The sequence below is a fragment of the Litorivita sp. NS0012-18 genome (assembly GCF_040371945.1).
GTDB lineage: Bacteria > Pseudomonadota > Alphaproteobacteria > Rhodobacterales > Rhodobacteraceae > Litorivita.
This window is the reverse complement of record NZ_BAABWS010000001.1, coordinates 1,240,463-1,294,236: the sequence shown is the minus strand read 5'-3', so window position 1 is coordinate 1,294,236 and position 53,774 is coordinate 1,240,463. Positions and strand designations below refer to the sequence as shown.

Below are 53,774 nucleotides of genomic sequence, written 5' to 3'. Positions count from 1 at the left end.
GGAGATGCTCACCGTCAAGTCGGATGACGTGGCGGGCCGGACCAAGGTCTATGAAAGCATCGTCAAAGGCGAAGACAACTTTGAAGCGGGCGTGCCCGAGAGCTTTAACGTGCTCGTCAAAGAAGTCCGCGGCCTTGGCCTGAACATGGAACTCCTGGATGCGGAGGAGGACGAATAAGGGCCTCGGCCTTTATTCCCTTCCCCCCTTCCGCAACCAATTTGAGGACATCAAAATGAACCAGGAACTGACAAACAACCCGTTCAACCCCGTCGCGCCGATCAAGACGTTTGACGAGATCAAAGTCTCGCTGGCCTCGCCGGAGCGGATTCTCTCGTGGTCTTATGGCGAGATCAAAAAGCCCGAGACCATCAACTACCGCACGTTCAAACCCGAGCGTGACGGCCTGTTCTGTGCGCGTATCTTTGGCCCGATCAAGGATTACGAATGCCTGTGCGGCAAATATAAGCGCATGAAATATCGCGGCGTTGTCTGCGAGAAATGCGGCGTCGAAGTGACGCTGCAAAAGGTGCGCCGCGAGCGTATGGGCCATATCGAACTGGCCTCGCCCGTTGCCCATATCTGGTTCCTCAAATCGCTGCCCAGCCGGATCGGCCTCATGCTCGACATGACGCTGCGCGATCTGGAACGCGTGCTCTATTTCGAAAACTACGTTGTGATCGAACCGGGTCTGACCGACCTGCAATACGGTCAGATGATGACCGAAGAAGAGTATATGGACGCCCAAGATGCCTATGGCATGGATGCGTTTACCGCCAATATCGGCGCCGAAGCGATCCGCGAAATGCTGGCGGCGATCGATCTGGAGCAAGAGGCCGAAACCCTGCGCGCCGATCTCAAAGAGGCGACAGGCGAGCTGAAGCCCAAGAAGATCATCAAGCGTTTGAAGGTTGTCGAAAGCTTCCTCGAATCGGGCAACCGCCCCGAGTGGATGGTTCTGACCGTGATCCCCGTGATCCCGCCGGAATTGCGCCCTCTGGTGCCGCTTGATGGTGGCCGTTTCGCGACGTCGGATCTCAACGATCTCTATCGCCGCGTGATCAACCGGAACAACCGTTTGAAGCGTCTGATCGAATTGCGCGCGCCCGATATCATCGTGCGCAACGAAAAGCGGATGTTGCAAGAATCCGTCGATGCCTTGTTCGACAACGGCCGCCGTGGCCGCGTGATCACCGGTGCCAACAAGCGCCCGCTGAAATCGCTGTCGGATATGCTCAAGGGCAAACAGGGCCGTTTCCGCCAGAACCTTTTGGGCAAACGCGTCGACTTCTCGGGTCGTTCGGTGATTGTGACGGGCCCCGAGCTCAAGCTGCACCAATGCGGTTTGCCCAAGAAGATGGCGCTCGAACTGTTCAAACCGTTCATCTATTCGCGGCTGGAGGCCAAGGGCCTGTCGAGCACCGTGAAGCAAGCCAAGAAGCTGGTCGAAAAAGAGCGTCCCGAAGTGTGGGATATCTTGGATGAGGTGATCCGCGAACATCCCGTCATGCTCAACCGTGCGCCGACGCTTCACCGCCTTGGCATTCAGGCCTTCGAACCCGTCTTGATCGAAGGTAAGGCGATCCAGCTTCACCCGCTGGTCTGCTCGGCCTTTAACGCCGACTTTGACGGTGACCAGATGGCCGTTCACGTGCCGCTCTCGCTCGAAGCACAGCTTGAAGCGCGCGTCTTGATGATGTCGACGAACAACGTTCTGTCGCCTGCAAACGGCGCGCCGATCATCGTTCCGTCGCAGGATATGATCTTGGGCCTTTATTACACCACGATCATGCGGACCGGCATGAAGGGCGAAGGCATGGTCTTCTCCTCGATCGACGAGGTGCAATATGCGCTTGATACCGGTGCGGTTCACCTGCACTCGAAGATCACCGCGCGTATTCCGCAGATCGACGAAGAGGGCAACGAGGTGATGGTGCGGTTCGAAACCACACCGGGCCGTGTGCGTTTGGGCGCGCTTTTGCCGCTCAACGCCAAGGCGCCGTTCGAATTGGTCAACCGTCTGCTGCGTAAGAAAGAAGTGCAGCAGATCATTGATACGGTCTATCGCTATTGCGGACAAAAAGAGTCCGTCATCTTCTGTGACCAGATCATGACCATGGGCTTCCGCGAAGCCTTCAAGGCCGGTATTTCCTTTGGTAAGGACGACATGGTCGTGCCCGATACCAAATGGCCGATCGTTGACGAGACCCGCGATCAGGTGAAGGATTTCGAGCAACAATATATGGACGGTCTGATCACTCAGGGCGAGAAATATAACAAAGTTGTCGATGCTTGGTCGAAGTGTAACGACAAGGTCACCGAAGCGATGATGACCACCATCTCGTCGGTCAAACAGGACGAGAATGGCGCCGAAATGGAGCCGAACTCGGTTTACATGATGGCCCACTCCGGTGCGCGTGGCTCGGTCACCCAGATGAAACAGCTCGGCGGGATGCGCGGCCTGATGGCCAAGCCGAACGGCGACATCATCGAAACGCCGATCATCTCGAACTTTAAAGAGGGCCTGACGGTTCTGGAATACTTCAACTCGACCCACGGTGCCCGTAAGGGTCTGTCGGATACGGCGTTGAAGACTGCGAACTCCGGTTACCTGACCCGCCGTTTGGTCGACGTGGCGCAGGACTGCATCGTGCGCGAGCGTGATTGCGGAACCGAGCGCTGTGTGACCGCAGAGCCTGCCGTCAATGACGGTGAGGTGGTCGCCTCCATCGGCGAGCGTATCTTGGGCCGCGTTGCGGCAGAGGATATCTGCAAGCCCGGGACCGACGAAGTGCTGTGCACCCGCGGCACATTGATCGACGAACGTATGGCCGACACGATCGAAGAAGCCGCCGTTCTGACCTGCAAAATCCGCAGCCCGCTGACGTGCGAGGCCGAAGACGGCGTTTGCGCCACTTGCTACGGGCGTGACCTTGCGCGCGGCACGATGGTGAACACCGGCGAAGCCGTGGGCATTATCGCGGCGCAATCGATTGGTGAGCCGGGCACACAGCTGACGATGCGGACCTTCCACATCGGCGGCGTTGCCCAAGGTGGCCAGCAGTCGTTCCAAGAAGCCGGTCAGGAAGGCAAGATCGAGTTTGAAAACCCGCAGGTTCTGGAAAATGCCAATGGCGAGATCCTCGTCATGGGCCGGAACATGAAACTGCGGATTTTGGGCGATGCGGGCGAAGAGCGCGCCAGCCACAAGCTCGGTTACGGGACCAAACTCATGGTCAAAGAGGGCGACAAGGTTGCCCGCGGCGACAAGCTTTATGAGTGGGATCCCTACACTTTGCCGATCATCGCAGAGAAAGCCGGTACGGCGAAATTCGTCGATCTGACCGTGGGTATCGCCCTGCGGGACGAGACCGATGACGCGACAGGTATGAGCCAGAAGATCGTGATGGATTGGCGCGCGGCCCCCAAGGGCAACGAGCTCAAGCCCGAGATCATTATCATGGATGCGGACGGCGAGCCGGTGCGCAATGACGCGGGCAACCCCGTCACCTACCCGATGTCGGTCGATGCCATTCTTTCGGTCGAAGACGGCCAAGAGATCAAAATGGGCGACGTCGTTGCGCGTATTCCGCGCGAGGGCGCCAAGACCAAGGACATCACTGGTGGTCTGCCGCGTGTGGCCGAACTCTTTGAGGCGCGCCGTCCCAAGGACCACGCGATCATCGCCGAAATCGATGGTTACGTGCGCTTTGGCCGCGACTACAAGAACAAGCGCCGCATTTCGATCGAGCCGGCGGATGACAGCCTCGAAGCCGTGGAATACATGGTGCCGAAGGGCAAGCACATCCCCGTGCAGGAAGGCGATTTCGTCCAGAAGGGTGATTACATCATGGATGGCAACCCTGCCCCCCATGACATCCTCTCGATCATGGGCGTCGAGGCCTTGGCCGAGTATATGATCGACGAGGTGCAGGATGTTTACCGTCTGCAAGGTGTGAAGATCAACGATAAGCATATCGAAGTGATCGTGCGCCAGATGCTGCAAAAATGGGAAATCCAAGACAGCGGCGAGACGACTTTGCTCAAGGGCGAAAACGTCGATAAGGCGGAGTTCGACGAGGCCAATGCCAAAGCCGTGTCCAAAGGCGGGCGTCCGGCGACCGGCGAGCCGATCCTTTTGGGGATCACCAAGGCGTCGCTGCAAACCCGTTCGTTCATCTCGGCGGCTTCGTTCCAAGAGACCACGCGGGTTCTGACCGAGGCTTCGGTGCAGGGCAAGCGCGACAAGCTGGTCGGTCTCAAAGAGAACGTCATCGTGGGTCGTTTGATCCCTGCGGGCACGGGCGGTGCGACACAGCGCGTGCGCCATATCGCGCAAACCCGCGATAACGTCGTGCTCGAAGCGCGCCGTGAGGAGGCCGAAGCGGCCGCCGCACTCGCCGCGCCGATGGCCGATGATATCGTTGGCGGAGATGATTTCGACACGCTCGTCGAAACCCCCGAAAGCCGCGATTGATCGCAGGCCTTGATGGTTTGAATAGGAAAGGCCCCGCTTTGGCGGGGCCTTTTGCTTTGGGGCGGGGCCTTTGCCGCTGCCCTTTGCTTTTGGTCATCGGTCCTTCGCTTCGCGCGCGCGGGGGAGCCTTTGCCGTGCAAAGTCGCGCGGGCTCTTTCCACGGCGGGGATTTCGGATATAGCGTGGGCAAGATATCAAACATTCAAGATGAGGCCGGTCGATGAGCGACAACCTGCGCGGCGCGCTGTTTATGATGCTGGCCATGGTCGGCTTTACCGTGTCGGACAGTTTGATGAAGCAACTGACCGTGGATTTGCCGCTCTCGCAGGTGATTTTGCTGCGCGGGACGGTGACCACGGCGCTGACGCTGGCCTTGGCATGGCGGATGGGGGCGCTGCGCATGGCCTTGCCGCGCAGCGAATGGGGCCTCGTCTTCTGGCGCGTGGTGGGCGAGATCGGCGCGGCCTATTTCTTCCTCACGGCGCTCAAACATATGCCCTTGGCGAATGTGACGGCGGTGTTGCAAAGCCTGCCGTTGACGGTGACCTTGGCGGCGGCGCTGCTGTTTCGCGAACCGGTGGGTTGGCGGCGGATGGGCGCGATTTTGGCGGGCTTCATCGGTGTGGTGCTGATCTTGCAACCGGGGCCGGAGGGGTTCTCGGTCTATTCGGCCTATTCGCTCATTGCGGTGGCGTTCGTCACCCTGCGCGATCTGTGCACGCGGCGTTTGTCGCGCGAGACCCCGTCGCTTTTGGTCACGGCGATCACGGCGGTGTCGGTGACAGCGGCGTTTGGATTGGTGTCCATCGGGGTGGAATGGCGCGCGGTGAGCGCGGTGCAAGGCGCGCAGCTGGCCGCATCGGGCAGTTTCATTTTCGTCGGATATCTGTGCGCGATCTCGGCCATGCGCAGCGGCGACGTCGCCTTTGTCGCGCCGTTTCGCTATACCTCGCTGGTCTGGGCCTTGGTGCTGGGCTGGGCGGTGTTTGGCGATTGGCCAAGCGCGGTGACCTTGCTGGGCGCGGCGATTGTCGCGGGCAGCGGGCTTTATACGCTTTATCGCGAGCGGCAGGTGCGGCTTCGCGGCGCGCGCGCGCGCAGCGGCGCGGCGGGGCGGGGCCTATAGGGCGCTGTCCTCGACGGGCGGCACATCGCGAAACAAGCGGCGGATCTCATCGGCGTCGATGGCGAAGGTCTGTTTGAAATGTGCCTCTTGCTCGGCGCTCAGCGGGGCCATTTCCATCGGGCGTTTGCCCATGCGGCTGTCGTTGAAGGTGTTGTGGCTGCGCACATACATGTCCGATCCGCCCATGATCACGCAGGGCATGAAGCGTTGCAGGCGGCTGTGGGAGAAATTCATCACCGTCAGCGGCACCTCGGGTTTGATCATCAATGCCAGCGCGGCGGTCATGAAACGGGCGCGCGAGGGGGCGGCCTCGATCCCGTTCATCGAAGGGCGCGCAAGGAAGCCTTGGTTGAAATCGATGGCGATATGGCGCTCGTCGCGCAGCAGTTTGTGATGCTCGCGGGCGGCATAGCGCAGGGCCTCGATATAAGAGAGGGACACGGCGTCGTCATCGTCGAGGCGAAATTGCAAGCTTGGCTCGGCGCTGGGGATGCGGACCGAGTTGATCGCCTGTTGCATGACGTCGCGGTGACGGCCCGGGGCGTGGGATTGGATCACCACCTGCGCGATGTCGCGGGTCAGCGCGTCGAGGCGGGCGCGGTAGGGCGCGGGCAGATCGTCGCCGATGACGATCAAAAAGGTAAAGTCGGGATCGGTTTGCGCGCGCAGGGCGGGCAGGGTGAAGCCTTCGAAGAGGGCAAAGCGTTCTTCCATACGCGCAGGGGCATAGAGAAAGGCGCGGCGCTGCTCGATGCTGTCGTGTTCGATCTGGAACCCGCCAAGGGCAGGGTAGGAAAAGCGGCACAGGCCGATCACTTGCATAGCGGTCCTCGCGGGGCTGGTTTGGCGGGACTATGGCATTTTGGCGCAGGGATCGGCAAGCCGCGGGTGGCGCGGATTTGGCGGGGTCGGGAGCCTCCGGCGGGGATATTTGCAGAACCTGCAAAGCGGGGGGAATATCGGGCAAATCCGCTCTTGGGGCACAGGGCGTGATGCCGCGTTGAGGATGTGTTGACACGGGGTGCGACTCCCCCTATACGCCCCCTCATCCGGCACTGGGGTAACTCCGAGCCGATATCAAAACTTAAGTGGTCAAGATCCAAGCAACTATCGCTTCGATCCTCTGTTAACCCACCGCGTCGTTCACCTCGGAATGGGAACGATAGCGGTTTTTGCGCTATGTGGCGACATGTTGCGTGATTGAGATTCATCCGCCTTTGGCTCCGGCCATCGGCAGCAAAGTGTAGGAAACGGGGAAAACGCCCAATGCCAACGATCCAACAGCTGATCCGCAAACCGCGCCAGCCTAAAGTGAAACGTTCGAAGTCGATGCACCTTGAGCAATGCCCGCAAAAGCGCGGCGTTTGCACACGTGTGTATACCACCACACCGAAAAAGCCGAACTCGGCGATGCGTAAAGTTGCCAAAGTGCGCTTGACCAACGGGTTCGAGGTTATCTCGTATATCCCTGGTGAGAGCCACAACCTTCAGGAGCACTCTGTGGTTCTGATCCGCGGCGGCCGTGTCAAAGACCTTCCGGGTGTCCGTTACCACATTCTGCGTGGTGTTTTGGATACCCAAGGCGTCAAAGACCGTAAACAACGTCGTTCGAAATACGGCGCCAAGCGTCCGAAGTAAGGAGAGACTGGTATGTCCCGTCGTCACGCCGCTGAGAAGCGCGAAGTATTGCCCGACGCCAAATATGGCGATCGCATCCTGACCAAATTCATGAACAACCTCATGATCGATGGTAAAAAATCTGCCGCTGAGCGGATCGTTTACAACGCATTGGGTCGGGTCGAAGACAAGATCAAACGCGCACCGATCGAAGTGTTCCACGAAGCGCTTGAGAACATCAAACCTTCCGTCGAAGTGCGTTCGCGCCGCGTCGGTGGTGCGACCTATCAGGTGCCGGTCGAGGTTCGCCCCGAGCGCCGCGAAGCGCTTGCGATCCGTTGGCTCATCAAAGCCAGCCGCGCCCGCAACGAAAACACCATGGAAGAGCGTCTTGCTGGCGAGCTTCTGGACGCGGTGAACAGCCGTGGCAGCGCCGTTAAAAAGCGCGAAGACACCCACAAGATGGCCGACGCCAACAAAGCGTTCAGCCACTACCGCTGGTAATTCAAATCTCTTAGAGGCTGCACACCCATGGCACGCGACTATCCCCTCGACCGTTACCGGAACTTCGGTATTATTGCGCATATCGATGCCGGTAAGACCACCTGTTCCGAGCGTATCCTGTATTACACAGGCAAATCCCACAACATCGGCGAAGTCCACGACGGCGCCGCGACGATGGACTGGATGGAGCAAGAGCAGGAACGGGGTATCACCATTACCTCGGCTGCGACGACGACATTCTGGGAACGCACAGAGAACGGCACAGAAGCCGATTCTCCCAAGCACCGCATGAACATCATCGATACCCCCGGCCACGTTGACTTCACCATCGAAGTCGAGCGTTCCTTGGCGGTTCTCGATGGTGCGGTTACCGTTCTTGACGGTAACGCCGGTGTTGAGCCCCAGACCGAAACCGTTTGGCGTCAGGCCGACCGCTACAAAGTTCCGCGGATCGTCTTCGTCAACAAAATGGACAAGATCGGCGCAGACTTCTTCAACTGCGTGCGCATGATCGAAGACCGCACCGGCGCGACCGCGATTCCGGTTGGTATTCCGATCGGTGCCGAGACCGAGCTTGAAGGTCTGATCGATCTGGTGACCATGGAAGAATGGCTGTGGCAGGGTGAAGACCTTGGTGCATCCTGGATCAAGGCTCCGATCCGCGACAGCTTGAAGGCGCAAGCCGACGAATGGCGTGGCAAAATGGTCGAAGCCGCCGTCGAAATGGACGACGACGCGATGGAAGCCTACCTCATGGAAGGCACCGAGCCTGACGTGAAAGAATTGCGCGCCTTGCTGCGCAAGGGTTGCTTGGCGTTGAAATTCGTGCCGGTTCTGGGCGGCTCTGCGTTCAAAAACAAAGGCGTCCAGCCGCTGTTGAATGCTGTGATCGATTATCTTCCGTCGCCTTTGGATGTTGTCGATTACATGGGCTTTGCCCCCGGTGACGAGACCGAGACCCGTAACATCCCGCGCCGCGCGGATGATGATATGCCCTTCTCGGCTCTGGCGTTCAAAATCATGAACGACCCCTTCGTCGGCTCGCTGACCTTTACCCGCATCTATTCGGGTAAACTGGCCAAGGGTGACAGCCTTCTGAACTCGACCAAAGGGCGCAAAGAGCGCGTTGGCCGGATGATGATGATGCACTCGAACGACCGTGAAGAAATCACCGAAGCCTTCGCGGGCGACATCATCGCTTTGGCCGGTTTGAAAGACACCACCACGGGCGACACGCTTTGCGCGACCGGCGAGCCGGTGGTTTTGGAAACCATGACCTTCCCCGAGCCCGTCATCGAGATCGCGGTCGAGCCGAAAACCAAGGCCGACCAAGAGAAGATGTCGACCGGTCTGGCCCGTTTGGCGGCTGAAGATCCCTCCTTCCGCGTTGAAACCGATCTTGAGTCGGGTCAAACGATCATGAAGGGCATGGGCGAACTTCACCTCGACATTCTTGTCGACCGTCTGAAGCGCGAATTCAAAGTCGAAGCGAACATCGGTGCGCCGCAAGTGGCCTACCGTGAGACCATCGGCCACGAAGTCGAGCACACCTACACCCACAAGAAACAGTCGGGTGGTTCGGGTCAGTTCGGCGAGGTCAAACTCATCATCACACCGACAGAGCCGGGCGAAGGGTATTCCTTCGAAAGCAAAATCGTTGGTGGCGCGGTTCCCAAGGAATACATCCCTGGCGTCGAAAAAGGCATCAAATCGGTTATGGACAGCGGCCCGCTCGCAGGCTTCCCCGTGATCGACTTCAAGGTGGCCTTGATCGACGGTAAGTTCCACGATGTTGACTCCAGCGTTCTGGCCTTCGAAATCGCGGCACGTATGTGTATGCGTGAAGGCATGCGCAAAGCGGGCGCCAAACTGCTCGAGCCGATCATGAAAGTCGAAGTGATCACGCCGGAAGAATACACCGGTGGTATCATTGGCGATCTGACCTCCCGTCGCGGGCAGGTTCAAGGCCAAGACACCCGCGGCAATGCGATTGCAATCGACGCATTCGTGCCGCTGGCCAATATGTTCGGCTATATCAACACGCTGCGCTCGATGTCCTCGGGCCGTGCGAACTTCTCGATGCAGTTCGGCCACTACGAGGCCGTGCCGCAGAACATCTCTGACGAAATCCAAGCAAAATTTGCGTAATGCAGGCAGGGCGCGCGGCAAGATCGCGCGCCACTGGCCCTTAAAAGACAAAGGAGGCCATCATGGCTAAGGAAAAGTTTGAGCGTAATAAACCGCACGTTAACATCGGCACGATCGGCCACGTTGACCACGGTAAAACCACGCTGACGGCAGCGATCACCAAATATTTTGGTGACTTCAAAGCCTATGATCAGATTGACGGCGCGCCCGAAGAGAAAGCCCGCGGGATCACGATCTCGACGGCGCACGTCGAATACGAGACCGAAAACCGCCACTATGCGCACGTCGATTGCCCCGGCCACGCGGACTATGTGAAGAACATGATCACCGGTGCGGCGCAGATGGACGGCGCGATCTTGGTTGTGAACGCGGCCGATGGCCCGATGCCCCAGACGCGCGAGCACATCTTGCTTGGCCGTCAGGTCGGCATCCCGACCATGGTTGTTTACATGAACAAAGTGGATCAGGTTGACGACGACGAGCTGCTCGAGCTGGTTGAAATGGAAATCCGCGAATTGCTGTCGTCCTACGACTACCCTGGCGACGATATTCCGGTCATCCCCGGTTCGGCTCTGGCCGCTTTGGAAGGCCGCGACAATGCGATCGGCGAAGATTCGATCCGCAAGCTGATGGACGCTGTCGACAGCTGGATCCCGACGCCTGCACGTGCGGTGGACCAGCCCTTCTTGATGCCGATCGAAGACGTGTTCTCGATCTCGGGCCGCGGCACGGTTGTGACCGGCCGTGTCGAGCGCGGTGTGATCAACGTGGGCGACGAGATCGAAATCGTCGGTATCCGCGACACGTCGAAAACCACTTGCACGGGCGTTGAAATGTTCCGCAAGCTGCTCGACCGCGGTGAAGCGGGCGACAACATCGGCGCCTTGCTGCGCGGTGTGGACCGTGAAGGCGTCGAGCGTGGTCAGGTTCTGTGTAAGCCGGGTTCTGTGACCCCGCACACCAAGTTCGAGGCCGAGGCTTATATCCTCACCAAGGACGAGGGTGGCCGTCACACGCCGTTCTTCGCGAACTACCGTCCGCAGTTCTACTTCCGCACGACCGACGTGACCGGCACCGTGACGCTGCCCGAGGGCACCGAGATGGTGATGCCTGGCGATAACCTGAAGTTCGAAGTCGAACTGATCGCCCCGATCGCCATGGAAGACGGCTTGCGCTTCGCCATCCGCGAAGGCGGCCGCACCGTCGGCGCCGGCGTCGTGTCGAAAATCATCGCGTAAGCCAATCTTTTTGGTTGCGAGATCGCAGGCTGCGCTGTAGTGCAGCCTGCAAACTATTTCAGGGTTCGAAGTGGGGCGGGCAATGGTGCGCGTTCGACCTCTCAACTCTTAGCCGCGAAAGGCAATGACTATGCAGTCGCAAAACATTCGCATTCGGCTTAAGGCGTTCGATTATCGTGTGTTGGATGCGTCCACACAAGAAATCGTCAACACCGCAAAGCGCACCGGCGCCACCGTCCGTGGTCCGATTCCGCTGCCGAATAAAATCGAGAAATTCACCGTTCTACGTAGCCCTCACGTGAACAAGAAATCACGCGACCAGTGGGAAATCCGTACCCACAAGCGTCTTCTCGACATCGTTGATCCGACCCCCCAGACCGTGGACGCGCTGATGAAGCTCGACCTCGCCGCTGGTGTGGATGTCGAGATCAAGTTGCAGTCGTAATAGGAGGGTATGAATATGCGCTCTGGTATTATTGCGAAAAAAGTGGGCATGACCCGCTTGTTCATGGAAGACGGCAAGCAGATCCCTGTGACCGTTCTTCAAATGGAAAACCTTCAGGTTGTCGATCAGCGCACCGCTGAGCGCGACGGTTACACGGCTGTTCAGCTGGGTGCCGGTGCGGCCAAAGCAAAGCGCACCTCGAAAGCCATGCGCGGCCATTTCGCCAAAGCAGGTGTCGAGCCGAAACGGAAAGTCGCGGAATTCCGCGTTTCCGCAGAGAACCTCATCGCCATCGGCGAAGAGATCTCGGCCGAGCACTATGTTGTGGGTCAAAAGGTTGACGTTGCCGGCACGTCGATCGGTAAAGGCTTCCAAGGTGCGATGAAGCGTCACAACTTCGGCGGCCTTCGTGCCTCGCACGGTGTGTCGATTTCGCACCGCTCGCACGGCTCCACGGGTCAGTGTCAAGATCCCGGCAAGGTTTTCAAAGGCAAGAAAATGGCCGGTCACATGGGCGCTGTGCGCGTGACCACGCAAAACCTTGAAGTTGTCAAAACCGACGCCGAGCGCGGTTTGGTCATGGTCAAAGGCGCCGTTCCCGGCTCCAAAGGCGGCTGGGTGACGGTCAAGGATGCTGTAAAGAAGAAACTGCCCGAGAACGTCCCGTTCCCGGCGGCTTTGAAATCGGCAGCGGCAGCAGCTCCGGCTGAAGCACCTGCGGAAGGCGGTGAAGCATGAAACTTGATGTGATCAACCTCGACGGCGGCAAAGCCGGTTCTATCGATCTGGACGACGCAATGTTCGATCTTGAGCCGCGTGCCGACATTCTGCACCGTGTGGTCCGTTGGCAGCGTAACAACGCACAAGCCGGCACGCACAAGGTGAAGACCCGTTCGGAAACCTCCTATTCGACCAAGAAGATCTATCGCCAAAAAGGCACCGGCGGCGCACGCCACGGTGACCGTAACGCGCCGATCTTCCGTAAAGGTGGTATCTACAAAGGTCCGACCCCGCGTTCGCACGGTCACGATCTGCCCAAGAAGGTCCGCAAGCTGGGCCTCATGCACGCGTTGTCGGCGAAAGCCAAAGCAGGCGAGCTGGTGGTTATCGAAGCCGCAACCGCATCGGGTAAAACCGGTGCTCTGGCCAAACAGGTGAAGAACCTCGGCTGGAAACGCGCTTTGATCATCGATGGTGCAGAAGTGAACCAAGAGTTCGCCCAAGCGGCCCGTAACATCGAAGGTTTGGACATCCTGCCGACGATGGGCGCAAACGTATATGATATCCTCAAGCGTGACACTCTGGTGATCACCAAAGCGGGTATCGAAGCACTGGAGGCTCGATTGAAATGAGTGCCAAGGCAGAACATTACGATGTGATCCGCAAGCCGATCATCACCGAAAAAGCGACCATGGTTTCCGAAAACGGCGCCATCGTTTTTGAAGTGGCGATCGACAGCAACAAACCCCAGATCAAAGAAGCTGTTGAAGCTTTGTTTGGTGTGAAGGTCAAAGCTGTGAACACCACGATCACCAAAGGTAAAGCCAAGCGGTTCAAAGGCCAGATCGGTCGCCGTAAGGACGTGAAAAAGGCCTATGTGACGCTCGAAGAGGGCAACACAATCGACGTGTCCACCGGACTCTGAGATTTAGGTTTTTAGAATGATTGAAAGCCCCTCGCCGCAAGGCGGGGGGCTTTTGTATTGCTGCGGACTTCGAGCGGACATGGGAAAGGCACTCCAAGGCCTGCCTTGCGCGTTGCGGCTCTGCGTGGCCCGCCACGCGAAGCCAAGGCCGCAGCCCGCCGCGCTATTGGGGGGCTGCCTCTCGGGGTGGCGTTGTGCAGCAGGCGCCGAGCGGGCGGGTGGGGCGACGTGGCAGGCCTGTTTGGTCGCGCACTGTGCCGCGATCACCCAAAGAAATATACCCCTTCCTATAGACAGCCTATCCCCGCCCTGCTACTAGCAGCCATCGCAGCTGGCCTCAGATTCGTTCTGGGGCCGGTTGTTATTTTGTCAGGGACCTTCGGGGCCCTAAAAAATGGCCACCTTCGGGGGGCTACATCGGCGGAACCGGCCCTTTCGGGGCGCTAGGCCGCACAGCAAAACGGAAGACAGAAAGCATGGCACTCAAGTCGTACAAACCGACGACGCCGGGCCAGCGTGGGCTGGTGCTGATCGACCGTTCGGAGCTTTGGAAAGGGCGTCCGGTCAAATCTCTCACAGAGGGTTTGACCAAATCGGGCGGCCGGAACAACACCGGACGGATTACCTCGCGTCGTCGCGGGGGCGGGGCGAAACGCCTCTACCGGATCGTTGATTTCAAACGTAACAAATTCGATGTCGCGGCAACCGTTGAACGGATCGAGTATGACCCGAACCGGACTGCGTTCATCGCACTGATCAAATATGATGACGGCGAGCAAGCCTACATCCTCGCGCCGCAGCGTTTGGCTGTTGGTGACAAGGTGATTGCTTCGGCCAAAGCTGACATCAAGCCGGGCAACGCGATGCCGTTCTCGGGCATGCCGATCGGGACAATCATCCACAACATCGAGATGAAAGCAGGCAAGGGCGGTCAGATCGCTCGTGCGGCTGGCACCTACGCCCAATTCGTTGGTCGTGACGGTGGCTATGCCCAGATCCGCCTGTCTTCGGGCGAACTGCGTCTCGTGCGTCAGGAATGCATGGCCACCGTTGGTGCCGTGTCCAACCCCGACAACTCGAACCAGAACTACGGTAAAGCCGGCCGTATGCGCCACAAAGGCATCCGTCCTTCGGTTCGTGGTGTGGTTATGAACCCCGTCGATCACCCCCATGGTGGTGGTGAAGGTCGTACATCGGGTGGTCGTCACCCTGTGACGCCTTGGGGCAAGCCCACGAAGGGTGCTCGCACTCGCAACAAAAACAAAGCGTCGCAAAAGCTTATCGTTCGCTCGCGCCACGCCAAGAAGAAGGGACGTTAATCGATGTCTCGTTCCGTTTGGAAAGGCCCCTTTGTGGATGCTTACGTGCTTAAGAAAGCCGAAGCAGCTCGCGAGTCGGGTCGTAATGAAGTTATCAAAATCTGGTCGCGCCGCTCGACGATCCTGCCCCAATTCGTGGGTTTGACGTTTGGCGTCTACAACGGCCACAAACACATCCCTGTCAACGTCAGCGAAGACATGATCGGTCAAAAGTTTGGTGAATATTCGCCGACCCGCACCTATTATGGCCATGCCGCCGACAAAAAAGCGAAGCGGAAATAAGCCATGAGCAAGGATAAGAATCCCCGCCGCGTGGCCGATAACGAAGCAATGGCAAAACTGCGCATGCTCCGTACCAGCCCGCAAAAGCTGAACCTTGTTGCTGCGATGATCCGTGGCAAGAAAGTCGGCAAAGCGCTCGACGATCTGACCTTCTCCAAGAAGCGTATCGCGATCGACGTGAAAAAATGCCTGCAATCGGCCATCGCCAATGCCGAGAACAACCACAATCTCGATGTGGATGAACTCGTTGTGGCAGAAGCCTATGTCGGCAAGAACCTCGTGATGAAACGCGGTCGCCCGCGGGCTCGCGGTCGTTTCGGCAAGATTGTCAAACCGTTCTCGGAACTGACGATCAAAGTGCGCCAAGTTGAGGAGCAAGCGAATGGGTAATAAAGTAAATCCGATCGGCATGCGCCTTCAGGTGAACCGCACATGGGACAGCCGTTGGTATGCAGAAAGCAAAGATTTCGGTAATCTTCTTCTCGAAGATATCGCGATCCGCGATTTCATCAACGAAGAGTGCAAGCAAGCCGGCATCAGCCGCGTGATCATCGAACGTCCGCACAAAAAGTGCCGCGTCACGATCCACACCGCCCGTCCGGGTGTCATCATCGGCAAGAAAGGCGCAGACATCGAAACCCTGCGTAAGAAAATCGCCGCGATGACCGACAGCGAGCTGCACCTCAACATCGTTGAAGTGCGCAAGCCCGAGCTTGACGCGCAGCTGGTTGGCGAAAGCATCGCCCAACAGCTCGAACGCCGTGTGTCCTTCCGCCGCGCCATGAAACGCGCCGTGCAGAACGCAATGCGTATGGGTGCCCTTGGTATCCGCGTTAACGTGGCTGGCCGTCTGGGCGGCGCCGAAATCGCGCGTACCGAATGGTATCGCGAGGGCCGTGTGCCGCTGCACACGCTGCGCGCCGACATCGATTACGCTCATGTCGAGGCCACCACGGCTTACGGCATCATCGGCATCAAGACATGGATCTTCAAAGGTGAAATCCTTGAGCATGATCCGTCTGCCCGTGAGCGTAAAGCACAGGAACTCCAAGATGGTCCTACGCCTCGCGGCGCTGGCGGCCGTCGTTAAGGGAGAAGAGAGATGCTTCAACCAAAGCGTACTAAATTCCGCAAGATGCACAAAGGCCGGATCAAAGGTCTGGCAAAAGGCGGCAGCGACCTGAACTTCGGCACATATGGCCTCAAAGCCACCGAGCCGGAGCGCATCACCGCACGTCAAATCGAGGCGGCTCGCCGCGCGATGACACGTCACATGAAGCGTCAGGGCCGTGTCTGGATCCGCATCTTTCCGGATCTGCCTGTCACCTCCAAACCCACCGAAGTCCGGATGGGTAAGGGTAAAGGTTCGGTGGATTTCTGGGCAGCCAAGGTTAAACCTGGCCGTGTGATGTTCGAAATCGACGGTGTGAACGAAGACATCGCCCGCGAGGCCCTGCGCCTTGCTGCGATGAAACTTCCGATCAAAACCCGCGTCGTGGTTCGCGAAGACTGGTAAGTTTGCGCCATAGCAAGAATAGAAAACCCCCGCCGAGACATCGGCGGGGGTTTTTGTTTGAGCGTTGATCGCCGAGCGCTATCGCTTCTTGTTGGATTGCGACAACACTGATCCGGCGAGCGCTTTTGTTTGCTTGCTGTACCGGCCCCCTGAAACGACTTTGGAGGCCTTATCCTCCATTGCCGCGCCGGTCTGTTTGGTGGTGTTGCGTTGAGCCAGCGCGGAACCGGCCAAGCTTTTGGCCGTTGCTGAAGCGTGGGGATTGCGGAGTGTCTTCGAAGCTTTAGACGCAATCGCCCGAGATGTCTTTTTTGTGTTTTTACCCATCGTCCACTCGTTCTTTGTGTTAAATACGCCTGAGTAAATATGCATGAGCAAACGGCGTTCAAGACCGGCAGAGGTAAAATGTAAGGCCGAAGCTCACGATAGTTCGCTCCGTCATGCGACGTCGAACAACAAATGGCGGTCCAGCAGGTTGCCTATCTATAGAGTGTGTGGGTCGTCCGGCCCTATGACCACTTATAATTAAAGCTCACCGAAATCCGGTCGTCTTCGGACATGTTCATCGGCACCTCGTGGCGCAGCCAGCTTTCCCAAAGCAGCACATCACCGACGTCCGGTTTGACGTAGACAAAGTTTTGCATTTCCTTGCGGGCGTCTTTGCGGCGCGGCGGGGCGGCCATCATCATGGCGTGGCGCGGGTCTTCGAGTTTGAGCGCGCTGGCCCCTTCGGGCATGGCCACATAGGTGGTGCCGGAGATCACCGAATGCGGATGGATATGGGCCGAATGGGTGCCGCCTTCGGGCAGGATGTTGATCCACAGGTCTTCAAGCTCGAGCTTGCGCTCATCGAGGTCAAAGCCGAGGTCTTCGGCAAAGGCGGCGACATGTTGGTCCAGAGCTTCGACAATCTGGGCGAAGATCGGAAAGCGCCACGGCAGATCGGTCAGCGAGGCGTAGCTGGTATATCCGGGAAAGTCGTTTTCCTCGCACCAATCTTGGCCTGCCTCATCATCGCCCGCGATCGACAGGCAGGAGTTTTCAAACTCCTGCGCATCCACGGCCGCGCCGAATTCGGACAGGCGGGCGCGGTAGAGGCGGGTGACGAAGAGCGATTCAATCTGTGACATGCATGGGGTTCTAGCGCCAAATGCGCGGCGGGGCGAGGGGGATTTTGGGCGCGGGCGGGAACGCTCTGTTAAGCGCGTCATGGTTAACTGGCCGGAGCCACAAGCCGCAAAAGGCCCGCCCGTGATCGTCAAAACCCTCTCCTTGCTCTTGCCTGCATTGATCCCGTCGTGGCGGTTTTTCAAAACCGTCGAGCCGTCGCCGCGCATCGAGATCAGCACCGCGCAAGAGGGCGGATGGAGCGATTGGGCCGAGCGCCGCCCGCGCCCTGCGCATGTGGGGTTCGGGGCGATGCTGCGGCGGATGGTTTGGAATCCTGCGTGGAACGGCGATCTCTATCTGGTCAGCTGCGCCGAGCGGATGACGGCGGACTATTGCGCCCATAGCGATGCGCAGATCATCGCGGGGGTGCGCGAGGCATTGGCGGGGCAGGGGGCGCGGCTTTTTCGTTACCGTTTGGTTTTTGTGCTGCGCGAAGAGGGGCAGATGGTGATGTTTATCGAGTATGAAAGCCCCGTTTTGCCGATGCGCGAGGGCGCGGCGTGAGTTTCGAGATGGCGCAAAGGCTCACCGAGGTGATGATGGCGCTGGCGATGATCCAGCAAAGCGCCGAGCATATCGCCGCGCGGCGGGCCGATGCGTGGATATTCGTGCCGCGGATAGCGCTGTGTCTTTTGCTGCTGAGCGGTGCGGCGCCCTTGGCCGCCTGTCTTGGGCTATGGGCGGTGATGGTGGTGATGCTCCACCGCTTTGGCGGGCCGTATAACGGCGGCAGCGACAAGATGACGGTGCTGATCCTGACCTGTTTGACCGCCTCACATCTGGCCGTCGGGCAGGTTTGGCGCGAGATGGCCTTGGCCTATCTGGCGGTGCAATTGACCCTGTCGTATTTCGTGTCGGGCTATATCAAGATCATCAATCGCGAATGGCGCTCGGGAAGGGCGTTGTGCGATGTCTTTGCGTTTTCGGCCTATCCGGTGGGCGAGAACCTGCGCGCATGGGCGGATCGGCCGAGGGTGCTTTTTGTGATGTCTTGGGGGGTGATGCTGTTCGAAGTGCTCTTCCCGCTGAGCCTGCTGCATCCTTGGGCCTTGGCGGCGGCGCTTTGCGTTGCGGCGGCGTTTCATTTCAGCAATGCTTGCTTTTTTGGGCTGAACCGGTTTTTCTGGATATGGATCTGCGCCTACCCGTCGATTTTGTGGTTTCAAGCGCGGCTTTTGGGGTAATGCGCGCAAGTTGCGGGGCCAATCGGGGCCGCTGCGGCGCAAACCCGTTGTTATTGGGAAAACATCCAAGGTTTCCCTTGCCCCGCTGATGCGACTCCCCTATAGAACGCCAACTCACGGATTCCCGCCTGCGGGATTCGTGTGTTTTTGTATTCGCCCACCAGGCTCAAGGTCACCCGCAAAGGGGCCTTCTGGTGCTTAGGAAAAAGGACTTCGCTATGAAAGCGCAAGAACTCCGCGATAAGACGCCGGACCAACTCCGCGAGGAATTGGCCAACCTGAAAAAAGAGAGCTTCAATCTCCGTTTTCAGCAAGCAACCGGTCAAATGGAAAACACATCGGGCATGAAAGCGGCACGCCGCAACGCCGCCCGCGTGAAAACCATTTTGAACGAAAAGGCCGCGCAAGCGGCTGCAGAATAAGGGGAGCCTGAGAGATGCCCAAACGTATCCTGACTGGCACCGTGACAAGCGCCGCCAACGAGCAAACCGTAACGGTTTCGGTTGAACGCCGTTTCACGCACCCTGTTCTGAAAAAGACCATCCGTAAGTCCAAAAAGTATCGGGCTCACGATGAGAAGAACGCCTATAAGACAGGTGACACCGTTCGCATCATTGAATGTGCACCGCGTTCGAAAACCAAACGTTGGGAGGTTCTGGAAGCGTAAGCTTTCAGGCCTTTCGGCATTTACGAAACCCTGGGGAACAAGCCCCTGCCAAGCGCAGGAAGCCCCATAGGTCGGGAGAAACCACATGATCCAGATGCAGACCAATCTGGATGTCGCTGACAACTCCGGCGCTCGCCGAGTTCAGTGCATCAAGGTCCTGGGTGGTTCCAAGCGTAAATACGCCTCCGTTGGCGACATCATTGTCGTTTCGGTGAAGGAAGCCATTCCGCGTGGCCGTGTTAAGAAAGGTGACGTCCGTAAGGCCGTCGTCGTTCGCACCGCCAAAGAAGTCCGCCGTGAAGATGGCACCGCGATCCGTTTTGATCGCAACGCCGCCGTGATCCTCAACAACAACAACGAGCCGATCGGCACCCGTATCTTCGGGCCAGTTGTTCGTGAGCTTCGCGCGAAAAACTTCATGAAAATCATCTCGCTTGCTCCGGAGGTGCTGTAATGGCTGCTAAACTCCGCAAAGGTGACAAGGTGATCGTTCTCGCCGGTAAAGACAAAGGTCAAACCGGCACGATTTCCTCCATCGATCCCAAGGCCGGTAAGGCCGTGGTTGATGGTGTGAAAATGGCGATCCGTCACACCCGTCAAAGCCAGACAAGCCAAGGTGGCCGCATCCCGAAAGCGATGCCCATCGATTTGAGCAACCTCGCTTTGGTAGACAAAAACGGCAAAGCAACGCGCGTTGGCTTCCGCATGGAAGGCGACAAGAAAGTGCGCTTTGCAAAAACCACGGGGGATGCAATCGATGCTTGATACCGAAAACTACACCCCGCGCCTCAAGACGCTTTATGCGGACACGATCCGCGCCGCGTTGAAGGAAGAGTTCGGCTACCAGAACGACATGCAGATCCCGCGTCTGGATAAAATCGTTCTGAACATCGGCTGTGGTGCCGAAGCCGTTCGTGACAGCAAGAAAGCCAAATCCGCTCAAGAAGACCTGAGCACGATTGCGGGCCAAAAAGCCGTTACAACGCTTGCGAAGAAATCCATCGCGACGTTCCGCGTGCGTGAAGAAATGCCGCTGGGTGCGAAAGTGACCCTGCGCGGCGAGCGCATGTATGAATTCCTTGATCGTCTGATCACGATTGCATTGCCCCGCGTTCGCGATTTTCGCGGCGTGAACGGCAAAAGCTTTGATGGCCGCGGCAACTATGCCATGGGTCTCAAAGAGCACATCGTTTTCCCCGAGATCGATTTCGACAAAGTCGATGAGAACTGGGGTATGGACATCGTTATTGCCACCACGGCGAAAACCGACGCTGAAGCCAAGGCGCTGTTGAAAGCTTTCAACATGCCCTTCAACAGCTGAAGCAGCGGGAAGGAACATAGACATGGCTAAAAAAGCAATGCTCGAACGTCAGAAAAAGCGCGAAAAGCTGGTGGCAAAATATGCGACCAAACGCGCCGCTCTGAAAGAAATCGTGAACGACGAAAGCAAGCCGATGGAAGAGCGTTTCCGCGCTTCTTTGAAGCTTGCCAAGCTGCCGCGCAACTCTGCGGCTGTGCGCTTGCACAACCGGTGCCAGCTGACCGGTCGTCCCCACGCTTATTACCGTAAGCTCAAAGTCTCGCGGATCATGCTGCGCGAACTGGCCTCCTTTGGTCAGATCCCCGGCATGGTTAAGTCGAGCTGGTAAGGGAGAGATATTATGAACGATCCTATCGGCGATATGCTCACCCGTATCCGTAACGCTCAGATGCGCGGCAAATCCACCGTCATGACGCCTGCTTCCAAGCTGCGCGCATGGGTTTTGGATGTGCTTGCAGATGAAGGTTACATCCGCGGTTATGAGAAAACCACTGGTGCCGACGGCCATCCGGCCATCGAAATCAGCCTGAAATACTACGAAGGCACTCCTGTCATTCGCGAAGTGAAGCGGGTTTCCAAACCTGGCCGTCGCGTTTACATGGGCGTCAATGACATCCCCGTTGTCCGTCAGGGCCTCGGTGTGTCGATTGTCTCCACGCCCAAGGGCGTCATGTCCGATGCAGCTGCACGTTCCGCCAATGTTGGCGGCGAAGTGCTCTGCACCGTGTTCTAAGGAGGTCTGGAATGTCTCGTATTGGTAAGAAACCGGTCGAGCTGCCCGCAGGTGTAACCGCCTCGGTGTCCGGCCAGACCATCGAAGTGAAAGGTCCCAAAGCGACCCAGAACTTCACAGCTACGGATGATGTGACCATCGCTTTGGAAGATAATGCAGTGACGGTGACCCCGCGCGGCAAATCCAAGCGCGCGCGCCAACAGTGGGGCATGAGCCGCACGATTGTCGCCAACATGGTCAAAGGTGTCACCGAGGGCTTCAAAAAAGAGCTCGAGATCAACGGCGTTGGTTATCGTGCGCAGATGCAGGGCAACACCCTGAAGCTGTCGCTCGGTTACAGCCATGATGTGGACTTCGAAGTGCCGGCCGGTGTGACCGTGACCTGCCCGAAGAACACTGAAATCGTGATCGAAGGCGATAGTGCACAACTCGTTGGTCAGGTTGCGGCAAACATCCGCGAATGGCGCAAGCCCGAGCCCTATAAAGGCAAAGGCATCAAATACAAAGACGAGTATATCTTCCGCAAGGAAGGCAAGAAGAAGTAAGGACCCAGGATATGGCAAACAGCAAAAGAACCCTGTTTCTGAAGCGCCGCCTGCGCGTTCGGAACAAACTTCGCAAAGTGAACGCAGGACGTGCGCGTCTTTCGGTTCACCGCAGCAACAAGAACATCAGCGTCCAGCTGATCGACGATGTGAATGGTGTGACCCTCGCTTCGGCTTCTTCTCTCGAGAAGGATCTGGGCATGGTCGGCAAAAACAATGTCGAAGCGGCAACGAAAGTTGGCGCGGCGATTGCCGAGCGGGCCAAAAAGGCCGGCGTCACCGAAGCATATTTCGATCGTGGTGGTTTCCTCTTTCACGGGAAGGTGAAGGCTTTGGCCGACGCTGCTCGTGAAGGTGGGCTGAAGATCTAAGGAGAGACGATATGGCAAGAGAAGGTCAAAACCGGGGTGGGCGTCGCGAGCGCGAAGAAACCCCTGAATTCGCCGATCGTCTGGTCGCGATCAACCGCGTGTCGAAAACTGTGAAGGGTGGTAAGCGTTTCGGCTTTGCCGCGCTTGTGGTTGTCGGCGATCAAAAGGGCCGTGTCGGCTTCGGTAAAGGCAAAGCGAAAGAGGTCCCCGAGGCCATTCGCAAAGCCACCGAGCAAGCCAAGCGCCAGATGATGCGCGTGCAGCTTAAAGAAGGCCGCACATTGCACCACGACATGGAAGGCCGTCATGGCGCTGGCCGTGTTGTGATGCGCACGGCACCGCAAGGTACCGGTATCATCGCCGGTGGCCCAATGCGTGCGGTGTTCGAGATGCTCGGTGTGCAGGACGTTGTTGCGAAGTCGGTTGGCTCGCAGAACCCCTACAACATGATCCGCGCAACGCTGGATGGGCTTCGCAAAGAGTCCAGCCCGCGTTCGGTGGCACAGCGCCGCGGTAAGAAGGTTGCAGACATCTTGAAAAAAGATGATGCGCCTGCTGCCGAAGCTGCTGAAGCGTAAGGAACTGATCCAATGGCAAAAACCATCGTCGTCAAGCAGGTCGGCTCGCCGATCCGCCGCCCCGCGAAACAGCGTGCAACGCTGATCGGTCTGGGCTTGAACAAAATGAACCGCACCCGCGAATTGGAAGATACGCCTTCCGTGCGCGGCATGGTGAACTCGGTTTCGCATATGGTCGAGATCATCGAGGAAAAAGGCTAAGCCTTTCGCCTTCGGTTAAAATTACAAACGCCCCGCAGGAGACTGCGGGGCGTTTTGTTTCCGTCTCGTGGTCAATGGCGGGCGCTTTTCTGGATTGTCGCCTAGGGGTGGCTTGCTGGCGGTCGTCATCCCGCGGCAACCCTACGATCGCGGTTGACTTATGGTTAATCATTGGCAATTTTGCGGCGATTAGGGCGTTGTGCCCTAGTTCGCATTTGGAGTGGATTATGAAAAAGTTTTTTACTGCCACCGCCTTCACATTGGGCGCAGCAGCGGCGCAAGCCGCCCCCGTCAGTTTTTCGGACATGACCTTGAACGGCAGCGCGGCTTTGTCCGGCACAGACCTGCAATTGACCGATGCGGTCGATTGGCAAAACGGATCGGCATGGACCGATGCGGTGGCGATTGCTTCCAACACGACATTCTCGGCGGCGTTTTCCTTTACCATCGCCACGCCCTCGACCGGCGGCGCCGATGGTATCGTTTTTGCCGTGCATAATGACACGGGCGGCACCGCGCAGACCGGCGACGGCGGCGGCGGGATCGGATACCAAGGGATCGGCAATTCGATCGCGGTTGAATTCGACACGTGGGGCAACGGCTCCGGCGATGCTTTCAGCAATAATCACGTCGGGATCAACACCAACGGCAGCACTGCCTCCTTGGTGCTTGCCGATCCGGGCTATACGCTGCAAAGCTCCACGACTTATGCTTGGGTCGAATATGACGGCACATGGCTCGATGTATTTGTGAATAACGCAGGGTTCCAACCGGCGGCACCGCTCTTGTCCTATGCGCTTGATCTGGCCAGCATCGGGAGCACCGGTTTCTTCGGCTTCACCGCTTCGACCGGCGCGGCAAATTCGACCCATACGATCAACAGTTTCGATCTGACCCTTGGCACGGCGGCGCCTATCCCGCTGCCGGCGGGTGGATTGCTTTTGATCGGCGGGATCGGGGCCTTGGCGGGCCTGCGCCGCCGCAAGCGCGGCTAACCGCTTTGTAACGTCGCCCTTTGGCAAAAGGACGCCTCGCAGATCCCTGCGGGGCGTTTTGCGTTGCGCGGGCACGGCGGGTAAACGCGAGACTTGATCCGGCCTGCGAAGGCGTCTATACGCCCCCAGTGGCCTCAGCAGGGGTCATAGAATCATTTGTAAGCCGTGTTTGCCCGCTCCGTCGCTGGAGGGTAGTTCCGGCAAAGGAGAAGCGACATGAAACTGCACGAACTTCGTGACAACCCCGGTGCAACCAAGCCTCGCAAACGCGTCGCACGTGGTCCCGGTTCCGGCACCGGTAAAATGGGTGGCCGTGGTATCAAAGGTCAAAAATCCCGCTCGGGTGTTGCCATTGGCGGCTACGAGGGTGGCCAAATGCCGCTCTACCAACGTTTGCCCAAGCGCGGCTTTAACAAGCCGAACCGCAAATCCTTCGCGGTGGTGAACCTCGGTTTGATCCAGAAATTCATCGACGAGAAAAAATTGGACGCCAAAGCCGCGATCACCGAAGATGCGTTGATCGCATCGGGTCTGGTGCGCCGCAAGCTGGACGGCATCCGCGTTCTGGCCAAAGGCGAGTTCACTGCCAAAGCCAACATCGAAGTGACCGGCGCGTCGAAATCGGCCGTTGAAGCGGTCGAAAAGGCCGGCGGTTCGCTGAAAGTGGCGGCTCCTGCAGCGGCAGAATAAAGATTGAGGTTGTGAGCGGCGCCAACGCCGCTTACATACCCTTGAGTTTTCCCAAAACGCCGCCCGAGCTGGAAAACGCTCTAGGGCGGCGTTTCTATATGAAAGAGACCCGCGAATGGCATCTGCAGCAGAGCAAATGGCGGCCAACACAAGCTGGGCCGCGCTGAGCAAGGCGTCGGACCTGCGCCAGCGTATTTTCTTCACTCTCGGCCTTTTGATCGTTTACCGCCTTGGCACGTTTATTCCGGTTCCCGGAATCGACGGCGCGGCGCTGCGCGATTTTATGGAAGGTGCGGGCCAAGGGATCGGCGGCATTTTGACGATGTTCACCGGCGGTGCGCTTGGCCGGATGGGTATTTTTGCGCTCGGCATCATGCCCTATATCTCGGCCTCGATTATTGTGCAGCTTCTGGCCTCGATGGTGCCTGCGCTTGAGCAGCTCAAGAAAGAGGGCCAGCAGGGTCAGAAAAAGATCAACCAATACACGCGTTACGGCACGGTGGCCTTGGCCACGCTGCAAAGTTTTGGCTTGGCGGCCAGCCTTGAGGCGGGCGATCTGGTTACTGATCCGGGGCTGTATTTCCGCATTTCGTGCATGGTCACGCTTGTGGGCGGCACGATGTTCTTGATGTGGCTGGGCGAGCAGATCACCAACCGCGGCATCGGCAACGGCATCTCGTTGATCATCTTTGTCGGCATCATCGCCGAAGTCCCCGCCGCATTGGCGCAGTTCTTCTCGCAAGGGCGCAGCGGCGCGATCAGCCCCGTGATCATCCTTGGCGTGATTGTCATGGTGGTGGCGACCATCGCCTTTGTGGTGTTCATGGAGCGCGCCCTGCGCAAGGTCCATATCCAATACCCGCGCCGTCAGCAGGGCATGAAAGTCTATGAAGGCGGCTCGTCGCATTTGCCGGTCAAGGTCAACCCCGCTGGCGTGATCCCCGCGATCTTTGCCTCGGCGCTTTTGCTTTTGCCGACCACCATCAGCACCTTCTCGGGCAGCCAAACCGGCCCGATCATGAGCACGATCCTTGCCTATTTCGGACCGGGACAACCGCTTTACCTGCTGTTCTTCGTCGCGATGATTGTCTTTTTTGCCTATTTCTACACGTTCAACGTGGCCTTCAAGCCCGATGACGTGGCCGAAAACCTGAAGAATCAAAACGGCAACGTGCCTGGCATTCGTCCTGGCAAGAAGACGGCGGAGTATCTGGAATACGTTGTGACGCGGATTTTGGTGGTCGGATCGGCCTACCTTGCGGCAGTTTGTCTCCTTCCGGAGATTGTCCGTAGCCAATTCACAATCCCTTTCTATTTTGGCGGCACCTCGGTTCTGATTGTGGTCTCTGTGACGATGGATACGATCCAGCAAGTCCAGAGCCATCTGCTGGCACACCAGTACGAAGGGCTGATTGAAAAATCGCAGCTGCGCGGTAAAGGGAAGAAGCGCAGCAAAAGAAAAGGGACGCAACGCAGATGAACATTATCCTCCTCGGCCCGCCCGGCGCCGGTAAAGGCACGCAGGCTCGCCATCTGGTCGAGACCCGCAACATGATCCAGCTTTCGACCGGCGACATGCTGCGCGAAGCCAAGGACAGCGGCACCGAAATGGGCAAGGTTGTCGCGGACGTGATGGCGCGCGGCGATCTGGTGACCGACGAGATCGTGATCGGCCTGATCCGCGAGAAGCTCGAAGGCGACAAGGCAGGCGGCTTCATCTTTGACGGCTTCCCGCGCACATTGGCGCAGGCGGATGCCTTGGCCAAATTGCTCGACGCCACGGGCGAGACATTGGACGCGGTCGTCGAATTGCGCGTGCGTGACGAGGCTCTGGTCGCGCGTATCGTTGGCCGCTCGACCTGTGGCACTTGCGGCGAGGTCTATCACGACGAGACCAAGCCGATCCCTGCCGATGGAAAATGCACCAACTGCGGCGGCACCGAGTTCAAGCGCCGCGCCGACGATAATGAGGAAAGCCTCAAGAACCGTCTGATGGAATATTACAAAAAGACCTCGCCATTGCTGGGCTATTACTACGCCAAGGGCTTGCTCAAGCGGGTTGATGGTCTGGCGGCGATGGAAGTTGTGCAGGCCGCGATCAAGGCCGAGCTGGACAAGTAATCGGTCCGAACAGATCGAAAAACGGCCTTCCTTGCGGGGGCCGTTTTTACTTTGAGAGGGGCGGGCGGCTCTGAGGGCTTGACGGCCCTCGAAAATCCCAATACGCACCCCTATCTCGAAAGAGTAAACGATTCTCGCGCGGGTCGCCCCCGCTTGGGAATATATCACCTGATCAGCTCTGGCCCGACGGTTTATCGCCTCGGGCCTGCGTTGTGAAAAAAGGTTCTGGAGCTACGGAACCGCAACGAAAGGAAGAGACACGTGGCACGTATTGCCGGCGTTAACATCCCGACCCACAAACGGGTCCCGATCGCCCTCACTTATATCACTGGTATTGGCCCCGCATCGGCCAAAGCAATCTGCGAAGCCGTTGGCATCGACGCGGCCCGCCGCGTGAACGAATTGTCCGACGCCGAGGTCCTCTCGGTGCGCGAACATATCGACGCCAACTACACTGTCGAAGGCGATCTTCGCCGCGAAGTGCAGATGAACATCAAACGCTTGATGGACCTTGGTTGCTACCGCGGTCTTCGTCACCGCCGTAACCTGCCGGTTCGCGGTCAGCGTACCCACACCAACGCTCGCACTCGCAAAGGCCCCGCAAAGGCCATTGCCGGTAAGAAGAAATAAGGGGGGCTGATTAGATGGCACGCGAAAAGACACGCGCTAAGAAAAAAGAGCGCAAGAATATCGCTGCGGGCGTGGCTCACGTCAACAGCTCGTTCAACAACACCAAAATCCTCATCTCGGATGTGCAAGGCAACGCGATCTCGTGGTCGTCGGCTGGCACGATGGGCTTCAAAGGCTCGCGTAAATCGACGCCTTATGCCGCGCAGATGGCTGCAGAGGACGCAGGTAAAAAAGCACAAGATCACGGCGTGAAAACGCTTGAAGTCGAAGTGCAAGGCCCCGGTTCGGGCCGTGAAAGCGCCCTGCGCGCCTTGGCTGCAATCGGTTTCAACATCACTTCGATCCGTGATGTGACCCCGATGGCGCATAACGGTTGCCGTCCGCCGAAGCGCCGCCGCGTCTAAGTATTCGTTTATTGGTTGGGGCTGCGCATTTTAGCGCGGCCCCAATCCGTCATTTTTAACCTCGGGCGTCTGCCGCCTTCGGACATGAGGCACAGACAGGAATGGAGGGACACATGATCCATAAGAATTGGGCTGAACTGATCAAGCCGACACAGCTTGACGTGAAACCAGGCAATGAGCCTGCGCGCCAAGCCACCGTTGTTGCCGAACCGCTGGAACGCGGTTTTGGTCTGACCCTCGGGAACGCGCTGCGCCGCGTTTTGATGTCGAGCCTGCAAGGCGCCGCCATCACATCGGTCCAGATCGATAACGTGCTGCACGAGTTTTCCTCGGTTGCGGGCGTGCGCGAAGATGTCACCGACATCATTTTGAACCTCAAAGGCGTGGCCCTGCGCATGGAAGTCGAAGGCCCCAAGCGCCTGTCGATCAATGCCAAAGGTCCGGGTGTTGTTACCGCGGGTGACATCTCCGAAAGCAACGGCATCGAAGTTCTCAACAAAGAGCATGTGATTTGCCACCTCGACGATGGCGCCGATCTGTTTATCGAGCTGACCGTCAACACCGGCAAAGGCTATGTCGCTGCCGAGAAGAACAAGCCCGAAGATGCGCCCATCGGCCTCATTCCGATCGACGCGATCTATTCGCCGGTCAAGAAAGTGTCCTATGACGTGCAACCGACCCGCGAAGGTCAGGTGCTTGATTATGACAAATTGACCATGAAGGTCGAAACCGACGGCTCGATCACGCCCGATGACGCCGTGGCCTTCGCCGCGCGTATCTTGCAAGACCAGCTGTCGATCTTCGTGAACTTCGAAGAGCCCGAATCCGCCACCCGCGCGGACGAGGACGATGGCCTCGAATTCAACCCGCTGCTGCTCAAGAAAGTGGACGAGTTGGAATTGTCGGTGCGGTCTGCGAACTGCCTCAAGAACGACAACATCGTCTATATCGGGGATCTCATCCAGAAGACCGAAGCAGAAATGCTGCGCACGCCGAACTTTGGCCGCAAGTCGCTCAACGAGATCAAGGAAGTGCTTTCGGGCATGGGCCTGCACCTCGGCATGGATGTCGAAGACTGGCCGCCAGAGAACATCGAAGATCTGGCGAAGAAATTCGAAGACCAGTTCTAAAGATTTCGGGGGCGGCGTAATCCGCCCCCAAATGCCCGCATATGGCGGGGAAAACATGGGCATGTTGCCCCAAGGAGATCGACCCCCACGCAGGGTCGGCCAGACAAAGCAAATAGCCCAAACGGGCAGATACGAAGGAATAGACACATGCGTCACGCAAAAGGTTACCGCCGCCTGAACCGCACCCACGAGCACCGCAAGGCGCTTTGGGCAAACATGGCCGGCTCGCTCATCGAGCATGAGCAAATCAAAACCACCCTGCCGAAAGCCAAAGAGCTTCGCCGCATCATCGAGAAGCTTGTGACACTGGGCAAGCGCGGCGATCTGCACGCCCGCCGTCAGGCCCGCGCACAGCTCAAGCAAGACCAGTATGTTGCGAAACTGTTCGACATCCTCGGCCCGCGCTACAAGGACCGCCAAGGTGGTTATGTGCGCGTTCTCAAAGCCGGGTTCCGTTACGGTGACATGGCGCCGATGGCGATCATCGAATTCGTCGACCGCGATGTGGCCGCGAAAGGCGCAGGCGACAAAGCCCGCGTTGCAGCAGCCGAAGAAGCGCTCGCAGAAGAGTAAACCTCGCGCGCAAGCGTTCGAGTGAATTGGCCCCTGCCGTCTTTGACGGCGGGGGCTTTTTTAGTTGGGGAGGCAGGGCGCTCATGGGCGCAGGCCAAGCCGCCCGCGCCGCAGATGCCGAGCATAGATCAGCCGCGCCACCACATTGGCATAGCCCCAGTTCAAGATCGGAAATACCAGTGGCCATCGACCGATCTTGGCCAATCTGCGATAGCGCGGCATTTGGTTCCAGAGCACCAAGAACGCATCAAAGCCGATGTGCAGCCGCCCGTCGTGGATCACGTGCAAGAGGCGCGCGGCGTCATCCGCGCTTACCCCCCATTGCGAAAGATCGACGGTATTGAGATCGTCAAACGCCAAGGGAAGCGCGTTGTCCCTAGAGTAGGCGGCATAGCTGCACATCTCGGAATTGCAAATCGGGCAATCCGCGTTGTAGAGCGCCCGCGTGCGCGGCATCTGGGTCATTTCGCTCTCCTCTTTATCTCTGTAGCTAAAGAAATAACGGCGTCGGCATTTGGTCAATCATTCAAGGTCGTTGATTTTGCGCCCTCAAGGCGAGGCGGGAGGCGCTTGCGTTATGTAGGCGACTTGCAATCGGGCGCCAGCCTGCTCATATCTTGGGCCAAGCTTACGGAAGGTTCCCTAATGCGCCGTTCATTTTCTGCGCCTGTGCTCATCAAGACCCTTGTTGCCGCAGTTGCGGCATGGACGATCGCAACCGCGCCCGCCGCCGCCGAAACCCGCGTCCCGACCTCGCAGATGGAAATCTCCTTGGGGTTTGTCCCTTTGGTGAAACAGGCCGCGCCTGCGGTCGTGAACATTTACGCCAAACGCGTGGTGCAGGGGCGTGTCAGCCCGTTTCGCTCCGACCCGTTTTTCGGCAATATGTTCCGTGATTTCGGCAGCGCCCGCCCGCGGGTTCAAAACTCGCTCGGCTCGGGCGTGATTTTGTCGGGCGACGGTATCGTTGTGTCGAACTACCATGTCGTCGGCGGTGCCACGGACATTCGAGTGGTGCTCAACGATCGCCGCGAATATGCCGCAACGGTGCTGTTGTCCGATGAGCAAAGCGATCTGGCGATCTTGCAGCTGCAAGGCGGGGCGCAGATGCCGCATCTTGATCTGCGCGACAGCGAAAGCGTCGAGGTCGGGGAATTGGTGCTGGCGATCGGCAACCCCTTCGGCGTCGGGCAGACGGTGAGCAGCGGCATTGTCTCGGGGCTTGCGCGCTCTGGTGCGGCCTCGGGGCAGGGGCGCGGCTATTTCATCCAGACCGATGCGCCGATCAATCCGGGCAATTCCGGCGGTGCGCTGATTGACGTCAACGGGCGGCTGATCGGGATCAACACGTCGATCCTGACCCGTTCGGGCGGATCGAACGGCATCGGTTTTGCCATTCCTTCGGCGCTGGTGGCGCAGTTTGTCGATCAGGCCCGCGCGGGCAATTCCGTGTTCGAGCGGCCATGGGCGGGGATTGTCGGGCAACCGGTCGATGCGGATATGGCGGGCGGGCTTGGCCTGTCGCTGCCCAGCGGGGTCGCGGTGGCCGATCTGCATGTTCTGAGCCCCATTGGCGCCGCTGGCGTCGTGGTTGGTGATGTGATCACCGAAGTGGACGGCGCGCCGGTCAACACCCCCGCCGAGATGCTCTATCGGATGTCGGTGGCCGGTTTGGGCGGCACGGCGGCGATGACGGTGTTTCATGACGGCGTGGAGCGGGCGGTCGACGTGGCACTGACCAAAGCGCCGGACAGTCCCGCGCGCGATCCGCGCCGTTTGGGGCGCGGGATGGTGTTCGAAGGGCTTGAAGTGGTGACGATCAATCCGGCGGTCATCGCCGAATTCAACCTTCCGATGCGGGCCTCCGGCGTATTGGTGACGGGCGCGGGCGCGGGAGGCGGGCGCGCCGGATTGCAGCGCGGCGATGTCTTGCTCGCGGTAAACGGCACCGAGATCGCCACCTCCGCACAGGCCGAAGCGGCGCTGCGCGCAGCAGGGCGCAAGCTGCGCCTTGAGGTGCTGCGCGGCGGGCGGCGGATTTCAATGCGGCTGCGGTTCTGATGGCCGATCTGTTTTCATCGGGTGCGGATGCGGTCGGGGCCAGCGCGCAAGGCAAAGGCCCGCGCCCTTTGGCCGACCGTTTGCGTCCGAAAACCTTGGCCGAGGTGATCGGGCAGTCACAGGTTTTGGGCCCGCAAGCCCCATTGGGCGTGATGCTCGGATCGGGAAGTTTGAGCTCGTTGATCTTTTGGGGGCCGCCGGGGGTGGGGAAAACCACAATCGCGCGGCTCTTGGCCGATGAAACCGACCTGCATTTCGTGCAAATCTCGGCGATTTTCACCGGCATGCCGGAACTGCGCAAGGTGTTCGAGGCGGCCAAAATGCGCCGCACCAACGGGCAGGGGACGCTGCTGTTTGTCGACGAAATCCACCGTTTCAACAAGGCGCAGCAGGACGGGTTTTTGCCGCATATGGAAGACGGCACGATCCTGTTGGTGGGAGCCACCACGGAAAACCCGAGCTTCGAGTTGAACGCCGCTGTGCTCAGCCGTGCGCAGGTGTTGGTGTTGGAGCGTCTATCGAGTGGCGAATTGGAGCAGATGGTCGCGCGGGCCGAGGCGGAGATCGGCCGCGATTTGCCGCTTGATCGCGAGGCGCGCGCGGCGCTGCTCGATATGGCCGATGGTGACGGGCGCGCTTTGCTCAATCTGGTTGAACAGGTGGCGGCGTGGAAGGTGGATGCGCCTTTGGGGCGCGAGGCATTGTCCGAACGGCTGATGCGGCGGGCGGCGAAATACGACAAATCCGGCGAGGAGCATTACAACCTCATCTCGGCGCTGCATAAATCGGTGCGCGGTTCGGACCCCGATGCGGCGCTTTATTGGTATGCGCGAATGCTCGAGGGCGGCGAGGACCCGCGGTTTTTGGCCCGACGTTTGACGCGGATGGCGGTCGAGGACATCGCCTTGGCCGACCCGCAGGCACAGGGCATTTGCCTTCAGGCGTGGGAAGCATACGAGCGGCTCGGCTCGCCCGAGGGCGAATTGGCCTTGGCGCAGGCGGTGATCTACCTCGCGCTCGCGCCGAAAACCAACGCTGGTTACATGGCCTATAATGCGGCGCGCAGATTGGCCAAGCAAAGCGGGTCCGAGCCGCCGCCCAAACATATCCGCAACGCCCCGACCAAGTTGATGAAAGAGCAAGGCTACGGCGAAGGATATGCCTATGACCATGCCGCCGAAGACGGGTTTTCGGGGCAAAACTATTTCCCTGACGGGATGGAGCGACCAGAGCTATATGCGCCCGTCGAGCGCGGTTTCGAACGCGATCTCAAAAAGCGCATGGAGTATTTCGCGCGTTTGCGGGCCGAGCGCAGCAAATAGCCCGAGGCGGCGCGAAGGGGCCGAGCAAAACTTGACATTCTGCGCCTGCACGGCCAGAGGATGGCCCATGTTACCGGTTTTGCTACAGGTCGCCTTGGGTGGCGCGATTGGCGCTTCATTGCGTTATCTGACCAATGTCGGCGCGATGCGCGTGATGGGGGCGGGTTTCCCTTGGGGGACGATGACGGTGAATGTTGTCGGCTCGTTTCTGATGGGCATTATCGTGCTTTACCTCGCGCAAAAGGGGGGCACGCGGTTTGCGCCGTTCTTGATGACCGGTCTGTTGGGCGGCTATACGACGTTTTCGGCGTTCTCCTTGGACGCTTTGACGATTTTCGAGCGCGGACAGGCCGGTCTTGCGGCGCTTTATGTGGGGGCTTCGGTGGCCCTGTCTTTGGCTGCGATTGCGGTCGCCTTTTTCCTGATGCGGGGGATTTTCCAATGAGCGGTGTTCAAACACAGGTGGTCGCTCCCGATGATACGGATCAACGGCTCGACCGGTGGCTGCGGCGCATGTATCCGCATGTCAGCCAAGGCCGCATCGAAAAGATGTGCCGCAAGGGCGAGCTGCGCGTTGATGGCGGGCGGGTCAAGGCCAACACGCGGTTGGAAGCGGGCCAAAAGGTGCGCATTCCGCCGCTGCCTTCGGTGGCCGAGGCCAAATCGGCCAGCGCCGGAAAAATCACCGAAGCCGATGCCAAAATGATCCGCAACTGCGTGATCTACCGCGACGATGATGTGATCGTTCTCAACAAACCGCCTGGGTTGGCGGTGCAGGGCGGGTCGGGCATGACGCGCCATGTGGACGGTTTGGCCGAGGCGCTGCGATTCGGGCTTGAGGACAAGCCGCGGCTTGTCCACCGGATCGACAAGGACACTTCGGGTGTTTTGGTTTTGGCGCGTACGCGTCTGGCCGCCAAGGCCCTGACCGCCGCCTTCCGGCACCGCGAGACGCGCAAGCTTTATTGGGCTGCCGTTGCGGGCGTGCCGACACCGCGCATGGGCACGATCAAATACGGCCTTGTCAAAGCGCCGGGTCACGGGGCCAAGGGCGAGGGCGAGAAGATGCATTGCATCCATCCGCGCGAGGTCGACAAAACCGAAGGCGCCAAACGCGCCCATAGCGATTATGCGGTGATGGATGTGGCGGGCAAACGCACCGCATGGGTGGCGCTTGTGCCGATCACTGGCCGCACCCATCAATTGCGCGCCCATATGGCCGAGATTGGCCATCCGATCATTGGCGATGGCAAATATGGCGGTTCGGGGCAGGAAAACCTTGGCGATGGTTGGGGCGCGCAACTGGGCGGCGAGGTCAGCCGCAAGCTGCATCTGCACGCGCGGTCGTTGAAGATCGAACACCCGACCACCAAGAACATCCTGCATATCACCGCGCCTTTGCCCGAGCATATGAGGCGGACATGGGACGTGTTGCAATGGGATGAGAAAGAGCAACCCGAAGACCCATTTGAGGACTTTGAATGAGCGGCGATTTGCGGCTGATCATCTTTGATGTTGATGGCACCTTGGTGGACAGTCAGGGCGACATTCTGGCGGCGATGGGCTTTGCTTTCGAGCGCGCCCAGATGCCCGCCCCCGCCCGCGAGGCGATATTGTCCATTGTCGGCCTGTCCTTGCCGGAGGCTTTTGCGCGGCTCGCCCCGCAGTTGGATGGCGCGCTACGTGCGCAAATGGTGGAGTGGTATAAGGATGCCTATGTCTCCTTGCGCGCGCAGATCGGCGCGGCGCAAAGCAGCCCGTTTTATCCCCACGCCCATGAGGTTTTGAAAACGCTGGCTGCGGTGCCTGAGAACCTACTGGCGGTGGCGACGGGAAAATCGCGCCGCGGGCTCGACAAATTGCTCGATGGGCATGGGCTGACCGGATTTTTCATAAACGAGCAGGTCAGCGACCATCACCCGTCAAAACCGAATCCGTCGATGTTGCTCGCGGCCCTGTCCGAAACCGGCGTTGCGGCGGCAAATGCGGTGATGATTGGCGATACATCCTATGACATGGAAATGGCCGCTGCGGCGGGGATTGCGGGCATCGGGGTGAGCTGGGGCTACCATCCGCGCGAATCGCTCGGGGCGGCCAGATTGGTCGTGGATGATTTTCGCGCCCTGCCAGAGGCAATCATGACGGTTTTGGAGGCATAAATGAGCGAGTGGAAAGCGAAACGGTTTTGGAGCGAAGTCGCCTGTGAGGCGACGAAAAACGGGTTCGAAATCCGGCTTGATGCGCGGTGCGTAAAGACCCCTGCAAAGACGCCGTTGGTGGTGCCGACGCGCGCCATGGCGGAGGCGATTGCAGCGGAATGGGACGCCGTGGAAACCGTCATTAACCCCGAAGTCATGCCGGTGACCCGCTCGGCGAATGCGGCGATTGACAAGGTCGCGGTGCAGCACGGTGAGGTGGCAGAGATGCTTGCCGCTTACGGGGATGCCGATCTTTTGTGCTACCGCGCGAGTTCGCCACAAGAATTGGTCCGCCTTCAGGCCGAAAGATGGGGTCCGCTACTGGATTGGGCGGAAGCGACATTTGGAGTCCGGCTTGCGACGCGCGCAGGGGTGATTCACGCCCCGCAAGCGCCAAGCGCGTTGGCGCCGCTGACCGCGCGGGTGCATGGATTCTCGCCTTTTGAACTGGCGGCTTTCCATGATCTGGTCAGCCTGTCCGGCTCCCTCATCTTGGGGTTTGCGGCCGCTGAGGGGCCATATGAGGTGGATGCCATATGGGAGTTGTCGCGGCTTGACGAAGCGTGGCAAGAGGCGCAATGGGGCCGCGATGATGAGGCCCATGAGATGGCGCAAATCAAGCGCGCCGCCTTTGTGCACGCAAAGCGGTTTTTCGATATGGCCCGAGACATATCTTGAGCGGATATGTGATTGTTAACGCCAAGGAAACATAGCTTGGATGTGATCATTTTTTGTGTTGCCGCCCTTGACGGGTCGTGATGTTTGCGCCCACACTCTTGATCACTGACGGGGACTACCCTCGTTTCAGACTAATCCCCCGGTCCTGCGAGGGCCGGAAGAACCGCCTCGAAAAAGGGGCGGAAAATCAGGAAGAGGTAAACATGAAAAAATCCGTATTTCTTGGCGCATTGACTGTCGCGGGCCTTGCCGCCGGCGCAGCGGCTGCCGGCACGCTGGACGACGTGAAAGCACGCGGCAAATTGAACTGCGGCGTTACCACCGGTCTGGTCGGCTTTGCTGCGCCCGACGCGAATGGCGAATGGGAAGGCTTCGATGTTGGCCTCTGCCGCGCCGTTGCTGCCGCTGTTTTGGGTGATCCCAAAGCGGTTGAATTCGTCCCCACGACCGGCAAAACGCGCTTTACCGCGCTGGCCTCGGGCGAAGTCGACATGCTTGCGCGTAACACCACTTGGACCTTCTCGCGCGATGTCGATCTCAAGTTCGATTTCGTCGGCGTGAACTACTATGACGGCCAAGGCTTTATGGTTCCGAAATCTCTGGGCGTAAGCTCGGCCAAGGAACTCGACGGCGCAACCGTTTGTATCCAGACCGGCACCACAACCGAGCTGAACCTTGCCGACTTCTTCCGCAAGAACAACATCAGCTACGAGCCGGTTCCGATCGAAACCAATGCCGAAGGCCAGACCCAATATCTCGCCGGTGCGTGTGATACCTACACCACCGATGCATCGGGTCTTGCGGCGACACGCGCCAGCTTTGAAAACCCTGCCGATCACGTTGTTTTGCCCGAAATCGTATCGAAAGAGCCGCTCGGCCCGCTCGTGCGTCACGGCGACAGCGAATGGGGCGATGTGGTCCGTTGGACCCTCAATGCTCTGGTCGCAGCGGAAGAAATGGGTATCACCTCGGCCAATATTGGCGAGCTGTCGGCTGCTGCGGGTAACAACCCCGAAGTGAACCGTATCCTCGGCACCGAAGGCAATCTGGGTGAAATGCTCGGTCTGTCTGCTGATTGGGCCAAGAACGCCATCATGGCGGGTGGCAACTTTGGTGAGTTGTTCGAAAAGAACATCGGCGAGAACACTCCGATCGGTCTGTCGCGTGGTTTGAACGCACAGTGGACCGATGGCGGCCTGATGTATTCGCCGCCCTTCCGCTAAACGCATCTTGAAGGGCGCGGCCGCAACGCCGCGCCCTTCTATCTATGCCATGTAGGGGCCTGATCCTACGCAATTGACGAACCACAATCGGCCAGCGGGCGCTCTTGCGTCTGTAAAAAAATCAACAGGCCGAGGTACGGGGAACATTTCAGATGACAACATCCGTCGACCCTCACGAGGGGACGTTCAAGCTATCCATGCTGATCTATGATACGCGTTATCGGTCGATCACCATTCAGATCGTGGCGCTGATCGCATTTTTGAGCTTCTTCGGCTGGCTGCTCAGCAACACGATGACAAACCTTGCGACGTTGGGCAAAGAGCCCAGTTTCGGGTTTATGAGCGAGCCTGCGGGCTATGACATCAACCAGCGCCTGATCGAATATAACTCGCAATCCTCGCACCTTCGGGCGGCCTTTGTGGGCTTGCTCAATACGCTTTTGGTGGCGGTGATGGGGTGCCTGACGGCGACCGTTGTCGGCGTGTTGGTGGGCGTGTTGCGCCTGTCCAAAAACTGGATGGTTGCCAAGTTGATGACCGTCTATGTGGAGGCCTTCCGCAACGTGCCGGTTTTGATGTGGATCGTTCTGGCCATGGCGGTTTTGATCGAATCGCTGCCCGCACCGAACAAATTCCGCGGCACCGATCCCGAAGCGACGATGAAGCTGTTCGACAGCGTGGCGATTACCAATCGCGGCGTTTACATCCCCGAGCCGCTCTTTAGCAACAGCTTGGGCAATATCAGTTTCGGCAGCGCCTTTGACGTCAGCATCGATCTGCTCGCGATCATTGCCGTGCTCTTGGCAGGGGTTTGGGGCGCGCGCAAAATTCGCCAACGCGCCGACCGTATCCAAGAAGCAACCGGCGTGCGTCCGGTGACGTGGTGGGCGCGGCTCGCCGCTGTGTTCGTGCCGCTGATCGCTCTTTTGATCGTGCTGGGCTTCCACCTTGGTTATCCGGTTCTCAAAGGGTTCAACTTCCAAGGCGGCACCTATATGCGCAACTCGCTGATCGCGCTTTGGCTGGCCTTGTCGCTCTATACGGCGGCGTTCATCGCCGAGATTGTGCGCGCAGGGATTTTGGCGATCGCCAAAGGTCAGACCGAGGCGGCTTCGGCCTTGGGGCTGCGCAGCAACCGGATCATGAGCCTTGTGATCTTGCCGCAAGCCATGCGGATCATCATTCCGCCGCTGATTTCGCAATATCTGAACCTGACCAAAAACTCCTCTTTGGCCATTGCTGTTGGTTACATGGATATCACGGGCACGCTCATGGGTATCACACTCAACCAAACCGGCCGTGAGCTTGAGACGGTTTTGCTTGGCATGTTGGTCTACCTCGTGATTTCGCTGAGCATCTCTGCGCTGATGAACTGGTACAACAACCGAATGAAATTGGTGGAGAGATAAGATGAGCAATACGCATGCTGATACGGTTCTCTATGTGCGCGAGACCATGTTGCCACAACAGACCCCGCCGTCGACATCGGTCGGCGCGGTGGGTTGGGCCCGCGAAAATCTTTTCTCGGGCTGGTTCAATACGGTTCTGACCCTCGCGTCCTTGGTCTTTATCTATTTCCTGCTGGCAGGGCTTTTGCCTTGGCTCACCGCGCCCACATGGGGGGCGGCGTCACTGACCGAATGCCGCGAAATCCTCGCCGCCGAAGGGATCGGCGGGCATGGCGGCGCGTGCTGGGGGGTGATCTCCGAGCGTTGGAAGCAATTGCTCTTTGGCTTCTATCCGGCCGAAGAATACTGGCGGCCGATCTTGGCGCTGATCTTGCTTTTTGTAGCGATCTCGCCGGTTCTGTTCGCCGATTTCGTTTCGTCCAAATTGTTGTGGTTTACGGGCCTCTTTCCCTTCATCGCGGTATGGCTGCTTTGGGGCGGGTCGCTTTGGTATCCAGCCATGGCGCTGGCCGGTTTCGTGATCGGTGCCGCAGCTTTGAGCTTTGGGGGCAAGGTTGGCGGTGCCATCATTGGGGCGATTTCCGGCGTTCTTGTCGCGATCGTCTGGTGGCTCTTTATTGCCTCTGATCTGGCATCGCTCCTGTCGTCGGTTGTCGCGCTGGAATTGCCAGCAGTCCAATCGCGCGAGTTTGGCGGCTTCTTGCTGGCGATCCTTTTGGGAGTTACGGCGATCCTTGGCTCGCTGCCCTTGGGGATCATCCTCGCGCTCGGGCGCCGGTCGGACCTGATTTTGGTGAAATCGCTTTGCGTGGGTTTCATCGAATTCATTCGCGGCGTTCCGCTCATCACGCTGTTGTTCGTGGCCTCGACGCTGCTCAACATCTTCCTGCCGCCTGGCACGAATTTCGACATCATCTTGCGTGTGATGATCATGATGACCCTCTTTGCCGCGGCCTATATGGCCGAGGTGATCCGCGGCGGCCTTGCGGCCTTGCCGACCGGACAATACGAGGCAGCGGATGCTTTGGGTCTTGATTACTGGAAAGCGCAGCGGCTCATCATTATGCCGCAGGCGCTCAAAATCTCGATCCCCGGGATCGTGTCGACCTTTATCGGCGTGTTCAAAGACACCACGCTGGTGTCGATCATCTCGCTGTTTGACCCTCTGGGGTTGACCAATGCGATCCGCGCCGACGGGGCGTGGACCGGTATCTATTGGGAATTGTTCATCTTCGTCGGAGTTGTGTTCTTTATCTTCTGCTTCTCCATGTCCCGTTATTCCATGTATCTGGAGCGCAAGCTTCAGACTGGCCATCATTAAACAAGGGAGATCGCTATGTCTGATCTTGCAACATCGCGCGAAATCGACCGCACAAAGATGCAGGTGTCCGATGAGGTCGCCATCGAAATCGCCAATATGAACAAATGGTATGGCACGTTCCATGTGCTGCGCGACATCAACCTGACGGTGAATCGCGGCGAGCGGATTGTGATTGCGGGGCCTTCGGGCTCCGGTAAATCCACGCTGATCCGCTGTATCAACCGTCTCGAAGAACACCAGCAGGGGCGGATTATCGTGGACGGGACCGAATTGACTTCGGACTTGAAAAACATCGATAAAATCCGCTCCGAGGTCGGAATGTGCTTTCAGCATTTCAACCTCTTCCCGCATCTGACGATCTTGGAAAACTGCACCTTGGCGCCGATTTGGGTGCGCAAAACGCCCAAGAAGGAAGCCATCGAAACCGCGATGCATTTCCTTGAAAAGGTGAAAATCCCCGATCAGGCCAACAAATACCCCGGTCAGCTTTCGGGCGGGCAACAACAGCGTGTGGCCATCGCGCGCTCCTTGTGCATGAAGCCGCGCATCATGCTCTTTGACGAGCCGACCTCGGCGCTTGATCCCGAGATGATCAAGGAAGTGCTTGATACGATGATCGAATTGGCCGAAGAGGGCATGACCATGCTTTGCGTGACCCATGAGATGGGCTTTGCACGGCAGGTTGCCAACCGCGTGATCTTTATGGATCAGGGCCAGATCGTGGAGCAAAACGAACCCGAAGAGTTCTTCAACAATCCGCAAAGCGAGCGCACGAAATTGTTCCTCAGCCAGATTCTCGGTCACTGAGCACGGATTGCGCCCAATTCAAAAGGCCCCGCTGGAAACGGCGGGGCTTTTTTACGTTTGGGGTGTCACGTTTGGGTCAGGTCTGCGGGGATGCGAAAATCGAGCGCCTCGGCGCGGGCGAATTGCAAATCGCGCCAGTCGTCAATCGCGACCTCGGTGACAAGGGTCGCGCAGGTCGGATAATCGGCAAAGCGCGGGTGCGGAACGGGCGTTCGCAGCAGCCGGTGCGCGAAATCCCCGATACCTGGATTATGGGCAATGACGGCCAGCGTCGTCGCGCCTGCACCATGGGTCTGGATGTGCTGCAAGATGCGGTCGCTGCTGGCATTATAGAGCGTGGGCAGCGCGATCTGTGCGCAGCCCAGAGCCAGCCGTTCAAAGGTCTCTTGCGTGCGGGCTGCATCCGACACCAATGCCAGATCGGGCCTGTAGCCTTGCGCCTCAAGCCATTCTCCGATGGCTGCCGCGCCCGCTTGGCCGCGCGCATTCAGAACCCGCGCGTGATCCTCTAGCAGTGGATCGTCCCAGCTCGATTTGGCATGGCGTATGATCAGCAAGCGCTTCATTTGCGGCGAAACGGCAAAAGCAAAGACCAGCCAAGCCGATTGGGCCGCTCGTCTTGCCATTGCAGCCCGATGATCATCGCGTCATGGCCCTTTGCGGGCTGGGCGATGTAGGTCCCGAACATCCGGTCCCATATCGACAGAGAGAAGCCATAGTTGCTGTCGTGTTCGCTGCGCTTGTCGGAATGATGGACGCGGTGCATGTCCGGCGTTACCAGCACGCGGCGCAGGATCGCATCAAGCGCCAAAGGCAGGCGGATATTCGCATGGTTGAACATCGCAGTGCCGTTGAGGATGATTTCAAACAGGAAAATCGCCAAAGCGGATGGCCCGAGCAGATAGACCAAACCGATTTTGAGCGCCATGGAGAAGGCAATCTCGACAGGGTGAAAGCGGATGGCGGTGCTGACGTCGATATCGCGGTCGGCGTGATGGACACGGTGAAACCGCCACAAAAACGGCACCTTATGGGTGACCAGATGCTGCGCCCAGATGGCGAAATCGAAGAACAGCACGGCGACGAGCGTCTCGGCCCAGATCGGGCCGTCGATCCGGTTGAGCAGGCCATAGCCTTGATTGGAGGCGTCGATTGCGGCGCCAACGGCGAGCAGAGGCACCGCGATCGCAACGAGGCGCAAGGTCAAGGTGTCGGCAATCGAGATCGCCCAATTGGTCACCCACCTCTTTGATTGCGGCGCGCGGCGCTTGCGGCGTGGAAGCAGGGCTTCGAGCGCCGCGAAGAGCGCAAACAGGCCGAAAAAAACCGTCAGGCGAATGAGAGTTTCGTTTTCCATAGCGCGAGGTTAGGCCTTTTGCGGCGCGGCGCAACACACATATACGATATGCTATGTGAAATCAGCCGCGGATAAGCGAGCCCGCGCCATGTTCGGTATAAAGCTCGAGCAACGCGGCATTGGGCGCGCGCCCGTCCAAAATGACCACGGCGCGAACCCCGCCCTCAATGGCCATCAAGGCGGTTTCAGTTTTCGGGATCATCCCGCCCGCAATGGTGCCATCTGCGGTCATCTCGCGGATCTGATCGGCGCTCAGCTCGGTCAAAACCTCGCCATTCTTGTTCTTGACCCCGGCCACATCGGTGAGCAATAGCAGGCGGTCGGCCTTGAGTGCGGCGGCAATTGCCCCCGCAGCCGTGTCGCCGTTGATGTTAAAGGTCTCGCCGTCCTTGCCAAAACCCAAGGGCGCGATCACGGGGATGATCTCATCGCGAAACAGCGAATGGATGATCCGCGGGTCGATCTTGACCGGATTGCCGACAAGCCCCAGCGCCGGATTCGCGGTCTCGCATTCGATCAGATTGGCATCCTTGCCCGACAGGCCGATGGCGCGGCCGCCCTGTTCGTTGATCGCTTGAACGATGCGTTTGTTCACACGGCCGGACAGAACCATTTCGACCACTTCCATTGTGGCTTCGTTCGTCACTCGCTTGCCGTTCACAAACTCGGATTTCACCCCCAATTTGTCGAGCATCTCGTTGATCATCGGGCCGCCGCCATGCACGATCACAGGGTTCACCCCGACTTGGCGCATCAAGACGATGTCGCGGGCGAAAGTTTCCATCGCTTCATCGTCGCCCATCGCATGGCCGCCAAATTTGATGACGACAATCGCTTCGTCATAGCGTTGTAAGTACGGCAAAGCTTGGCTGAGCGTTTGGGCGGTGGCGATCCAGTCGCGGTTCATATCTTGCTTCTTCATGATGATCCCTCTTGCGGTCATTTATCGAAGATGCGGCGCACCAGCGCAAGCAGATTAGAGTAGCGCGCGCTGCGGGGCCTGCGGCAGCGGTGCAACATATGCACAGATCGCGGCGGCGGGCGGAACCGGCGCATTCTCGCCGCGCGGGGCGGTCCCCTCGGCCAGTTTTGGCCGAGGCTCGCACACTCACGGTTTCGTGGGGTTCATCTATGCAACCCGATACCTATGTGAGGCGTTGAGGATACGAAGACCGCGCAATGCGGTCCAACTCAATGCAGGGCCAATGGCCTGTAAGAAAAGGAATAAAACATGTATCGCAAGATGATCCTGACCGCTTCCGCCGCCGCTATGACCGCCGCTTTTGCGGGCGCGCCCGCCTTCGCAGGTAACGTCGCGCAGGCCCCCGCTGATCCGGTTCTGGCCCCTGTTGTGCCCGTCGTGGCATCGACGGATTGGACCGGTGGCTATGCGGGTGTGCAGCTTGGCTACGGCGATGTCGACAATGCCGGCACGTCGGGCGACGGCGTGGTTGGCGGCGCTTTTGTCGGTTACAACTATGATTTCGGCAACTACGTGCTGGGCGGCGAATTCGATGCGAGCGCATCGGACATCTCGGTCGGCGGCATCGACGTGGACTCGGTTTACCGCTTGAAGCTGCGCGCGGGTTATGACGCTGGTCCGGCCCTGATCTACGCGGTTGCGGGCGGTGCAAATGTGCAAACCTCCGCAGGTGATGACAGCGGCTATGTCGCCGGCTTGGGTGTCGACTACAAAGTCACCGACCGCGTGACTGTGGGTGGTGAATACCTTTACCACAACTTCGACAGCTTTGCAGGCACAGGCGCGAGCGCTGATTTCAACACATTCTCGGCGCGTGTGGCTTATAATTTCTAAGCGATCTCAGCCTTTAGAGTATCATACACAGCAAAAGGGCCGCGTCATGCGGCCCTTTTCGCGTCTGCCAGTGGCGGTGTTATTCCAGCGTCGCGATGGTGGCGCGCAGGGTTTCGATCCCGTCGCCTTTCTCGGATGAGGTGAGGATCAATTCGGGATAGGCCGCAGGGTGTTTGGCCAGACGGCTGCGCACTTGGGCCAGCATCGGATCGCGGTCCTTGTCCTTGATCTTGTCGGCCTTGGTCAAAATGCATTGAAACGTCACGGCAGAGCTGTCGAGCAGCGACATGATTTCCTCGTCCACAGGTTTGACCCCGTGGCGGGCATCGACGAGCACAAAGGCACGGCGCAGGTTCGGGCGCCCCGACAGGTAGCGTTTGAGCAGCCTTTGCCATTTTTCCACCACAGCCAAGGGCGCATTCGCATAACCATAGCCCGGAAGGTCGACGAGATAGCGTTCGGTGCCATTGTCCGGCACGCCGAGTTCGAAAAAGTTGATCTCTTGCGTGCGCCCCGGAGTATTGGAGGCTCGCGCCAAGGCTTTGCGACCTGTCAGGGCATTGATCAGGCTGGATTTGCCGACATTCGAGCGCCCCGCGAAACAGACTTCGATACGGTCGGCGGGCGGCATGCCGTCCATGGCGACAACACCTTTGAGGAAGTCGCAGGGTCCCGCAAAAAGCAAGCGTCCGCGCTCCTTGGTGGGGGCGTCGGGCTCGTCGGCCAAAGGGAAGGGCAATTGTGTCATGTCAAAATCTCTACTTCATCGCCGCGTGCGATATCTCCGCTGCGGATGACTTTGGCATAAACGCCAAGGTCTTGGTGGCCATATGCGGCATTGAGCGCGGCCAAAGTGTCGCCGCCGTCCTTGCCGGTGTCGGGATCGGCGGTGGTGGCGACGCAGCGTGTGATGCGCGCGCAGACTTCCAACTCGGCCCCGCCGATCCGCAGGCGTTTGCCGACCAAATCGAATTCGGCGAAAGGCTCTAGCCCGCTCAGCCAGAGATTGGCGCGCCAGCGCAGCCGCGAAATCGGGCGCGCCATCACGGCCGACAAGGCCTCGATGGAGGCGGTGCCGATCAGAGCCAGATAGGGTTCGGGCCAATCGCCAAATCCGGCATCGCGGCGGGTTAGTTGCGCCGCGGCGGGGCGGTTTTGCGGCCAAAGCGGCAAGGTCCAAGCGGCCAGATCGGCGCTGGGTTTGGCCAGATGGCCTGACAGGTCTAGCGTCAGATCTGGGCGCTCTGGGTGGCTGAGCGTCATCGCGCCGCTGGCCGCATCAAAACGGGCTTTGACGGCCATCAACGGGCCCGAGGCCGCGCCGCGCAGGAAGTTGCGCTTGTGCCTCCAACCTGCCTCGTCGGCGGGGGCGGCGGCCTCGTGCAGCAATCCCCAGACGCGGTCGAACGGCAAAGCGCGCCCCTTTGTAAGGGACGCGCCGCTGACTTCTTCCACACCGATGGATTTGATCGGGTGCCGGTAGATATGTGCCAGTTCGATCATTTGACCTCGGGCTTTTTGCGGCTGAAGCTTTGTTTGATGTTGCCAAAGACATCGGGCTTATACCCGTGGTGGCGCATGATCAGATATTGCTGCGTGAAGGTGATCGTGTTGTTCGCGATCCAGTAGATCACTAGGCCGGAGGCAAAGCCGCCGAGCATGAACATGAACACCCAAGGCATCCAGCCAAAGATTTGAGCCTGCACCGGATCGGTGGGGGCAGGGTTGAGCTTTTGCTGCACCCACATGGAAATCCCCAGCAAGATCGGCAAGACGCCCAAAGAGATGATTGCCAAAAGCGATTCCGGCGCAGGGGCCGCGAAGGGCAAGAGGCCAAAGAGGTTCAGGATCGAGCTGGGATCAGGCGCGGAGAGATCGCGGATCCAGCCGTAGAAGGGCGCGTGCCGCAATTCGAGGGTGACGAAGATCACCTTGTAGAGCGAGAAGAAGATCGGGATCTGCATCAGGATCGGCAAACAGCCTGCCGCCGGATTGACCTTTTCCTTCTTGTAGAGCGCCATCATCTCTTGTTGCAGCTTGGCCTTGTCATCGCCCGCATCCTTTTTGAGCTTTTCAAGCTGCGGCTGCAGTTCCTTCATCTTCGCCATCGAGGCATAGGATTTATAGGCCAGCGGAAAGAGCAACGCCTTGAGCAGCAAGGTCAGGGCGATGATCGCAAGGCCCATATTGCCGAGCACGCCGTTCAACCAGTGCAGAACCGCGAAAATCGGTTTGGTCAGGAAGAAGAACCAACCCCAATCGATGCTGTCGAGGAATTTGGTCACGCCATCGCGGTTTTGGTAATTGCGGATGGTTTCCCATTCTTTCGCACCGGCGAAAAGCTTCATCGCGCTGGTCGCGGTTGCGCCGGCGCCGACTTCGAGACGCGGTAATACGGCCTGCGTTTGATAGATGTCGGAGGCTTGGCTGTAGATCGCGGCGGTCGAGAAGGGGCCATCGGTGGCGGGAATCAGCGTGGTCATCCAGTAATGATCGGTAAAACCGGTCCAGCCGCTTTCGCTGACTTGCGTCACCTCATTATAAACGCCGACATAATTGTTATCGGCGGGGAAGTCGGTGAAATCCTTGTAGGAGGCTTCGGTCAATGTGCCATCGGCCATGGCGACAAGGCCTTCGTGCAGAATGAAGAATTTCTTGAGGTTGTCGGGCAGACCGTGGCGCACCAACATGCCATAGGGCGACAGAGCGACGCTTTCGCCGCTGTCATTGGTGACGCTTTGCTCGGCCGAGAACATGTAATCTTCGTCGATCGAGAGCGTCACGCGAAAGGTCAAACCTTTGGCATTTGTCCAAGCGATTGTGATCGGGGTGCTTTCGGTCAATGTGTCGCCGTTTTCAAGGCTCCACAGGGTTTTTGCCCCGGGCACGTCTTCGGCGGCGAGGTTCTGACCTGCGGCCCAACCAAAGAAGGCGTAATAGGCGCCGTCATGGCCGCGCGGGGTCAGCAGGGATACGATCTCGCTGCCTGTGTCCAAAGTGTCGCGGTAATCTTTGAGCGCCAGTTCATCGATGTAGCCGCCCAAAAGCGACAGGGAGCCTTTGACACGCGATGTTTCAATCGCAACGCGGGGCGCATTGGCGAAATCCAGATCCGCCGCTTGAGCCGATGCAGCAGGGGCCGCGGTCGTCCGAGCGCTCGATGCGGCGCCGGTGATGGGGGCGGCGCCTTCGACTTGCGCGGTCGCTGCGGGAGCGGCGTCGGGGGTGACGGGGGCTTCGGGGGGCGGGAAGAGCACGAACCAGATCAGGATCACAGCAAAGCTGAGCGCGCTTGCAAGGATTAGGTTCTTGTTCTGATCATCCATATCGGAAGGCATCCCCGTGCATTAATTTGGTCACGCCGGTTCAACAGAGTGCAGGTCCAAAGGTCAAGCGGATATTGCTCAAATAGCAGGCAAATCGCCTTATTTTGCACGGACCTTATAGAAGCGCGCGGGAATAGGGGGGCCAAACATCACATGGACCGGATCAGCGTAAACGATTCCAGACCTTTGGCGTATCGTCGAGCTTGGCATTGTGTTGGGTGATCCACTCGATCGTCTTGTCGAAGGGCATGGGGCGGGCGATCCCAAAGCCTTGGACGTGACCGCAGCCGAGTTGCGAGAGCATTGCATGCTCCCCGACTGTTTCCACGCCTTCGGCCAGCGTGTCGAGGCCGAGCCGTTCGGCCATGGTCAAGATCGCGGCGACCATCCGCTGTTGCTCGGGGTCACGGTCAACCTTCATGACGAAGCTGCGGTCGATCTTGATCCGCTCCACGGCAAAGCGACGGATCGAGGAAATCGAGGCATGTCCGGTGCCGAAATCGTCGAGGTCAATCCGGCAGCCCATTTTGGCCAACCCGTTGATATTGCGCGAAATCATATCTTCGGGGGACGAGGCGACCACGGTTTCGAGCACTTCAACCGAGAGCCGTTCGGGGGGCAGGTTAAAGCGGTCGAGGTCCCAGCGAATTTTATCCACCAGCTTGGGATTGCGTAGCTCGTCACCTGCAAAGTTCACCCCGACATGCGGCACATCCAAACCCGCTGCATCCCATGCGCGCAAGGCCGTCAAGGCGTGGAAGAGCATGACCTCGCCAAGCCGCTCCAACTGGCCGCTTTGCTCGAGCGCGGGCAGAAATTCAGCGGGTGAAATCATGCCCCGTTTGGGGTGCTGCCAGCGCGCCAAGGCCTCGAAACCGGTGACTAGGCCGGTGTCGGTGCTGATCTGCGGTTGGAACCACGGTTGGATCTGGCCGTTCTCCAATGCCATCGCGACTTCGTCCATAAAGACGTGGCGTGTGGTCTCGGAGCGTTTCATTTCGTCGGTATAGGCGCGAATGGCGGACGGGCTGTGACGGCTGGCTTCGGCGAGGGCAACGGATGCGGCCGAGAACAGCGCCGCGCCATTCGGTTTGGGGGCGCGCGAGGCGAGGCAGAAACCGATGGAGCAGGAGACGTAAATTGTTGTCGCATCGAGGGAAATCGGCTCTTCAATCGCGGCCTGAAGTCGGGAGGCCATTTGGATCGAGACTTCCAAGTCAAGATGCGGGACAGGGGCCAGCGCCACGCCAAAGCGGCTGTCGCCAAGGCGGCAGACCAGATCGCCATCGCGCAAGACATCGCGCAAACGGTCGGAGGTGCGGTGCAGCATCTCGTCGGCGGCGGCCTGTCCGTAGCGGTCGAGGATCACCGAGAAATCGTCAAGCTCCAGCATAAAGCAACCCGTCGAGCGGGCCGTGCCGATGGACGCGGTCATTGCTTGTTCCAGAGCCAGTTCAAGGCTGTCGCGCAGGGCAAGGCCGGTGACGCTGTCATGGGAGCGGCCGAGCGCGACCGAGCGGTCGGGATCAAAACCGCCCACCAAGGCAAAGAGCATCGGCAGACCCAGAGACATCATCAACAGCGACATCTCGCCGCCAATCCAAAACGCACCCAGCGCCATCGCGGGCAGGAATGCCAACAATTGCGGACCGGAAAGCGTATACCGGAGCTTTTGCCTGAGATGTGCGATCCGTTGGCCGGCGCGCTGCGACATGTGCGGTTTCCTTCTGACTCGCGGTCAGACTAAGCGCGGTGTCTCAACTAAGTTTTAACGGACGTTAGGGATTTGACTAAAATTTGCATCTTTTTCACCCTGACCTAACGTAAGGTTGGCGAAATCGAACAGTTTGGGGTCAAGCAAATGCGACGGGCGCGCATTCATGAGCGCGCGAAACATCACCTGACGGCGGCCGGGTGTGTTCTTTTCCCATCCATCGAGAATCGCCTTAACCTGTTGACGTTGCAGGCCATCTTGGCTTCCGCAAAGGTCGCAGGGGATGATCGGATACTTCATTTCAGCGGCGAATCGTTCGCAATCTGATTCGGCGACATGGGCGAGGGGGCGGTAGACGAAAAGATCGCCCTCTTCATTGACCAATTTCGGCGGCATTGTCGCCAAACGCCCGCCGTGGAACAGATTCATGAAAAACGTCTCGAGGATGTCGTCGCGGTGATGGCCCAAGACCACCGCCGAGCAGCCTTCTTCGCGGGCGATCCGGTAAAGATTGCCGCGCCGCAGCCGCGAGCAAAGCGCACAAAACGTGCGCCCCGCAGGGACCTTGTCCATTACGATGCTATAGGTGTCTTGATATTCGATCCGGTGCTCGACACCCATTTTCTCGAGAAACTCGGGCAAGACGGTCGCCGGAAACCCCGGTTGGCCTTGATCGAGGTTACATGCCAGAAGCTCGACCGGCAGCAGGCCGCGCCATTTGAGCTCATGCAGCACCGCGAGCAGCGTATAGCTGTCCTTGCCGCCCGACAGGCACACAAGCCAGCGCGCACCGCGTTCGATCATGCCGTATTGTTCGATCGCCTCGCGGGTATAGCGCACGATTCGTTTGCGCAGTTTGCGAAACTCGGTGGTTTTGGGTGCGCCGTGAAACAGCGGGTGAATATCATCGGGTTCATCAAGCATATCTGGGCTTTAGGCCTTTGGCAGGATTCGGGCAAGCGGGCTAATGGCGATGGCCGCAGGTGGATTGGCCTTTGTCCGGAACGGGGTCATAGCCGCAATTGCCCCATGGGTTGCACCGTCCGATCCGTTTGGCCGCCATCCAGCCGCCCTTTAAGGCGCCATGTTTTTGTAGAGCTTCTAAAGCATAGGCCGAGCAGGTGGGTTGATAGCGGCAATTGAAGCCGACCCACGGCGAGAAGATCAAGCGATATGCGCGAATGGGCAGGGCAAGCAGATGCGCAAGCGGGCTCATGACGCGCCGCCGGTCTTGGGGGCGCTTTTGGCGCGCGGGCGGCGCGGGGCCGAGGCGGGCTGCGCGCTGCCGTCATGCAGCTTGCGCAGGGCATAGGCCAGATCGGATTTAAGCGCCTCAAAGGGGCGGCTTGCCGTCGCCTGCGCACGGCCGATCAACACATAATCCCATCCGGCGCGGCCATGCTCGGGCAGAACAAGGCGCGCGGCCTCACGCAGGCGGCGTTTGGCACGGTTGCGCGCGACCGCATTGCCGACCTTTTTGGAACAGGTAAATCCAACGCGGATCGCGTCGCCCTGCGCTTCGCCCTTTACGCGTTTGCGTCCCTGCACCATCATCGCACCGGTGCCTTGACGCCGCGCGCGCGCAGCGGTCAGAAAATCGGCGCGTTTGCGCAGGGTGAGGATTTTGCTCATGGCGTTACAGACACCGGAACTGCCGTTTGGACAAACGGAAACCGCCGGAGGCATTCTCCCTCGGTTTGGCACATATGCCAACCTCGGGGGCCTCCGGCGGTGTCATCTCGAAAATCGCCGCGTATATGCGAGCTGCGCTTATGCGCTCAGCGATTTGCGGCCACGTGCGCGGCGCGCGTTCAAAATCTTGCGACCGGCTTTGGTGGCCATGCGCGAGCGGAAACCGTGGCGGCGTTTGCGAACCAGGTTCGAAGGTTGGTAGGTGCGTTTCATCGCTCCGTCTCCATCTGTCAAAGGCGGGGAGCGCGCGGGATTCGCACGCCCTTGGTCATTCGAAGCCCGTGCTATAGGGGGGCGGCCCGAATAAGTCAAACCCCCTCGGGGGTGTTTTCGGCGAAATTTGCACCGCAGTCGCCCAATTCGCATTTCAGGCGGCTTTGCGCCGCGATCCTACCCGATCGGGCGGGCACTGCGAAGGGGCTGCGGCTCTTGCGCAAATGTTACAGCCGCTTGACGTGGGCCTTGCCTGCTTGGGTTTGGCTCTCACGCGTGATCAAGCGCCCGTGAGATCGGATGAAATGCTTTTGCAATCGCGCGCGCTGCGCGCAGTTTGCCCGTCATGAGCAAAGATATGGATCACATTATGCAGGCCAAGACCGATGCACCCGCGGCGGGCCAAGCCGCCGCCCCGAAATCCGCGCTGCGCCGCGCCGCGCCTTTGGTGGCGATCGCGGTCGCGGCGATCTTGGGCGCTGTGTTCTTGCGTGATGTGCTCAGCTTTGATGCGCTTGCGCAGAACCGCGAGGCGCTGGAAGCGTTCCGCGATGCGCATTATCTGGCGACTGCGGCGGTGTTCATCGTGGCCTATGTGGCCATTGTCGCCTTCTCCTTGCCAGGTGCGACGATCGCCACATTGACCGGCGGGTTCCTTTTCGGCGTCTTTCCAGGCACGCTTTTTAACGTGCTTGCGGCGACGCTTGGCGCGGCGGTGATATTTTTGGCCGCGCGCTGGGGGCTGGGCGCGAAGCTGGCGCAAAAGATGGAGGCGGGCGACGGTGTGGTCAGCCGGATCAAAGCGGGCATTGATGAGAACCAATGGTCGATGCTGTTCTTGATCCGTCTGGTGCCCGCCGTGCCGTTTTTCGTGGCCAATCTGGTGCCGGCCTTGGTCGGGGTCCCGCTGCGGCGGTTCGTGATCTCGACCTTCTTTGGCATTATTCCAGGCGGATTGGTCTACACCTCGGTGGGGGCCGGATTGGGAGAAATTTTTGCACGGGGTGAAAAGCCGGATTTGGGCATTATCTTTGAGCCACAGATATTGCTGCCAATCCTCGGGCTTTGCGCTTTGGCCGCTTTGCCGATTGTGATCAAGGCCCTGCGCGGGCGGAAAGGGATCTGACATGAAGCGGATCAAATGTGACCTTCTGGTGATCGGTGCGGGGTCGGGCGGTTTGTCGGTGGCGGCGGGCGCGGCGCAAATGGGCGCCAAGGTGGTGCTTCTCGAAGGCCATAAAATGGGCGGCGATTGCCTCAACTATGGCTGCGTGCCGTCCAAGGCGCTGTTGGCTTCGGGCAAGGCCGCGCATGCCATGGGGGCGGGGGCGCCGTTTGGCGTCGCGCCCGTCTTGCCCGATGTGAGCTACAGCGCCGCCAAAGATCACGTTGCGCAGGTGATCGAAACCATCGCGCCGGTGGATAGCCAAGAGCGGTTTGAAGGCTTTGGAGTGCAGGTGATCCGCGAGTTCGGGCGGTTTGTCTCCGAACATGAGGTCGAGGCGGGCGAGAACCGGATCAAAGCGCGCCGCATCGTGGTGGCGACCGGATCGTCGCCCTTGGTGCCGCCCATTGACGGGCTGGCGGATGTGCCGTTTCTGACCAACGAGACGCTGTTTGATTTGCGCGAGCAGCCTGCGCATCTGCTCATCATCGGCGGCGGGCCGATTGGCATGGAGATGGCGCAAGCGCACCGGCGGCTTGGCTCCAAAGTCACGGTGATCGAGGGCGGCAAAGCTTTGCCCAAGGATGATCCGGAGATGGCGGCGATTGTTTTGGACAAGCTGCGCGGCGAAGGCATCGAGATTGCCGAAGGCGCGATGGCCGCCAATATCGCAGGCGCGGCGGGCAATATCACCGTGACGGCCAAGGACGGGCGCAGCTTTACCGGCTCGCATTTGCTTTTGGCCGTGGGGCGCAAGGCAAATGTTGAAAAGCTCGACCTTGAAAAGGCAGGCATCGAGCGTAGCAAAACCGGTATCCAAGTGGACGCGCGTTTGCGCACCAGCAACCGCCGCGTTTATGCGATTGGCGATGTGGCGGGCGGGCTGCAATTTACCCATGTTGCGGGCTATCACGCGGGGATCATCATCCGCTCGGCCCTGTTCGGATTGCCCGCCAAGGCGCCGACATCGCATATCCCTTGGGCCACCTATACCGATCCCGAACTGGCGCAAGTCGGCATGAGCGAGGCCGAGGCCCGCGCGGCCCATGGGGACAAATTGGAAGTGGTGCGGTTCGATTATGCCCATAATGACCGCGCCATTGCAGAGCGCAAAACCACCGGCCGGATCAAATTGATGGTGGTCAAAGGCCGCCCCGTTGGCGTGTCCATCGCAGGCCATCAGGCGGGCGAGTTGATCGCGATGTGGTCGATGGTGATCGCCAACAAGATGAAACTGTCGGCCGTGGCGGGCATGGTCGCGCCCTATCCGACCATCTCCGAGGTGAACAAACGCGCGGCTGGGGCCTATTTCTCGCCGCGCCTCTTTGATAGCACTTTGGTGAAACGCGCCGTATGGTTGGTGCAGCGATTGCTGCCCTGAGACCGGCGACGACGGAGAGAGAATGCTCAACACCCTATCAGGCCGTTTCCTGATCCTGACCACCGTCTTTGTGATGTTGGCGGAGGTGCTGATCTTTGTGCCCTCTATCGCGCGTTTTCGCGAGGACTACCTCTTGTTGCGCCTTGAGCGGGCCCAGATCGCGTCGCTCGCTCTTTTGGCCGATGATATGATTTCCGAGGACCTCGAAGAAGAGCTGCTTCGCAACGCCGAGGTCTTCAACGTGGTGCTGCGGCGCGATGAGGCGCGGCAACTGGTGTTGTCGTCGCCTTTGCCGCATCCGATTGATGCGACCTTCGATTTGCGCGGGGCGGGTCCGGTGGTGCTGATCCGCGATGCGATGGCGCGGCTGTTCGACCCGCAACCTCGGGTGATCCGGTTGATCGGGTATCCGACCAATTCGGCAGGGGTTTTGATCGAGGTGACGATGGAAACCGCGCCGCTG

Annotated in this window: 65 protein-coding genes and 1 pseudogene (2 of these 66 running past the window's edge); 51 read left to right on the top strand and 15 right to left on the bottom strand. The window is 59.1% G+C overall.

The features are described from left to right. From rpoB to ABWV64_RS06255, 3 genes are all read left to right on the top strand, one after another. On the top strand, positions 1-178 hold the 3' end of the coding sequence (rpoB, locus tag ABWV64_RS06265) for a DNA-directed RNA polymerase subunit beta (RefSeq protein WP_353343403.1). 3,959 nt of this gene lie to the left of the window's left edge; only the last 178 of its 4,137 coding nucleotides appear in the window; its start codon lies off the left edge, out of view; the stop codon is at positions 176-178. A gap of 55 nt (positions 179-233) precedes the next feature. Further along, positions 234-4,475, top strand: coding sequence for a DNA-directed RNA polymerase subunit beta' (rpoC, locus tag ABWV64_RS06260; RefSeq protein ID WP_353343402.1), 4,242 nt, complete (start codon positions 234-236; stop codon positions 4,473-4,475). Positions 4,476-4,695: 220 nt separating this feature from the next. Beyond that, complete coding sequence (locus tag ABWV64_RS06255; RefSeq protein ID WP_353343401.1) at positions 4,696-5,601, top strand: DMT family transporter; 906 nt, start codon at positions 4,696-4,698, stop codon at positions 5,599-5,601. Here the strand turns inward: ABWV64_RS06255 and ABWV64_RS06250 are convergent. Continuing rightward, positions 5,596-6,423: a putative rhamnosyl transferase gene (locus tag ABWV64_RS06250; protein ID WP_353343400.1), complete on the bottom strand. Its 828-nt coding sequence runs from the start codon at positions 6,421-6,423 to the stop codon at positions 5,596-5,598. The two genes, ABWV64_RS06255 and ABWV64_RS06250, sit on opposite strands and share 6 nt — an antisense overlap. A 444-nt stretch (positions 6,424-6,867) precedes the next feature. On the opposite strand from ABWV64_RS06250, the gene rpsL reads away from it, so the two are divergent. From rpsL to rplP, 13 genes are all read left to right on the top strand, one after another. Then, the gene (gene rpsL / locus ABWV64_RS06245) at positions 6,868-7,239 is read left to right on the top strand and encodes a 30S ribosomal protein S12 (protein ID WP_005621086.1); all 372 of its coding nucleotides are present in this window, start codon (positions 6,868-6,870) and stop codon (positions 7,237-7,239) included. A gap of 12 nt (positions 7,240-7,251) precedes the next feature. Then, positions 7,252-7,722 carry a 30S ribosomal protein S7 gene (gene rpsG / locus ABWV64_RS06240; RefSeq protein WP_353343399.1) on the top strand — a complete coding sequence of 157 codons (471 nt, stop codon included), beginning with the start codon at positions 7,252-7,254 and terminating at the stop codon, positions 7,720-7,722. A 27-nt stretch (positions 7,723-7,749) separates the two neighbouring features. Next, positions 7,750-9,870, top strand: coding sequence for an elongation factor G (gene fusA / locus ABWV64_RS06235; RefSeq protein ID WP_353343398.1), 2,121 nt, complete (start codon positions 7,750-7,752; stop codon positions 9,868-9,870). 62 nt (positions 9,871-9,932) lie between these two features. After that, entirely contained in the window at positions 9,933-11,108 is a 1,176-nt protein-coding gene (gene tuf, locus ABWV64_RS06230) for an elongation factor Tu (RefSeq protein WP_353343397.1), read from the top strand. Between the two features lie 130 nt (positions 11,109-11,238). Then, entirely contained in the window at positions 11,239-11,553 is a 315-nt protein-coding gene (gene rpsJ, locus ABWV64_RS06225) for a 30S ribosomal protein S10 (protein ID WP_110796347.1), read from the top strand. Positions 11,554-11,568: 15 nt separating this feature from the next. Further along, positions 11,569-12,291, top strand: a complete 723-nt coding sequence (gene rplC, locus ABWV64_RS06220) for a 50S ribosomal protein L3 (protein ID WP_353344538.1) — start codon at positions 11,569-11,571, stop codon at positions 12,289-12,291. Then, positions 12,288-12,905, top strand: a complete 618-nt coding sequence (rplD, locus tag ABWV64_RS06215) for a 50S ribosomal protein L4 (protein ID WP_353343396.1) — start codon at positions 12,288-12,290, stop codon at positions 12,903-12,905. Before rplC ends, rplD begins: the two co-directional genes overlap by 4 nt. Beyond that, positions 12,902-13,198, top strand: a complete 297-nt coding sequence (locus ABWV64_RS06210) for a 50S ribosomal protein L23 (RefSeq protein WP_353343395.1) — start codon at positions 12,902-12,904, stop codon at positions 13,196-13,198. Before rplD ends, ABWV64_RS06210 begins: the two co-directional genes overlap by 4 nt. Positions 13,199-13,674: 476 nt before the next feature. Continuing rightward, a complete protein-coding gene (rplB, locus tag ABWV64_RS06205) occupies positions 13,675-14,517 on the top strand; it encodes a 50S ribosomal protein L2 (RefSeq protein WP_353343394.1) in 843 nt (280 codons plus the stop codon). 3 nt (positions 14,518-14,520) lie between these two features. Next, positions 14,521-14,799 carry a 30S ribosomal protein S19 gene (rpsS, locus tag ABWV64_RS06200; protein ID WP_010437056.1) on the top strand — a complete coding sequence of 93 codons (279 nt, stop codon included), beginning with the start codon at positions 14,521-14,523 and terminating at the stop codon, positions 14,797-14,799. Positions 14,800-14,802: 3 nt separating this feature from the next. Further along, positions 14,803-15,189: a 50S ribosomal protein L22 gene (gene rplV, locus ABWV64_RS06195; RefSeq protein ID WP_353343393.1), complete on the top strand. Its 387-nt coding sequence runs from the start codon at positions 14,803-14,805 to the stop codon at positions 15,187-15,189. Beyond that, a complete protein-coding gene (rpsC, locus tag ABWV64_RS06190) occupies positions 15,182-15,889 on the top strand; it encodes a 30S ribosomal protein S3 (RefSeq protein WP_353343392.1) in 708 nt (235 codons plus the stop codon). Before rplV ends, rpsC begins: the two co-directional genes overlap by 8 nt. Before the next feature lie 12 nt (positions 15,890-15,901). Further along, entirely contained in the window at positions 15,902-16,315 is a 414-nt protein-coding gene (gene rplP, locus ABWV64_RS06185) for a 50S ribosomal protein L16 (protein WP_353343391.1), read from the top strand. A gap of 78 nt (positions 16,316-16,393) precedes the next feature. Here rplP and ABWV64_RS06180 read toward each other — a convergent pair whose 3' ends face one another. Next, positions 16,394-16,642, bottom strand: coding sequence for a hypothetical protein (locus tag ABWV64_RS06180; RefSeq protein WP_353343390.1), 249 nt, complete (start codon positions 16,640-16,642; stop codon positions 16,394-16,396). Between the two features lie 182 nt (positions 16,643-16,824). Further along, entirely contained in the window at positions 16,825-17,445 is a 621-nt protein-coding gene (locus tag ABWV64_RS06175) for a 2OG-Fe(II) oxygenase family protein (protein ID WP_353343389.1), read from the bottom strand. 121 nt (positions 17,446-17,566) lie between these two features. Between ABWV64_RS06175 and ABWV64_RS06170 the strand changes: the two genes are divergently transcribed. From ABWV64_RS06170 to rplQ, 21 genes are all read left to right on the top strand, one after another. Then, positions 17,567-17,989 carry a hypothetical protein gene (locus tag ABWV64_RS06170; RefSeq protein WP_353343388.1) on the top strand — a complete coding sequence of 141 codons (423 nt, stop codon included), beginning with the start codon at positions 17,567-17,569 and terminating at the stop codon, positions 17,987-17,989. Then, complete coding sequence (locus tag ABWV64_RS06165; protein ID WP_353343387.1) at positions 17,986-18,669, top strand: HTTM domain-containing protein; 684 nt, start codon at positions 17,986-17,988, stop codon at positions 18,667-18,669. The genes ABWV64_RS06170 and ABWV64_RS06165 overlap by 4 nt, the downstream gene beginning before the upstream one ends. Before the next feature lie 218 nt (positions 18,670-18,887). Continuing rightward, positions 18,888-19,091: a 50S ribosomal protein L29 gene (gene rpmC, locus ABWV64_RS06160; protein WP_353343386.1), complete on the top strand. Its 204-nt coding sequence runs from the start codon at positions 18,888-18,890 to the stop codon at positions 19,089-19,091. A gap of 14 nt (positions 19,092-19,105) precedes the next feature. Continuing rightward, entirely contained in the window at positions 19,106-19,336 is a 231-nt protein-coding gene (rpsQ, locus tag ABWV64_RS06155; RefSeq protein WP_353343385.1) for a 30S ribosomal protein S17, read from the top strand. Positions 19,337-19,421: 85 nt separating this feature from the next. Beyond that, on the top strand, positions 19,422-19,790 hold the full coding sequence (rplN, locus tag ABWV64_RS06150) for a 50S ribosomal protein L14 (RefSeq protein ID WP_011567679.1): 369 nt from the start codon (positions 19,422-19,424) through the stop codon (positions 19,788-19,790). Next, positions 19,790-20,101 (top strand): 50S ribosomal protein L24, encoded by a 312-nt coding sequence (gene rplX, locus ABWV64_RS06145; protein WP_353343384.1) that lies wholly within the window; start codon positions 19,790-19,792, stop codon positions 20,099-20,101. The genes rplN and rplX overlap by 1 nt, the downstream gene beginning before the upstream one ends. Beyond that, positions 20,094-20,657: a 50S ribosomal protein L5 gene (gene rplE, locus ABWV64_RS06140; RefSeq protein WP_353343383.1), complete on the top strand. Its 564-nt coding sequence runs from the start codon at positions 20,094-20,096 to the stop codon at positions 20,655-20,657. Before rplX ends, rplE begins: the two co-directional genes overlap by 8 nt. Before the next feature lie 22 nt (positions 20,658-20,679). Then, entirely contained in the window at positions 20,680-20,985 is a 306-nt protein-coding gene (gene rpsN, locus ABWV64_RS06135) for a 30S ribosomal protein S14 (protein WP_353343382.1), read from the top strand. A gap of 12 nt (positions 20,986-20,997) precedes the next feature. Continuing rightward, positions 20,998-21,390, top strand: coding sequence for a 30S ribosomal protein S8 (rpsH, locus tag ABWV64_RS06130; RefSeq protein WP_353343381.1), 393 nt, complete (start codon positions 20,998-21,000; stop codon positions 21,388-21,390). An 11-nt stretch (positions 21,391-21,401) separates the two neighbouring features. Next, positions 21,402-21,935, top strand: a complete 534-nt coding sequence (rplF, locus tag ABWV64_RS06125; RefSeq protein ID WP_353343380.1) for a 50S ribosomal protein L6 — start codon at positions 21,402-21,404, stop codon at positions 21,933-21,935. An 11-nt stretch (positions 21,936-21,946) separates the two neighbouring features. Further along, a complete protein-coding gene (rplR, locus tag ABWV64_RS06120) occupies positions 21,947-22,306 on the top strand; it encodes a 50S ribosomal protein L18 (RefSeq protein WP_110796332.1) in 360 nt (119 codons plus the stop codon). 11 nt (positions 22,307-22,317) lie between these two features. Further along, a complete protein-coding gene (gene rpsE, locus ABWV64_RS06115) occupies positions 22,318-22,884 on the top strand; it encodes a 30S ribosomal protein S5 (RefSeq protein WP_353343379.1) in 567 nt (188 codons plus the stop codon). A 12-nt stretch (positions 22,885-22,896) separates the two neighbouring features. After that, positions 22,897-23,085: a 50S ribosomal protein L30 gene (rpmD, locus tag ABWV64_RS06110; RefSeq protein WP_339932885.1), complete on the top strand. Its 189-nt coding sequence runs from the start codon at positions 22,897-22,899 to the stop codon at positions 23,083-23,085. A 227-nt stretch (positions 23,086-23,312) separates the two neighbouring features. Next, on the top strand, positions 23,313-24,080 hold the full coding sequence (locus ABWV64_RS06105) for an L-type lectin-domain containing protein (RefSeq protein WP_353343378.1): 768 nt from the start codon (positions 23,313-23,315) through the stop codon (positions 24,078-24,080). 216 nt (positions 24,081-24,296) lie between these two features. Further along, positions 24,297-24,770 carry a 50S ribosomal protein L15 gene (gene rplO, locus ABWV64_RS06100; RefSeq protein ID WP_353343377.1) on the top strand — a complete coding sequence of 158 codons (474 nt, stop codon included), beginning with the start codon at positions 24,297-24,299 and terminating at the stop codon, positions 24,768-24,770. Between the two features lie 115 nt (positions 24,771-24,885). Next, positions 24,886-26,250 (top strand): preprotein translocase subunit SecY, encoded by a 1,365-nt coding sequence (gene secY / locus ABWV64_RS06095; protein ID WP_353343376.1) that lies wholly within the window; start codon positions 24,886-24,888, stop codon positions 26,248-26,250. Further along, complete coding sequence (locus tag ABWV64_RS06090) at positions 26,247-26,891, top strand: adenylate kinase (protein WP_353343375.1); 645 nt, start codon at positions 26,247-26,249, stop codon at positions 26,889-26,891. Before secY ends, ABWV64_RS06090 begins: the two co-directional genes overlap by 4 nt. Before the next feature lie 261 nt (positions 26,892-27,152). After that, positions 27,153-27,521, top strand: coding sequence for a 30S ribosomal protein S13 (rpsM, locus tag ABWV64_RS06085; protein ID WP_353343374.1), 369 nt, complete (start codon positions 27,153-27,155; stop codon positions 27,519-27,521). Between the two features lie 14 nt (positions 27,522-27,535). Beyond that, entirely contained in the window at positions 27,536-27,925 is a 390-nt protein-coding gene (rpsK, locus tag ABWV64_RS06080; protein ID WP_353343373.1) for a 30S ribosomal protein S11, read from the top strand. Positions 27,926-28,038: 113 nt separating this feature from the next. Further along, on the top strand, positions 28,039-29,055 hold the full coding sequence (locus ABWV64_RS06075) for a DNA-directed RNA polymerase subunit alpha (protein ID WP_353343372.1): 1,017 nt from the start codon (positions 28,039-28,041) through the stop codon (positions 29,053-29,055). A 147-nt stretch (positions 29,056-29,202) separates the two neighbouring features. Further along, positions 29,203-29,628 (top strand): 50S ribosomal protein L17, encoded by a 426-nt coding sequence (rplQ, locus tag ABWV64_RS06070; protein WP_353343371.1) that lies wholly within the window; start codon positions 29,203-29,205, stop codon positions 29,626-29,628. A gap of 81 nt (positions 29,629-29,709) precedes the next feature. Here rplQ and ABWV64_RS06065 read toward each other — a convergent pair whose 3' ends face one another. Next, positions 29,710-30,093, bottom strand: a complete 384-nt coding sequence (locus tag ABWV64_RS06065; RefSeq protein WP_353343370.1) for a thiol-disulfide oxidoreductase DCC family protein — start codon at positions 30,091-30,093, stop codon at positions 29,710-29,712. A 180-nt stretch (positions 30,094-30,273) separates the two neighbouring features. Between ABWV64_RS06065 and ABWV64_RS06060 the strand changes: the two genes are divergently transcribed. From ABWV64_RS06060 to ABWV64_RS06015, 10 genes are all read left to right on the top strand, one after another. Then, positions 30,274-31,689 (top strand): trypsin-like peptidase domain-containing protein, encoded by a 1,416-nt coding sequence (locus ABWV64_RS06060; protein ID WP_353343369.1) that lies wholly within the window; start codon positions 30,274-30,276, stop codon positions 31,687-31,689. Then, positions 31,689-33,011, top strand: a complete 1,323-nt coding sequence (locus ABWV64_RS06055) for a replication-associated recombination protein A (protein ID WP_353343368.1) — start codon at positions 31,689-31,691, stop codon at positions 33,009-33,011. Before ABWV64_RS06060 ends, ABWV64_RS06055 begins: the two co-directional genes overlap by 1 nt. A 67-nt stretch (positions 33,012-33,078) precedes the next feature. After that, a complete protein-coding gene (crcB, locus tag ABWV64_RS06050; protein WP_353343367.1) occupies positions 33,079-33,456 on the top strand; it encodes a fluoride efflux transporter CrcB in 378 nt (125 codons plus the stop codon). Beyond that, complete coding sequence (locus ABWV64_RS06045; RefSeq protein WP_353343366.1) at positions 33,453-34,496, top strand: RluA family pseudouridine synthase; 1,044 nt, start codon at positions 33,453-33,455, stop codon at positions 34,494-34,496. Before crcB ends, ABWV64_RS06045 begins: the two co-directional genes overlap by 4 nt. After that, positions 34,493-35,170, top strand: coding sequence for an HAD-IA family hydrolase (locus ABWV64_RS06040; RefSeq protein ID WP_353343365.1), 678 nt, complete (start codon positions 34,493-34,495; stop codon positions 35,168-35,170). Before ABWV64_RS06045 ends, ABWV64_RS06040 begins: the two co-directional genes overlap by 4 nt. After that, positions 35,171-35,887 (top strand): ATP12 family chaperone protein, encoded by a 717-nt coding sequence (locus tag ABWV64_RS06035; RefSeq protein ID WP_353343364.1) that lies wholly within the window; start codon positions 35,171-35,173, stop codon positions 35,885-35,887. A gap of 203 nt (positions 35,888-36,090) precedes the next feature. Next, the gene (locus ABWV64_RS06030) at positions 36,091-37,110 is read left to right on the top strand and encodes an amino acid ABC transporter substrate-binding protein (protein WP_353343363.1); all 1,020 of its coding nucleotides are present in this window, start codon (positions 36,091-36,093) and stop codon (positions 37,108-37,110) included. 152 nt (positions 37,111-37,262) lie between these two features. Then, the gene (locus tag ABWV64_RS06025; RefSeq protein WP_353343362.1) at positions 37,263-38,519 is read left to right on the top strand and encodes an amino acid ABC transporter permease; all 1,257 of its coding nucleotides are present in this window, start codon (positions 37,263-37,265) and stop codon (positions 38,517-38,519) included. 1 nt (position 38,520) lies between these two features. Beyond that, positions 38,521-39,840 carry an amino acid ABC transporter permease gene (locus ABWV64_RS06020; protein ID WP_353343361.1) on the top strand — a complete coding sequence of 440 codons (1,320 nt, stop codon included), beginning with the start codon at positions 38,521-38,523 and terminating at the stop codon, positions 39,838-39,840. 15 nt (positions 39,841-39,855) lie between these two features. After that, positions 39,856-40,647, top strand: a complete 792-nt coding sequence (locus ABWV64_RS06015) for an amino acid ABC transporter ATP-binding protein (protein WP_353343360.1) — start codon at positions 39,856-39,858, stop codon at positions 40,645-40,647. Positions 40,648-40,712: 65 nt separating this feature from the next. Here the strand turns inward: ABWV64_RS06015 and ABWV64_RS06010 are convergent, their stop codons facing one another. From ABWV64_RS06010 to argB, 3 genes are all read right to left on the bottom strand, one after another. Next, positions 40,713-41,204, bottom strand: a complete 492-nt coding sequence (locus ABWV64_RS06010) for a SixA phosphatase family protein (protein ID WP_502902620.1) — start codon at positions 41,202-41,204, stop codon at positions 40,713-40,715. 5 nt (positions 41,205-41,209) lie between these two features. Next, a complete protein-coding gene (locus tag ABWV64_RS06005) occupies positions 41,210-42,004 on the bottom strand; it encodes a sterol desaturase family protein (RefSeq protein ID WP_353343358.1) in 795 nt (264 codons plus the stop codon). A 61-nt stretch (positions 42,005-42,065) separates the two neighbouring features. Further along, entirely contained in the window at positions 42,066-42,926 is an 861-nt protein-coding gene (gene argB, locus ABWV64_RS06000; protein ID WP_353343357.1) for an acetylglutamate kinase, read from the bottom strand. A gap of 309 nt (positions 42,927-43,235) precedes the next feature. Here argB and ABWV64_RS05995 point away from each other — a divergent pair, with 309 nt between their 5' ends. Continuing rightward, positions 43,236-43,820 (top strand): outer membrane protein, encoded by a 585-nt coding sequence (locus ABWV64_RS05995; protein WP_353343356.1) that lies wholly within the window; start codon positions 43,236-43,238, stop codon positions 43,818-43,820. 79 nt (positions 43,821-43,899) lie between these two features. On the opposite strand, the gene yihA is transcribed toward ABWV64_RS05995, so the two are convergent. From yihA to rpmH, 8 genes and pseudogenes are all read right to left on the bottom strand, one after another. After that, complete coding sequence (gene yihA, locus ABWV64_RS05990; RefSeq protein ID WP_353343355.1) at positions 43,900-44,568, bottom strand: ribosome biogenesis GTP-binding protein YihA/YsxC; 669 nt, start codon at positions 44,566-44,568, stop codon at positions 43,900-43,902. After that, positions 44,565-45,323, bottom strand: coding sequence for an MOSC domain-containing protein (locus tag ABWV64_RS05985; RefSeq protein WP_353343354.1), 759 nt, complete (start codon positions 45,321-45,323; stop codon positions 44,565-44,567). Before ABWV64_RS05985 ends, yihA begins: the two co-directional genes overlap by 4 nt. Then, positions 45,320-47,146, bottom strand: a complete 1,827-nt coding sequence (gene yidC, locus ABWV64_RS05980; protein ID WP_353343353.1) for a membrane protein insertase YidC — start codon at positions 47,144-47,146, stop codon at positions 45,320-45,322. Before yidC ends, ABWV64_RS05985 begins: the two co-directional genes overlap by 4 nt. A gap of 163 nt (positions 47,147-47,309) precedes the next feature. Further along, on the bottom strand, positions 47,310-48,860 hold the full coding sequence (locus ABWV64_RS05975; RefSeq protein ID WP_353343352.1) for a putative bifunctional diguanylate cyclase/phosphodiesterase: 1,551 nt from the start codon (positions 48,858-48,860) through the stop codon (positions 47,310-47,312). Positions 48,861-48,914: 54 nt separating this feature from the next. Then, positions 48,915-49,784, bottom strand: a complete 870-nt coding sequence (gene ttcA / locus ABWV64_RS05970; RefSeq protein WP_353343351.1) for a tRNA 2-thiocytidine(32) synthetase TtcA — start codon at positions 49,782-49,784, stop codon at positions 48,915-48,917. A 40-nt stretch (positions 49,785-49,824) separates the two neighbouring features. Then, entirely contained in the window at positions 49,825-50,076 is a 252-nt protein-coding gene (gene yidD / locus ABWV64_RS05965; RefSeq protein ID WP_353343350.1) for a membrane protein insertion efficiency factor YidD, read from the bottom strand. 74 nt (positions 50,077-50,150) lie between these two features. Then, positions 50,151-50,598: pseudogene (gene rnpA / locus ABWV64_RS05960) on the bottom strand (ribonuclease P protein component); the annotation flags it as partial. Positions 50,599-50,630: 32 nt separating this feature from the next. Continuing rightward, positions 50,631-50,765 (bottom strand): 50S ribosomal protein L34, encoded by a 135-nt coding sequence (gene rpmH, locus ABWV64_RS05955; RefSeq protein ID WP_048599009.1) that lies wholly within the window; start codon positions 50,763-50,765, stop codon positions 50,631-50,633. A 358-nt stretch (positions 50,766-51,123) separates the two neighbouring features. Here rpmH and ABWV64_RS05950 point away from each other — a divergent pair, with 358 nt between their 5' ends. The 3 genes in view from ABWV64_RS05950 to ABWV64_RS05940 are tightly spaced (at most 22 nt apart) and all read left to right on the top strand, a layout consistent with a single transcriptional unit that may run on beyond the window. Further along, positions 51,124-51,891, top strand: coding sequence for a TVP38/TMEM64 family protein (locus ABWV64_RS05950; RefSeq protein WP_353343349.1), 768 nt, complete (start codon positions 51,124-51,126; stop codon positions 51,889-51,891). Position 51,892: 1 nt separating this feature from the next. Then, positions 51,893-53,311, top strand: coding sequence for a dihydrolipoyl dehydrogenase family protein (locus ABWV64_RS05945; RefSeq protein ID WP_353343348.1), 1,419 nt, complete (start codon positions 51,893-51,895; stop codon positions 53,309-53,311). Between the two features lie 22 nt (positions 53,312-53,333). Beyond that, on the top strand, positions 53,334-53,774 hold the 5' end (the start) of the coding sequence (locus ABWV64_RS05940; protein ID WP_353343347.1) for a sensor histidine kinase. It continues 948 nt past the right edge of the window; only the first 441 of its 1,389 coding nucleotides appear in the window; the start codon lies at positions 53,334-53,336; its stop codon lies off the right edge, out of view.

What these genes read in the sequence shown, in the direction of transcription:
- rpoC (WP_353343402.1), top strand. Translation starts at nt 234, where the DNA reads ATGAACCAGGAACTGACAAACAACCCGTTCAACCCCGTCGCGCCGATC.
- ABWV64_RS06255 (WP_353343401.1), top strand. Translation starts at nt 4,696, where the DNA reads ATGAGCGACAACCTGCGCGGCGCGCTGTTTATGATGCTGGCCATGGTC.
- ABWV64_RS06250 (WP_353343400.1), bottom strand. Translation starts at nt 6,423, where the DNA reads ATGCAAGTGATCGGCCTGTGCCGCTTTTCCTACCCTGCCCTTGGCGGG.
- rpsL (WP_005621086.1), top strand. Translation starts at nt 6,868, where the DNA reads ATGCCAACGATCCAACAGCTGATCCGCAAACCGCGCCAGCCTAAAGTG.
- rpsG (WP_353343399.1), top strand. Translation starts at nt 7,252, where the DNA reads ATGTCCCGTCGTCACGCCGCTGAGAAGCGCGAAGTATTGCCCGACGCC.
- fusA (WP_353343398.1), top strand. Translation starts at nt 7,750, where the DNA reads ATGGCACGCGACTATCCCCTCGACCGTTACCGGAACTTCGGTATTATT.
- tuf (WP_353343397.1), top strand. Translation starts at nt 9,933, where the DNA reads ATGGCTAAGGAAAAGTTTGAGCGTAATAAACCGCACGTTAACATCGGC.
- rpsJ (WP_110796347.1), top strand. Translation starts at nt 11,239, where the DNA reads ATGCAGTCGCAAAACATTCGCATTCGGCTTAAGGCGTTCGATTATCGT.
- rplC (WP_353344538.1), top strand. Translation starts at nt 11,569, where the DNA reads ATGCGCTCTGGTATTATTGCGAAAAAAGTGGGCATGACCCGCTTGTTC.
- rplD (WP_353343396.1), top strand. Translation starts at nt 12,288, where the DNA reads ATGAAACTTGATGTGATCAACCTCGACGGCGGCAAAGCCGGTTCTATC.
- ABWV64_RS06210 (WP_353343395.1), top strand. Translation starts at nt 12,902, where the DNA reads ATGAGTGCCAAGGCAGAACATTACGATGTGATCCGCAAGCCGATCATC.
- rplB (WP_353343394.1), top strand. Translation starts at nt 13,675, where the DNA reads ATGGCACTCAAGTCGTACAAACCGACGACGCCGGGCCAGCGTGGGCTG.
- rpsS (WP_010437056.1), top strand. Translation starts at nt 14,521, where the DNA reads ATGTCTCGTTCCGTTTGGAAAGGCCCCTTTGTGGATGCTTACGTGCTT.
- rplV (WP_353343393.1), top strand. Translation starts at nt 14,803, where the DNA reads ATGAGCAAGGATAAGAATCCCCGCCGCGTGGCCGATAACGAAGCAATG.
- rpsC (WP_353343392.1), top strand. Translation starts at nt 15,182, where the DNA reads ATGGGTAATAAAGTAAATCCGATCGGCATGCGCCTTCAGGTGAACCGC.
- rplP (WP_353343391.1), top strand. Translation starts at nt 15,902, where the DNA reads ATGCTTCAACCAAAGCGTACTAAATTCCGCAAGATGCACAAAGGCCGG.
- ABWV64_RS06180 (WP_353343390.1), bottom strand. Translation starts at nt 16,642, where the DNA reads ATGGGTAAAAACACAAAAAAGACATCTCGGGCGATTGCGTCTAAAGCT.
- ABWV64_RS06175 (WP_353343389.1), bottom strand. Translation starts at nt 17,445, where the DNA reads ATGTCACAGATTGAATCGCTCTTCGTCACCCGCCTCTACCGCGCCCGC.
- rpmC (WP_353343386.1), top strand. Translation starts at nt 18,888, where the DNA reads ATGAAAGCGCAAGAACTCCGCGATAAGACGCCGGACCAACTCCGCGAG.
- rpsQ (WP_353343385.1), top strand. Translation starts at nt 19,106, where the DNA reads ATGCCCAAACGTATCCTGACTGGCACCGTGACAAGCGCCGCCAACGAG.
- rplN (WP_011567679.1), top strand. Translation starts at nt 19,422, where the DNA reads ATGATCCAGATGCAGACCAATCTGGATGTCGCTGACAACTCCGGCGCT.
- rplX (WP_353343384.1), top strand. Translation starts at nt 19,790, where the DNA reads ATGGCTGCTAAACTCCGCAAAGGTGACAAGGTGATCGTTCTCGCCGGT.
- rplE (WP_353343383.1), top strand. Translation starts at nt 20,094, where the DNA reads ATGCTTGATACCGAAAACTACACCCCGCGCCTCAAGACGCTTTATGCG.
- rpsN (WP_353343382.1), top strand. Translation starts at nt 20,680, where the DNA reads ATGGCTAAAAAAGCAATGCTCGAACGTCAGAAAAAGCGCGAAAAGCTG.
- rpsH (WP_353343381.1), top strand. Translation starts at nt 20,998, where the DNA reads ATGAACGATCCTATCGGCGATATGCTCACCCGTATCCGTAACGCTCAG.
- rplF (WP_353343380.1), top strand. Translation starts at nt 21,402, where the DNA reads ATGTCTCGTATTGGTAAGAAACCGGTCGAGCTGCCCGCAGGTGTAACC.
- rplR (WP_110796332.1), top strand. Translation starts at nt 21,947, where the DNA reads ATGGCAAACAGCAAAAGAACCCTGTTTCTGAAGCGCCGCCTGCGCGTT.
- rpsE (WP_353343379.1), top strand. Translation starts at nt 22,318, where the DNA reads ATGGCAAGAGAAGGTCAAAACCGGGGTGGGCGTCGCGAGCGCGAAGAA.
- rpmD (WP_339932885.1), top strand. Translation starts at nt 22,897, where the DNA reads ATGGCAAAAACCATCGTCGTCAAGCAGGTCGGCTCGCCGATCCGCCGC.
- ABWV64_RS06105 (WP_353343378.1), top strand. Translation starts at nt 23,313, where the DNA reads ATGAAAAAGTTTTTTACTGCCACCGCCTTCACATTGGGCGCAGCAGCG.
- rplO (WP_353343377.1), top strand. Translation starts at nt 24,297, where the DNA reads ATGAAACTGCACGAACTTCGTGACAACCCCGGTGCAACCAAGCCTCGC.
- secY (WP_353343376.1), top strand. Translation starts at nt 24,886, where the DNA reads ATGGCATCTGCAGCAGAGCAAATGGCGGCCAACACAAGCTGGGCCGCG.
- ABWV64_RS06090 (WP_353343375.1), top strand. Translation starts at nt 26,247, where the DNA reads ATGAACATTATCCTCCTCGGCCCGCCCGGCGCCGGTAAAGGCACGCAG.
- rpsK (WP_353343373.1), top strand. Translation starts at nt 27,536, where the DNA reads ATGGCACGCGAAAAGACACGCGCTAAGAAAAAAGAGCGCAAGAATATC.
- ABWV64_RS06075 (WP_353343372.1), top strand. Translation starts at nt 28,039, where the DNA reads ATGATCCATAAGAATTGGGCTGAACTGATCAAGCCGACACAGCTTGAC.
- rplQ (WP_353343371.1), top strand. Translation starts at nt 29,203, where the DNA reads ATGCGTCACGCAAAAGGTTACCGCCGCCTGAACCGCACCCACGAGCAC.
- ABWV64_RS06065 (WP_353343370.1), bottom strand. Translation starts at nt 30,093, where the DNA reads ATGACCCAGATGCCGCGCACGCGGGCGCTCTACAACGCGGATTGCCCG.
- ABWV64_RS06060 (WP_353343369.1), top strand. Translation starts at nt 30,274, where the DNA reads ATGCGCCGTTCATTTTCTGCGCCTGTGCTCATCAAGACCCTTGTTGCC.
- ABWV64_RS06055 (WP_353343368.1), top strand. Translation starts at nt 31,689, where the DNA reads ATGGCCGATCTGTTTTCATCGGGTGCGGATGCGGTCGGGGCCAGCGCG.
- crcB (WP_353343367.1), top strand. Translation starts at nt 33,079, where the DNA reads ATGTTACCGGTTTTGCTACAGGTCGCCTTGGGTGGCGCGATTGGCGCT.
- ABWV64_RS06045 (WP_353343366.1), top strand. Translation starts at nt 33,453, where the DNA reads ATGAGCGGTGTTCAAACACAGGTGGTCGCTCCCGATGATACGGATCAA.
- ABWV64_RS06040 (WP_353343365.1), top strand. Translation starts at nt 34,493, where the DNA reads ATGAGCGGCGATTTGCGGCTGATCATCTTTGATGTTGATGGCACCTTG.
- ABWV64_RS06035 (WP_353343364.1), top strand. Translation starts at nt 35,171, where the DNA reads ATGAGCGAGTGGAAAGCGAAACGGTTTTGGAGCGAAGTCGCCTGTGAG.
- ABWV64_RS06030 (WP_353343363.1), top strand. Translation starts at nt 36,091, where the DNA reads ATGAAAAAATCCGTATTTCTTGGCGCATTGACTGTCGCGGGCCTTGCC.
- ABWV64_RS06025 (WP_353343362.1), top strand. Translation starts at nt 37,263, where the DNA reads ATGACAACATCCGTCGACCCTCACGAGGGGACGTTCAAGCTATCCATG.
- ABWV64_RS06020 (WP_353343361.1), top strand. Translation starts at nt 38,521, where the DNA reads ATGAGCAATACGCATGCTGATACGGTTCTCTATGTGCGCGAGACCATG.
- ABWV64_RS06015 (WP_353343360.1), top strand. Translation starts at nt 39,856, where the DNA reads ATGTCTGATCTTGCAACATCGCGCGAAATCGACCGCACAAAGATGCAG.
- ABWV64_RS06005 (WP_353343358.1), bottom strand. Translation starts at nt 42,004, where the DNA reads ATGGAAAACGAAACTCTCATTCGCCTGACGGTTTTTTTCGGCCTGTTT.
- argB (WP_353343357.1), bottom strand. Translation starts at nt 42,926, where the DNA reads ATGAAGAAGCAAGATATGAACCGCGACTGGATCGCCACCGCCCAAACG.
- ABWV64_RS05995 (WP_353343356.1), top strand. Translation starts at nt 43,236, where the DNA reads ATGTATCGCAAGATGATCCTGACCGCTTCCGCCGCCGCTATGACCGCC.
- yihA (WP_353343355.1), bottom strand. Translation starts at nt 44,568, where the DNA reads ATGACACAATTGCCCTTCCCTTTGGCCGACGAGCCCGACGCCCCCACC.
- ABWV64_RS05985 (WP_353343354.1), bottom strand. Translation starts at nt 45,323, where the DNA reads ATGATCGAACTGGCACATATCTACCGGCACCCGATCAAATCCATCGGT.
- yidC (WP_353343353.1), bottom strand. Translation starts at nt 47,146, where the DNA reads ATGGATGATCAGAACAAGAACCTAATCCTTGCAAGCGCGCTCAGCTTT.
- ABWV64_RS05975 (WP_353343352.1), bottom strand. Translation starts at nt 48,860, where the DNA reads ATGTCGCAGCGCGCCGGCCAACGGATCGCACATCTCAGGCAAAAGCTC.
- ttcA (WP_353343351.1), bottom strand. Translation starts at nt 49,784, where the DNA reads ATGCTTGATGAACCCGATGATATTCACCCGCTGTTTCACGGCGCACCC.
- yidD (WP_353343350.1), bottom strand. Translation starts at nt 50,076, where the DNA reads ATGAGCCCGCTTGCGCATCTGCTTGCCCTGCCCATTCGCGCATATCGC.
- rpmH (WP_048599009.1), bottom strand. Translation starts at nt 50,765, where the DNA reads ATGAAACGCACCTACCAACCTTCGAACCTGGTTCGCAAACGCCGCCAC.
- ABWV64_RS05950 (WP_353343349.1), top strand. Translation starts at nt 51,124, where the DNA reads ATGGATCACATTATGCAGGCCAAGACCGATGCACCCGCGGCGGGCCAA.
- ABWV64_RS05945 (WP_353343348.1), top strand. Translation starts at nt 51,893, where the DNA reads ATGAAGCGGATCAAATGTGACCTTCTGGTGATCGGTGCGGGGTCGGGC.